Raw genomic sequence first — 55,315 nt, forward strand, 5'->3', positions numbered from 1 at the left:
CCCTGGTCAAGCTCGCCGAGGACCAGCACCGGCTCATCCACGTGGAACACCACCTGATCCACGACGGGCACTCGTTCGCGATCCTCCTGGGCGACGTCTTCACCGTCTACCGGGCCCACGTCAAGGGCGAGACGGTCGAGTTGGGGACCCCCAGCTCGTACGCCGACCATGTGCGCGCCCGCGCCGACGACGTACGGGCGAAGGAGCTGAGCGCGAGCCTGGAGTACTGGTCCGACACGCTGCGCGACGCCTCGTTCGACATGCCGCTGCCGGGTCTCACCAAGCCCGGCGCGCGGCGCCGCCACCACGGCGGCCAGCTGCGCCAGTCGATCGGCGCGGACCTCGCCGAGCGGCTGCGCGCCCACACCCGCGAGCGCGGACTGACCCCGTTCGCCACCCTGCTAGGCCTGTTCGCCGAACTGTTGCGGCGCCACAGCGGACGCAGCCACATGGTGGTGGGAACCGCTGTGGGCAACCGGCCGCGCGGCTTCGAGGACGCCGTCGGCATGTTCGTCAACACCATCCCGCTGCGGCTGAACCTGGACGCGGGCGCACCGGCCGAGGACGCCATGGACGAGGTGACCGACACCCTCATCCGCGCGCTCCCGCACCAGGAGGTGCCGGTCCAGGAACTCACCCGCGCGCTCGGCCTGCACACCTCGGGCGCAGACAACCCGCTGTTCAGCGTCATGTTCAGCGCCCACGACGCGGCCCTGCCCGAAATCGACGTGCCCGGCCTCGACATCACCCTGTTCGAGGGATTCAACACCGGCACCACCCGCTTCGACCTCGATGTGGTGCTGCTCCCCGACGACCGGCGCGGCGTCAGCCCGCGCCACGGCGCGGCCGGCATGACCCTCGTCTGGGACTACGACGCCGACCTGTTCGGCGAGGACGTGGCGAAGCTGCTCGCCGAGCGCTTCCTCGACCTGCTGCGCGCCTACCTCGACGCACCCGCCACCGCCCTCGCCGACCTCGCACTGCCCTCAACTCGCTTGGAATCAGCGCCTGTTGCTGCCGTGGCGCCGGACCGCGACCCGCTCGACCCGGCCGCCGGCCAGGACCCGTCCCTGCCCGCCCTCCTCATCGGCGCCCGCCGCCTCACGTACGGGGACCTCGACGCGCAGGTCACCGCCCTCGCCGAGCGGATGCTGGCGGCCGGAGTAACGGCTGGCCAGCCCGTCGCCGCGGTGCTGCCCCGCGGCGCCGACTCCGTCGTGACGCTGCTCGCCTGCCTGCGCACCGGCGCGGTGTACTGCCCGCTGTCGCCGTCCGACCCCGCCGCCCGCCTCAAGCTGCTGCTCGAACGACTCGGCCCGGCGCTCGTCCTCACCGCCAAGAACAGCCCCGTACGCATCCCCGACGGCCTGCCCAGCGCCGAAGTCGATGCCGTGACCCTTCCGCCCGCCCGTGCGGCGCAGGCCGTGCCGAACGCGGCGTACATCATCCACACCTCCGGCTCCACCGGCATCCCCAAGCCCGTCGCCGTCGGGCGGGACGCGCTGGTCAACCATCTGACCGGCGCGGCCGAGCGGTTCGCTCTGGCGGCCGGCGACCGGGTGCTCCTGTTCGCCCAGCCGTCCTTCGACGTCGCCCTCGAAGAGGTGCTGCCCTCGCTGTACGCGGGCGCCTGCCTGGTCGTACCCGAGCAGGACGTGCCGACCGGAACCGAGCTCGCGGAGCTGCTCTCCGCCGCCCGGGTCACCGTGGCCAACCTGCCCACCAGCTACTTCCTCGCCACCCGCGAAGACCTGCTGCCGGTCCTCCAGGCAGGCCGCTGGACGCCGCGCTTGCTCGTCCTCGGCGGCGAACGCATCCCGGCCGACGTGATGCGCACCTTCTTCGACGCCATCGGCACCGAGCTCTCCGTGCTCAACGTGTACGGCGTGACCGAAGCCGCGATCAGTTCCACCGTCCACGAGATCACCCGGGACAGCCTCGTCGAAGGCGCCGAGATCCCGCTCGGCACCGAGCTGCCCGGCGAGCGGATCCACGTCCTGGACGAGGGCCTGCGACCGCTGCCCGCCGGCGCCGTCGGCGAACTCGCCATCGCCGGGGCCGGGCTGGCCGAGGGCTACGTCGGCAACCCGCAGGCCACCACGGCCCGCTTCGTCACCGTCGAGGCCCTCGGCGGCGAACGCGTCTACCTCACCGGAGACCTCGGCTACCGCGGCCAGGACGGACTCCTTCGCTTCCTGGGCCGCCGCGACAACCAGATCAAACTGCGCGGCTACCGCATCGAACTCGAAGAGGTCGAGGCAGCCGCCTCCGCCGCGCTCGGCGGCCGGTCCTGCGCCGTCGTCCTCGACAAGGAATCCAGTGGCGGCCCCCGCCTGGTCGCGTTCCGCGAACGCGCCGACGAGGCCGAGGAGTGGGACGAGCAGGCGCTGCACGCCGAGCTCAGCACCCGCCTCCCCGGCGCGCTCGTGCCCGGCCGCTGGGTGCTCCTCGACACCATGCCGACGCTCGCCGGAGGCAAGCCGAACCGGGTGGCCCTGGCCCGCATCGCCGCCGAACCGGCCCCGGCCGCACCCGTCGAGGAAGCCGCCCCGATGACGGACCCGGCGCTGTCGGACGACCCGGCCGTCGTGCTGCTCGCGGAGGGCTGGCGCGAGGTGCTCGGGCACGACCGCTTCGAGGAGAGCTCGCACTTCTTCCGCATCGGCGGCCACTCGCTGCTCGCCGCGCAGCTGGCGGCCTGGCTGGAACCGCACCTGGGCGAGCGTCCCTCGCTGCGTCTGCTCTTCCAGCACCCGGTCCTCGCCGACCAGGCCCGCGCCCTCGCCGAGACCGCCACCCCCGCCCTCACCACGCCGAAGGAGTCGTGATGACCGAGCAGTTGATGAATCGTCAGGAATCGGACCGTACGAACGCCACCCTGAGCGTGCTGCACGGCGCGCCCCTTCTCGGGTCCACAGAGTCCGGGGTGTTGTCGCGCTACGAGGAGTGGGTGCGCCGCTCCCCAGGGGCCCCCGCGGTGATCGACGGGGAGTGCAGGTGGACCTACGCGCAGGTCGACGAGGCGGCCGAGGCGGTCGCGAAGACCCTGGCCGGCCGGGTCCGGCCCGGCGACCTCGTGGGGGTCTGCCTGGACCGCTCCGCGGCCCTGGTGATCACCGCGGTCGCGCTTGCCCGGATCGGCGCGGTCTACCTGCCGCTCGGCCCGCGCCCGGGCGAGCGCCGCATCGCCGCGGTCACCGAGGACACAGGCGTCGTCTGCCTCATCGGGGATCCAGAGATTCTGGCGAAGCGTCAGGGAGCCGTCGAACACGTCGAGTTGCCGCTGTCGGGCGAAGGCGCCAACGCCGCCTCCTCGGTCGTGGCCGCCTTCGGCCCGGTCGCACCGGATGCCCGGACCGCGCCCCCCGAGGCCCTGTACGCCGTGCTCACCTCCGGCTCCACCGGCCGCCCCAAGGCTGTCGCCGTCGCCGAACCCGCCCTTGCCGCGCTCCTGGACTGGTACCGCGCCGAGACCGGGCTCGCCCCCGGCGACCGCCAGTCCCTGCTGATCGGCGTCGCCTTCGACCCGCACCTCCTCGAACTGTGGGGCGGCCTCACCTCCGGCGCGGCCCTCATACCCGCGCCCGACGACGTCCGCTGGGACCCGGCCGCGCTCACCGACTGGTGGCGCGAGGCCGAGGTCACGGTCGCCGTGTCGGCCACCCCCATGATCGAACCCCTCCTGGACCGGCCCTGGCCACAGGATCTGAAGCTCCGTCACCTCATGGTCGGCGGCGACCGGATGCGCCGCCGACCCGGCCCCGACGTGACCGCCACCCTCCACAACGCCTACGGCCCGGCCGAGGCCACCGTCATCACCACCACCCACGCCATGCGGGCCGACGACCCGGACGTGCACTCCGCCGCCGCCCCTCCCATCGGCACCCCGATCGCGGGCGCCACCGTGGCCGTCACCGACGCCGACGGCACCGTCCTGGCCCGCGGCGAGGACGGCGAACTGCGCATCGGCGGCACCTGCCTGGCCCTCGGCTACCTCGACCCGGAGCTGACCGCGCGCCGCTTCACCGCCCCGCTGCCGGAGCTGCCGGGCGTGGACCGCATGTACCGCACCGGCGACCGGGTGCGCATGCTCGACGACGGCCGGCTCGTCTTCCTCGGCCGCCTCGACGACCAGGTCAAGATCAGCGGAGTGCGCATCGAACCGGCCGAGGTCGAGGCCGCCTTCGAGCACGACGCGGCCGTCCGCAGCGCCGTCGTCACCACGCCCCGCGACACCGAGGGCCGCGCCCGGCTCGTGGCGTACATCCTGCCCGCCCCCGGCGCCGCGCCCGCCGCCGACGAAATACTCGCCGGCGTACGCGCCTGGCTGCCCGAGCAGGCGGTGCCCTCGACGGTGCGCATCGTGGACGCCTTCCCGCTGGACGCCAACGGCAAGGTGGACCGGCCGGCTCTCCTCAAGCACGCCGAAGAGGCACCCGCGGCCGCCGCGACCGACGCCGCCCTGCCGGACGGCGCGACCGCCGACGAGCGGCTCGTCCTCGCCTCGGTGCGCGACCTGCTCGGCCGCCCCGAGACCACCCTGGAGGAGAACTTCACCGACGCCGGAGGCACCTCCCTGCTCGCCGCCCGCCTCCTCGAAGCCCTGGAGAAGGCGACCCACGTACGGCTCCGCGCACCGGAGTTGCTGCGCCAGCCCGACCTCCGGGCCATCGCCGCCGTCATCGACAAGCGCCGCAGGGCGAGGTCCTGACGTGACGAACCCCGAGACCCTCCTCGACGACCGGAAGGAAACGACCGTGACCGTGGCCCGGACCGGCCTGCCCGCCCTGGTGGCGCGGCACGCCGAACGCACCCCGCACGCCCTCGCGGTGGCGGACGGCGACACCACCTTGACTTACGCCCAACTGGCGGGCGCAGCACGCCGGTTGGCGACCTATCTCCACGAGCAGGGCGTATGTCCCGGCGACTTCGTGGCGCTCCTCATGCCGCGCTCGGCCAGGACCGTCGTCGCCCAGCTGGCCCTGTGGTGGGCGGGCGCGGCCTGCGTACCGCTCGACCCGGCACATCCCCGGCCCCGTACCGCGGCCATGCTCGAAGACTCGGGCGCAACGCTCACCGTCGGCGAGAGCAAGCTGCTCGAAGCGGCCGGCACACCGGGCGCCACCCTGGCCCTGCCCGGCGACGAGCAACTGGCCGGCGCCGGGACAGCCGGCGAGGGACCGGGTCCGGACGACACCGCGTTCGTCATGTTCACCTCCGGCTCCACCGGCCGCCCCAAGGGCGTCGCGATCCGCCACGGCGCCATCGCCGAGCTCGTCACCGACCCCGACTACGTCACCGTCACCGCGCGCGACCGGGTGCTCCTCCACTCCCCGGCGACGTTCGACGGCTCCACCTTCGAGGTGTGGTCGGCGCTCGCCAACGGCGCGGCCGTCGTGGTGTGCACCACCGAGCGGCCCTCCTTCGAGGACCTGGCCAAGGAGGTGGAGCGGCACGGCGTCACCGTCGCGTTCTTCACCACGGCCCTCTTCCACCAGCTCTCCGCGCGCCGCTCCCGCGTCTTCTCCCTGCTGCGCACCGTGGTCGTGGGCGGCGAGGCGATGGCCGCCCAGCACGCCCGCGCGGTCCTGCGCGCGTTCCCCTGGGTCGAGCTCGTCAACGGCTACGGCCCCACCGAGGCCACCACCTTCGCCACCACCCACCGCGTCAGCGACACCGACTGCGACGGGCCGGTGCCGATCGGCCGCCCCACGGCCGGCGCAACGGCCCACATCCTCGACGAGGCGTTCCTGCCCGTCACCGACGGGGCCCGCGGCGAACTGTGGATCGGCGGCAGCCGCCTGGCTCACGGATACACCCGGCAGCCCGAACTGACCGCCGAGCGCTTCGTCGACCACCCCACCCTCGGCCGCCTCTACCGCACGGGCGACCTCGTCTCGGCCCGCCCCGACGGCGTCCTCGACTACCACGGCCGCACCGACGACCAGGTCAAGGTGCGCGGCTTCCGCATCGAACCGGGCGAGATCGAGCACGCCCTGCGCGAGCAGTCGGAGGTGGACGACGCGGCCGTCACCGTACGCCGCCCCACCCCCGACGACGCACGCCTCGCCGCCTTCGTGGTGGCCGCGCCGGGCCCGGTACCCCGCCCCGACGCACTCCTGGCCCGCCTCGCCGCCATCCTGCCCGCCCACCTGGTCCCGGCGGAGCTCACCGTCGTCGACCGGCTGCCGCTCACCACCTCCGGCAAGGTGGACCGCCGGGCGCTCGCGGACCTCGCCACGGCCGCCGAGACCATCGGCGCCGCCGAGCCGCTCACCCCGCTCCAGCAGGCCGTCGCCGAGGTGTGGAGCCGATCGCTGGGCTGCGAAGTCACCCGTCCCGACGCCGACTTCCTCGACCTGGGCGGCCACTCCCTGCTCGCCCTCGTCGTGGCCGAAGAGCTGCGCGAAGACCTCGGCGTCGAACTGTCGCTGCCCGACTTCTTCACCACCCCCACGGTCGCCGGACACGCCGCCCTGGTCGAGCGCGCCCTGCTCGCCGCCCACACCGATCTGCACCCCGACGCGCCCGAGGACACCGATGGCCACTGACACCTCCGCCGCCCTCCAGGAAGAGCTGCTGCGCAGGGCCCGCGCCCGCGCCGGCGGCCGTTCCGCGGCCCCGGCGCCCGCACCGGCCCGCGCCACCGGCCCCGCGCCGCTCACCCACGCCCAGCGCCGCATGTGGCTGATGGAACGGCTCGGGCAGAACGGCGCCCAGTACAGCGTGCCGTTCGCGACCCGGCTGCACGGCCCCCTCGACCTGGACGCCCTCGGCGGCGCGCTCACCGAGCTGGTACGCCGCCACGAAATCCTGCGCACCCGCTACGGCCGCAACGGCGAAGAGCCCTACCAGGAGGCGCTGCCCGCCCCCGAGGCGGTCACGGTGAAGGTGGTCGAGTCGCCGGGCGACGGTGACGACCTCCTGACCGAAGAGGCCCGCCGCCCCTTCGACCTGGCAGTGGACACGGTCCCGCGCGCCCTCGTCCTGCGCCACGGACCCGAGGACCACACCGTCCTCCTGACGTTCCATCACATAGCCATTGACGGCGGCTCGTTGGAAACCGTCGCCGACGAACTCGCCGCGCTGTACGAAGCCGCGGTGGACGGCCGCCCCCGCACGCTGCCCGAGCCGCCGCAGTACGCGGACTTCGCGCGCCGCGAGCACACCGACGCGGCCCGCTTCGACGACGGTCTCGCCCACTGGACCCGCCGTCTCGCCGGAGCCACTCCGCCCCGGCTGCCCCGGCCTGCCGTCCTGCCCGCCGACGCGGCCGAACACCCCGCCGCCACCCGCACCACCGAGCTCGGCGAACAGGTGCTGCCCGCGCTGCGCGAGCTGGGCCGCGAGCGCCGGGCCACGGTGTTCACGGTGGGCCTGGCCGCAGCGTTCGCCGCGCTGCACCGCCTCACCGGCGAGCTCGACCTCGTCATCGGCTGCGCCGCCACACACCGCGAGGGCCACGCGATGCGCGGCCTGGTGGGCCTGTGCGTCAACACCCTTCCGGTACGCGTCGACCTGTCCGGCGACCCCGCGTTCGCCACCCTCGTCGAGCGCGTACGCGACGCGCTGCTCGAAGCACAGCAGCACCGCGAGGTGCCGTTCGACCTGATCCTGGAGCGGCTCGGCGCCGCGGCCCGGGGCGACGACGGCACCGCCCTGGTGCGCGTCACCTCGGACGTCGTCGGCGAGCAGACCGCCCTGCGCCTTCCGGGACTTGAGGCACGGGCCGTCGAAGTCGGCGTGGGCGAGGCCAAGTTCGACCTCACCTTCGGCCTGCTCGACGAGGACACCCCCGCGAGCCTGGTCCAGTACGGCCGCGCCGCACTCGACGAGGAGGCGGGCTCGGCCCTGGCCGCGTCCTTCGCCGAACTCCTGACCGCCGTCGCGGCCGACCCCCACCTCCCGCTCTCCCGGCTGCCCGGCCGGCTCGCCCAGCCGCAGACCGCCGCGGGCCACCCCGCCGAAGTCCGGCTGCGGGCCCACCCCGAGATCGCCGACGCACACGTACCGGACCCGGCGGGCGGCCCCCTGCTCGCCTACGCGGTACTGCGCCGCACCGGAGGCCCCTCGCCCGCCAAGCTCCGCGCCCATCTGCGCGGCGTGCTGGGGCGCGAACTGGTCCCGGCCGCAGTGGTGTTGCTCGACGCGATGCCGCGCACGGCCGACGGCGCGGTGGATGCGGGAAGGCTTCCCGCAGGCCCGCGTCCCGCGCTGCCGAAGAGCCCTCACCTCGAAGCGGTGACGGAGGCGTTCGCGGTCCTCCTCGACCGGCGGCCAGGACCGGACGACGACTTCTTCGCGCTCGGCGGGCATTCGCTGGCCGCCGTCCAACTCGCCGAACGCCTGCGGTCCGCCCTCACCCTGCCGCTCATCGGCCTCGACATCATGCAGACCCGTACGCCACGGGCCATCGCGGCACTGCTCGACGCGCGCGCGGCGGAGCGGGCGACGGCCGTCGCTTCCGCCACCACGACCGCGCGCCCGCGCCGGGCACGCGAGGGCACGGTCCTGGTGACCGGCGGCACGGGGGGCGTGGGCGCCTTCGTCCTGCGCGAACTGGCCGCACAGGGACGGCCGGTGCTCGCGCTGGCCCGCCCCGAGTCCGCGCACCTGGTCGGGGGCGACGGCATCGAGGTGATCGAGGGCGACCTCGGCGACCTGGACAGCCTGCGTGCCGCCGTCGAAAGCGCCGACGCGGTGATCCACGCCGCGTGCACCTTCACCCGCCCCGAGGTGGACGTGGCGGCGATGGAGGCGATGGTCGACGCCTGGCGCGGCGGCCCGTTCGTCTTCGTCAGCAGCGTGGACGCCTATGGGCAGCCCGCGAGCGGACAGGTCGCCGAGGAGTCGCCGTCGCACGCGCCGTTGAGCGCGTACGGACAGGCGAAGCTCGACTGCGAGCGGATCCTGTTGAAGGCGGCCGGCACACAGGGGCGCGGCGGCGCGAGCGCCGTGCGCTCGCCCATCGTGTGGGGAGCCCATGACCGGCTCCGCGACCAACTGCGCTGGGGCGCGACGGGGTTGCTGTACCAGGGGGCCCTGGCCGGCCGCCCCATCGGCCTGCCGGCCGCCGGTGCCGGCGGGCACGACTGGTACGGGGCGCCCTGGGTGCACGCGGCCGCCCTGGCCCGTGCCGTGACCGCGTGCCTCGACGCGCCGGTCCACGGCGTGGCCAACGCGGTGAGCGGGCACGTGGCCTGGTCCGATCTGACTGCCGAGCTGGTGACGCTGCTCGGCAGCGACAGCACCGTCACGTTCGACGACGAGGTGCACCGCGACCTCGACCACCGCTGGCACTACCGCGCGGACCGCCTCGCGACGGCTCTGCGCCCGGCGGCAGGCGAGGACCTGCATGCGGTGCTCGCCTCGATGATCAAGGGCATGGAGTTGTAAGCAGCCTGATTTGTACGGCAGTTGAAGCGCCCTCAGCACTTGAGTACGCCTGTACTCGGGTACTGCGGGCGCCGCTGTCGGTCCGGGGAAGGCACTGCGTCCCCCGGGCGGGGTCACGCTACCGGCGGCAGGTGAAGATGCCCCAGCTCAGATGGCCCTCGCGGCAGGCATCCACCCACAGGGGCAGATTCTCCAGGAGGCTCTCCACGTAAGCCGGGCTGATGACGTCACGCAGCTCCGTGGCGCGACTCCGGGTCTCCTCGGTGAGCCGGAGGTAGTGGGTGAGCAGCTGGTCGCTGCGGTCGTCGAACTCGACGTGTTTCAGGCCGAGTTCGGCCAGCTGCCGAAGATAGAACGACGGCGTGGCGAACTCCTCCACACCGAGGCGGGCCACCACCGGGCGCAGCGCCTCGGGTGGCGCGGAATCGGCGGCCATGAGGTCGGTGAAGACCAACGCGCCCTGGGGCTTGAGGACCCGGACGGCCTCGCTGAGCAGCCGCTCGCGGTCCCCGCTGTGACAGAAGGCCTCCTGCGACCACACCACGTCGAATCGCTCGGCCGGGAAGGGAATGTCCTGGAAGGAACCGGCGACCACCTCGATGAGCCCGTCGAGCCCGCGCTCGGCATTGGTCTTGCGGTGCCGGTCGTTCTGCCCCTCACTGATGTTGAGCGCGACGACCCGGCAGCCGAACTCACCCGCCAGATGGCGGGCCGGGCCGCCGTATCCGGATCCCAGATCCAGCACGGTGCAGGCGGGAGTCAGCTGGTCGGCGATCTTCGCCGCAGCCGTCTCGACCGTGCGCCGGGAGGCATCGGCGACCGGCTCCCGCTCATGGGCGTAGATCCCGGTGTGAATGTCCTCGCCGCCCCAGACCTTGGCGTAGAAGGCGTCGACGTCGCTCGTGTCGTAATAGCGGCGTGCCGACTCGGCGGCACCGGCCGTGCTCTCATGACTCATCGCTGCTGTCCTTGCTGTTGCTCGTGCGCTTGCGCATGCTCGTGCTCGTGCGTTTCCGAGTGCTGAAAGTGACGTTAACCGGACCTTCCGCAGAGATCAGGAGGGCCAATTCGGCCACGCGGCCGGGGCGTTGAGACGGGCCGGCCGACGCGCCGGGCCATGTGGCTCAACCACATGGGTCGGGCACCTATGGCGCGCGGCCACATGGCGGCCAAGCGCGTGTGGGCTGCGCATATGGCTCGCGTACGCCGCCAGGCATTCGGCTGCGTACAGTTGTCGGCCGACCGTAGGTCGGCCGCACATGTGTGACCGACCCTGTTTCACCCGCCAGGAGTTCAGGTGTTTTTCCCGCGCGCCCGTCAGTCCACCCACGCCACCGGCCGACCGACGGCCTGGAGGGCCGCCACGGCCGGCGCCCTCGTGCTTCCACTGGCGCTGCTCGCGCTGGAGATCCGGGCCGGCTCGACGGCACAGGCCCGTACGCATGAGCCGCTGAACGGCGGGCAGGGCATCGCGGCCGAGGCCGTCGCGCACGGCACCAAGGCTCCGCTCGCGGCAACCGTCTCGGAGGGGCAGGTCAAGGAGGTCGCCCCGGGCGGTGTCATCACCTACCCGAGTGTCACCAGCTGCCTCACGGTGACGGTACGGCTGCGCGGCGGCGGCCTGGTGGGTGCGCACGCCAGTCTGTTCCAGGTGCCGGGTGAGCTGCGCTCCGACGAGATACTGCCCGCCCTGAAGGCCCTCGTCGGCGGCCGTCCGGTGGCTTCGATCGAGGTCAAGGGGGCGGTCGGCGCCTGGCATCCGAGCTACTTCACGAAGTCGATCGAGAGCTACGGCGACGGGGAGCAGGTCCCGGTCCCGAGCGGCCAGGACGTCGCCGGGATCGCCCGCGCCGTGGCCGATGGGCTCGGCCGTGCCCGCCACATCGTGACGGTTCAGGACGTGCCGGACGGCGACCAGATCGTCCGCTGACCCACGCTGTCGGCCGGCTCCGGTGACCCCGTCCCCTTGGCCCGTGCCGCCAACCCGCTGTGTCGGGCCGCGTCGTACAGCTCTGCTGTACCGCTGGTCAGGTGCCGGTGCCGGTGCCGGTGTGGGAGCGGGCGGGGGACTCGGCGTGGCCGGCGGCCTCGGCTGCGCCGGGGGCGCTGTCATGAGGGTAGGCAGCTGCCTCGCACAGCACCTCCACCCGCTGCACGAGGTTGTTGCCGAAGCCGCCCCGGTTCCAACTCTGCGTCAGCGGTTGGGAGTTGCCCTCGGCGTCGGTGGCCCGGACGCTGAGGACATGGGTGCCGGGTATCGCCGTCCAGGGTGCCTGCCAGCGCCGCCAGGCCCAGTCGCGGCCGTGCGGCGACCCGTCGAGTTCGGCGTCGTACCAGCCGCGTCCGCCGTCCGTGCTCACCTCGACCCGTACGATCGGGGCCAGGCCGGACCAGGCGCGGCCTTCCAGGAACTGCGGCCCCGGCCGCACCACGCGCGTACGGGACATGAAGTCCGGGAAGCCCGGCGGGACCATCAGCGCGCGCGGGGCGATCCGGGTCACCGGCTCGCCCGGATCGTCCGCCGACTGCCGGTAGCGGTAGGCCACCTGCTGCTGGAACCCCGCGAACTCCGTGCCGATGACGGTGATGTCGCGCAGCCACTTCACGTGCGCCATGCCGTACCACCCGGGAACCACGAGCCGCAGTGGATATCCGTGCTGCGGCGGCAGGGGAGCGCCGTTCATCGCATAGGCCACGACGACCTCGGACTCGCGGCCCGTGGCCACCTCCAGCGGCAGGCTGCGCCGGTAGTCCTGTTCGACGCCGCGCTCCAGGCCGTGGTCGGCGCCGGTGAAGACCACATCGACGGAGCCCGGTGCCACACCGCATTCGGCGAGGAGGGTGCGCAGCGGCACCCCCGTCCACTCGGCGGTGCCGACCCCTTCGACGAGCCAGGGCTGGCTCACGGGCCTCGGCGTGAGCCGGGCCCGGCCGTTGCCCGCACATTCCATCGTCACCCGGTGTGTGACAGGCGGGAAGGACCGCAGCGCCGCCATGTCGAGCGTGAGGGGGGTACGGACCCGGCCACATAGGGTGAGCACCCATGTGTCGGCGTCCGCGGCCGGGATGTCGTAGTGGACCAGCACATAGTGCAGCCCCGGCGGTGTGAGGTCGTACCGCAGGGACTCCAGGGGCATGCCGTGATTGCGGGTCGCGAGCGCCAGTTCCTCGGGGCTGATGCCCTCGGCCGGCTCGGCGAGGCGCCCCGGTGGACTGATGGCACCGATGCGACCGTCCATGCATCCATGGTGCGCCCGGGGACCGGACCCCGGCATCCCGCATGACACCGGGCCAGCGGCCACGGGGTCGCAGAGCCACCGATTGCGGGTCCGCGCGTCCGGCGGGACGCTTGAAGGGTCAGCCCTGTGGCGTCCGATCGCGCGTGCGGCCCGAGAGGTGCCGGGGCCCCGGCGCGCGCGTGTCACCACCGGCAGCCCAGCAGGGGAAGTGCCGGGCGGACACGGCCCCTGCCGTGCCCTCTTCAAGGAGATCGTCATGGACGGCACGACGCTGGAGGCGATGCGGACCGTGCTGCGCGGCCCGGTCATCGGCCCGAACGACCCCGAGTACGACGAGTCCCGCTCGATCTACAACGCGATGATCGATCGGAGACCGGCCGCTGTCGTGCGCTGCACGGACGCCGCGGACGTCATCGACGCGGTCGACTTCGTGCGGGACCACGGCCTCGAACTGGCGGTACGCGGCGGCGGACACAGCGGCGCCGGACTGTGCCTGGTGGACGACGGCGTCACCATCGACCTGTCGCCCATGCGCTGGGCGCGCGTCGACCCCGTGACCGAGACCGCACAGGTCGGCGGCGGCAGCGTGCTCGGCGACCTCGACCACGCGGCCCACGGATTCGGCCTCGCCACCCCCGCCGGCATCATGTCGACGACGGGCATCGCGGGCCTCACCCTCGGCGGCGGCCACGGCCACCTGACCCGCAAGTACGGCCTGACCGCGGACAACCTGCTCGCCGCCGACGTGGTGCTCGCCGACGGCACCTTCGTCACCGCCACCGAGCGGGACAACCCCGACCTGTTCTGGGCGCTGCGCGGCGGCGGAGGCAACTTCGGCATCGTCACCTCCTTCACCTTCCGGCTGCACCCCGTGCACACGGTGGTGCTCGGGGTGACCCTGTGGACGCTGGACCGGATCGGCGACGTGCTGCGCTGGTACCGCGACTTCCTGCCACAGGCGCCCAACGACCTCAACGGCTTCTTCGCCGCGCTCGTCGTCCCGCCGGGGCCGCCGTTCCCCGAGGAGATCCACGGCCACAAGATGTGCGGCGTGGTGTGGTGCTGGACGGGCGACCCGGATGCCGCCGACAAGACCTTCGAGCCGGTGAACGAGCCGGGCCCGCCGACGTTCCACTTCACGAGCCCCATGCCGTACCCCATGCTGCAGGCCATGTTCGACGAGCTGATCCCCAAGGGGCTGCAGTGGTACTGGCGCGGCGACTTCTTCGACCGGATCACGGACGGCGCCATCGACGTGCACGCCAAGTACGCGGAAGGCCTGCCCACCGATCTGTCGACGATGCACCTCTACCCGGTCGACGGCGCCGCCCACCGCGTCGCCCAGAAGGACACCGCCTGGGCCTACCGGGACGCCATGTGGTCCGGGGTCATCGGCGGCATCGACCCCGACCCGGCCAACGCGGAAGTCGTCCGGCAGTGGTGTGTCGACTACTGGGGCGAGCTACACCCACACTCGATGGGTGGTTCCTATGTGAACTTCATCGGTGCAGGGGAGGGCGGGGACCGGGTGAAGGCCACATACCGCGACCACTACGACCGCCTGGCCTCGATCAAGCGGCTGTACGACCCGCACAACCTGTTCCACGCCAACCAGAACATCGAGCCCGCCGCATAGCAGCGGGCGGACGGGCGGACCGGGACGGCGCGGTCAGCGCAGTGTCGTCGGGGGCAGGAACTCGCGGGGCGCCTCACGGTGCCACCACGCTCCCGTCGTACGCAGTTCCTGCCAGGTGGTGAAGCGGTAGCGCCACATGCGGGCACGGATGAACACCGGCGGGTCATCGGGAAAGGGGTTGTACCGCAGCAGGCGCAGCGTGTTGCGGTCGTTGACCAGAAGCCGTTCGACGAATCCGCCGAACCAGGAGTATCCGTACGACGGCGAGAGCGCGAGAAACCAGAGAAGCCAGTCGAGCCGCAGATGATAGGGCGCGAACTGGCGCGGAAGGCGGCGTACATCTCCCGGCTTCCCGTGGAATTCGTATTCCCGCCAGACGGTTTGCGAGGTGATCTCCTCGTCCGCCGTCCCCTCGACGACGACCTCGTGCCGGATCCGCGTGATGCTGCCGAACGCCCCATAGGAATTCACCAGATGCAGTGGCTCGTACGTCGTGTTCATCCGCTGCTGATGAGAGAGGAGATTGCGGGCGGGCCGATAGCTGAGCGCCAGTACGAGTACGGCGACGAGAAGGACCACGGTCTCGTACCAGAGCGGGGCATCCGGCAGCGAAGGCGGTTCGGCGATGAGGGAGCCGTCCAGGGCGGAGGCGGCGAGGACGATGGTCAGCCAGTTCAGCCAGGCGAAATTGCCGGAGAGGACCAGCCACAGCTGGGTGCAGATGATGAGGCAGGCGGCGATGCTCGCCACCGGCTGCGGGGTGAACAGAGCGACGGGGACGACGAGTTGGACGAAGTGGTTGGCAGCCACCTCGGCGCGGTGGAGCGGCCCCGGCAGATGGTGGAAGAACCAGCTCAGCGGGCCGGGCATCGGCTGGGTCTCGTGGTGGTAGTACAGGCAGGTCAGATCGCGCCAGCACGGATCGCCCCGCATCTTGATCAGCCCGGCGCCGAACTCGACGCGGAACAGCACCCAGCGCAGCAGCCACAGCAGCACCACCGGCGGCGCGACCTCGTCATTGCCCAGGAACACGGCGAGAAAACCGGCCTCCAGGAGCAGCGACTCCCAGCCGAAGCCGTACCAGGTCTGGCCGACGTTGACGATCGACAGATACAGCGCCCACAGCACCGCCCACCACACCATCGCCGCCCAGAGCGGCACTGCATCGGCCGCCCCCGCCACCACGGCCCCGGCAAGCAGCGCACCCGTCCACGCACACGAGGCGAACAGCCGGTCGGAATACCGCAGTTGGAACAGGCTGGGCGCGCTGCGGAACGGCACGCGCCGGACGAAGTCGGGCACGGGCAGCATTCCGCGTTCCCCGATGAGCGCCCGGAACTGCAGAGCCGCCGCCAGGAACGCCACCCCATAGACGGCCGCGAGGGAGCGCTGGAATACGAGCCGGCCGAGCCAGTATGCCGACGACGAGAACCACTCCACGGTGGGGGCGCCTCCTGGTGCGAGTGGGCAGCGGGGAGATTATGCGCCCTCTTCGTAGCGGGGATCGAGGTGCCACGTCGAGGCGGTGGACGACCGCTTCACCCGCTCGCGCCAGAACCGTGATCATCGGACCAGAGTGGTTCCTACAGGGCGCGGCACAGCAGGGCGGCCGGCGCCGGGGAGGCTCCGAGGCGCTCGGTGAAGGCGATTCCGGCCGCGTATTCCCCCGCGTCGCACTGCCCCTTGTAGCGGCCGTACGCGAATTCCCCGCCGGGGGAGCCTGCCGGGCGGTTGTCGCCCCGGTCGAACCAGACGGTGCGGCCGGCCGTCCCGAGACCGTCGCGGGCGGGGACGCACAGAGCCGAGGCCATCGCCTCGCCGCGCACGCCGTAGCCGGTCAGGAACTGCCCGGCCGGGCACTCCAGCTTCGTATAGCCACCGGCCCAGTCGCCGTGGGTGACGTACCGCTCGTCGCGCACCACGGTGTATGTGCCGCTCGCCGCGCTCAGGTCGCCCGTACCCGCGTCGGTGCACAGCCCGCGGCCGGCGCCGTGAGCCAGGCCGATGAGCCGCTGGCCGTCGGGGCAGACGCCCTTGCGGGCCCCCGGGTCCCAGTCGCCGACGGCCGCGATGCGCAGCGAACGGACGGCGTCCGCATGGTCGAGGTCCAGCATGTTCCAACGGGCCGGTGTCGCGATCCGGCCGGTGCGGGAAGGGGAGTTGAGCAGGGTCGCCCAGCCCGCCGTGCGCCAGTCCGTCCCGTCGAGGAGCCCGGAGCGGTGCCCGTCGGTGTCGTACCGCAGCAGGGCGAAGTCGTCGCCCTGGCCGGCCGGTCCGCGCAGGCCGACCAGCGGCCAGTACCCGAAGTCCGCGTCGTTCGCGGCGAGGTAGTCCGTGAAATCGGCGAACCAGGCGCGCGCCCGGGGGTCCGTCTCCGATGCGCCGGTGCCGAATTCGCTGACCCACAGCGGCGCCGTGTAGTGCCGGCCCTCGTCGGTGACGAAGAACGCCTCCTGGCGCAGTACGTCGTACAGCTCGGCGCGGGACAGGTCCTGGTAGCGCGGGTCGTGGGTCTCTCCGGTGCCGTACGCACCGGAGTGATGGGGGCCGGTGAAGCCGTAGAAGTGCGCCGAGTACACCAGCTTCGCGGACCGCAGCAGGGTGTGCGAGAGGGTGCGGGCGGGGGTGAGGGTGGGGCGGCCGTGGGGGAGGCCGTCGGCCGGGATGCCGGTCCAGTTGATTCCCTCGATGACGACCAGCAGATCCGGGTCGGCCGTGGTGAGGATGCGGTCGGCCGCCTGCTGCGCGGCGGTGAACCAGTCGTGGTCGTCGCCGTTGCCCCAGTTGGGGTCGTCCAGGATGTTGCGCCGCACCTCGTTGTACAGGTCGGCTCCGACCACCCGCTTGTTGTCCCGGTAGCGGCCCGCCATGAACGCCCAGTCGTCCACCCACTGGGCGGTCGACTGCGAGGTGTTCCAGCGTTCGTTGCCGTCGAGGCCGCAGCACCAGCGCGCCGTGTTGGTGTGGTTGTTGAGGATGACGGCGAAGCCGTCCCGGGTGAGGGCGGACACGACGGCGTCGTACACCTGGAGCGGGGTGCTGCCGCGGAGCTGTGGATTGGCGGCGACCGCGGCGTCCGGGACGGGGGTGGTGTTGTGGATGAGCGCGTTGGAGAAGGGGAGCCGCACACTGTTGATGCCCAGGCGGTGGAAGTCGGCCAGCAGGGTGGCGAGCGGCACCCGGTCGATGCCGACGGGCATGTTGTACGAGTCCTCGCCGGCATGGTGGCTGGCGGGGTCGTCGATGTTGCCGGAGCCGGACCAACTGCCTTGTGCGCCACCCCAGTTGGCGGACTTGAGCTTGAAGCGGGCCCCGGTCGCGTCGACGATGTAGCGGCCCCGGGCGGAGAGCGGCCCGGTCCAGGACTCGGCGAGCGGCTCGGTCCGCTGCGCCGGGCCCGAGGTGGCCGTCGTCGCGGGGCTCCCCTGTGGGGCCGCACCCGCGGGGGTGGCGACGAGCAGACCGGCGAGCGCGGCAAGGGCCAGGGCGCAGCGCGGCAGTAGCCGAAGCATCCGTACTCCGTCTCAAGTGACCGTCCAGGAAGCCGGGTTGGGGCGGTCGGCGGACATCGGATATGGCCGGCTGACAGCAGCATGGAGCGCTGTTACCGTCGGGTACAACGGGCTGCGTGGTAAAGGAATCACCAAGAGAGCCCCGCCGCCGCCCACGGGGAGGGCGGCGGCGGGGTGTCCGGCCGGACCGTCAGACGTTGACGCCGTAGTCGGAGGCGATGCCGGCGAGGCCGGATGCGTAACCCTGGCCGACGGCGCGGAACTTCCACTCGGCGCCGTGCCGGTAGAGCTCGCCGAAGACCATCGCGGTCTCGGTCGAGGCGTCCTCGCTCAGGTCGTAGCGAGCCAGTTCGGCACCGCCCGCCTGGTTGATCACGCGGATGTAGGCGTTGCGCACCTGGCCGAAGCTCTGGCCGCGGGCCTGTGCGTCGTGGATCGAGACCGGGAAGACGATCTTCGAGACCGGGCCGGGGACCGCGGTGAGGTCGATGTTGATCGTCTCGTCGTCGCCCTCGCCCTCACCGGTGAGGTTGTCGCCGGTGTGCTGGACCGAACCGTCGGGGCTGGTCAGGTTGTTGTAGAAGACGAAGTGGCTGTCGGAGAGCACCTTGCCGCTCTCGTTGCACAGCAGTGCGCTCGCGTCGAGGTCGTGGTCCGTGCCGGTGGTCGTCCGCACGTCCCAGCCCAGGCCGACCGTGACGGCCGTCAGCCCGGGGGCTTCCTTGCTCAGCGAGACATTGCCGCCCTTGGCCAGGCTCACGCCCATGTTTTTTCCTCCGTGGTTGTGCCGGTTGAGTCCTTCGAGTACAACGCCCGGAACGGAGCTACGGTTCCATGATTGCGCAATCCCTGAAATGTGGATCATCGCCGGCGGTTCGCTGTCGCTATGCGCTCGCGCAGGTGGGGCAGGATCCCGCGCTCAAGCAGGGCCTGCCGCCAGAGTTCGTACGCTCGGGCGGCCTCGGAATCCGGTGCCGGCCGGGCCTGTGCCGCGGGGCGGTTGCGGGCGGCGGTGATCAGGAGCGCCGCCAGGCCCGGCAGTGCGCAGATCGCGGCGAGGCCCGCGAACATCCGGCCCGCGTTGTGCAACCCCCGCACCAAGTGGGCGTGGAAGCCCACCAGATGCAGGGCGTACCCGATGAGGAGCAGCAGGACCGCGGCCAGGGCTGACAGTGCCGGTGCCAGAACGGCCAGGACGGCGAGCGCGCCGCCGCGCTCGGGCTCCGGCACGTCGTCGAGCGGCTCCGGAGGCGCCTCGGCCCGGACATCGGTCGTGGACGCCGCCCGGAGGAAGGCCCGGTACTCCGGGGCCGCGACCGCCGCGATGACGGCGCACTCGCCAAGGGCCTCGGTGCGCAGTCGATCCGCATCGACGGCGTGTCCCGCGGAGCGGAGCAGTCCCTTGATCTCCCGTGATGTGAGGGCGAGTTGGAGGAGGCGCGCGAACTCCTCCGCGTCCAGCCCGTCGCCGAAGCCCTGCTCGCGCAGCCCGTCGTCGGAACGGCCCATGTCTCCCCCCGATGATGTGTCCCTGGTGAGGGATCGGCTGGTGGCGTGTCGTGTGCGCGGTGTGCACGCGGCGCCGCCGGAACCGAGGTGTTGTGCCCGTCGCGTGACGGACCTCACCATAGTTCAATTATTGCGCAAGCTTTAAAGTAACTGCATGAATGTGGGGACGGGTGCAGTGGACGCAGGGGCGGAGATGCGCAGGGAAGTCGCCGTGCTGGCGGGAGGCCCCGCGGACGGGCTGCGCATGTACGTCAAGGGCCGTCCGTCGGTGGTGCAGGTGACGTACCCCTGTGCATGGGAGTCGCCGGTACCGGGGGTGCGTGCCGAGGCGGTGTACGTGTACCGCCGCGACCACCGCAGCCGTGAAGAGCCCCTGCGTTACGGATTCGACGGCGCCAGCCCCTGAGTGGGCACGCCAGTACTATTAGGCGGGGGCGGTTCATCCCCTTCGGGGTGGGCCGGAAGCACTGGGAGCGCGCGCATGGCAGGCGGTCGGGGCGGTCAAGAGGGGCCGGGGGGACGGGGTGGGACCGAGGTGAGTGGGCGGCAGCGCAAGCACAGAGGGGTACGGCTGGGCCTGAGCATCACGCTGGCCCTGCTCGTCCTGGCGGCGGCAGGTGTGGGCTGGGCCTATCTGCGGCTCGACGGGAACATCGACACGTTCAGCGCGGACGGGATCTCCGGCGACCGCCCGCCGGCCTCGACCCAGGGCACGAACGTCCTGGTCATCGGCACGGACGCGCGCATCGGCGGCAACGATGAACTCGGCGGCGGCGACAAGAGCGACATTGGGCGCTCCGACACGGCTTTCCTGCTGCATGTGTACGCCGACCACAAGCATGCCGTCGCCGTCTCCATACCGCGCGACACCCTGGTCGAGATCCCACCGTGCAAACTGCCCGACGGCAGTTGGACCAAGCCGCGGACCAACACCATGTTCAACGCCGCCTACTCGGTGGGCGAGAGCGCCAAGGGCAACCCCGCCTGTACCCAGAACACCGTGGAGAAGCTGACCGGGCTGCGCGTCGACCACACCATGGTCGTCGACTTCAAGGGGTTCGCGAAGATGACCGAAGCCGTCGGCGGCGTCCAGGTCTGTCTGCCCCAGGACATCTACCAACGGGACCTCAACCCCAACCGCACCACCCGTGGCGACCAGATCTTCACCAAGGGCCCGCAGGCCGTCTCCGGCCAGAAGGCCCTGGACTACGTACGCATCCGCCACGGCATCGGCGACGGCTCCGACATAGGCCGCATACAGCGCCAGCAGGCCTTCGTCGCCTCGCTCATCAAGAAGGTCAAGAGCGACGGCCTGACCCCCACCAACCTGTTTCCGCTCGCGGACGCCGCCACACAGTCCCTCACCGTGGACCCCGGCCTCGGCTCCGCCGACAAGCTGATCTCGTTCGCCATGTCGCTGCGCGACATGGATCTGCACAACACGAAGTTCATCACCCTGCCGTGGCGCTACCAGGGCGAACGGGTCGCCATCGTCCACCCCGACGCCGAAGCACTGTGGGCCGCGCTCAAGGCGGACCGCACTCTCGACGGGCAGGACGCGGGCAATCACCAGAGCGAGCAGGTCGGCGCGACGTCCCCCTCGCCGAGCGGCAGCGCGGCGGCCCTGGGTACGGGCATCTCCGTCGCCGTCTACGACGGCACCACCGTCACCGGTCTCGCCGCCCGCGCCGCGGACGCGCTCAAGCAGCACGGCTTCACCGTCACCGGAACCACCCCGGCCATGGTCCGTACGCAGACCAAGACGGTCATCGAGTACGGACCCGGCCAGCGGGACCAGGCCGAGAAGGTCGCCCAGGTCCTCCCCGGCGCGGAAGTGACCTCGGCCGCGGCGCCCGGGATCAACGTCATCCTCGGCCGGACCTACGCGGACCCCCCGCAGCCCACCGCATCGTCAGGGACCGCCGCATCACCCGCGCCCACCGCCCTGCCCACCGGCGTGGCCGGGACCGCCCGCTCGGCCGACGACGACGTCTGCTCCAACCTCTCGTACGGCTGAAGCGGTGCGGTAGTCCCCAAGCAGGCCTGCACGGAAGGTGTTTGACGCTACGTCGTATGTACTCGTCTGCGTCACCGCGGCAGAGTCACCCGGAAGACGGTGCGGCCCGGGCGGCTGGTGACGTCGACGGTTCCCTCGTGGGCCTGGACGACCGCGAGCACGATGGCCAGGCCGAGCCCGGAGCCCGCCGATACGGCGCGGTTGTGGCCGGCCCGCGTGAAGCGCTGGAACACCTCGGGCAGCAGGTCCTTCGGGATACCGGGCCCGGTGTCCGTCACGCTCAACTCCCTTGCTCCCACGCCGGTTTCGCCCAGACGCAGGGTGATCTCGGTGCCTGGAGGGGTGTGGGTGCGGGCGTTGGTGAGGAGGTTGGCGATGACCTGGTGGAGGCGGTGTTCGTCGCCGGTCACCGTGACGGGCTCCTCCGGCAGGTCGAGCAGCCAGCGGTGACCGGGGGCGGCGGCCCGCGCGTCGCCGATCGCGTCCAGCGCCAGCCGGGTCAGGTCGACCGGCTCGCGCGCGAGGGGGCGGCCCGCGTCCAGGCGAGCGAGCAGCAGCAGGTCGTCGACCAGGCCGGTCATACGCTGCGTCTCGGACTGGATCCGCTCAAGCGCGTGCCGCACCTCGCCCGGTACGGGGCCGCGGTGGCGCAGGGCCAGTTCGGCGTGGGCGCGCACGGTGGCGACCGGGGTGCGGAGCTCATGGCTGGCGTCGGCGGCGAAGTGGCGCAGCCGCTCCTCGCCGGCCTGCCGCTGGGCCAGCGCGTCCCCGACGTGGCCCAGCATGCGGTTGAGCGCGCTGCCCACCTGGCCGACCTCCGTACGCGGGTCGGTGTCGGGAACCGGGGCGGGCATCGCGATCTCCCCACTGGCCAGGGGGAGTTGGGTGACCTCGGTCGCGGTGGCCGCCATCCTGCGCAGGGGCCGCAGCGAGAGCCGCACCCACAGTGCTCCGGCGATTCCGGTGGCCGCGAGGGTGGCACCGAACACGACGGCTTCGACGACCTCCAGGCGGTGGAGGGTCTCCTCCACCGGCTCCAGCGGGAGCCCCGTGATCAGCACGTCGCCGTCGTCGCCCGACACCGCGACGACGCGGTAGTGGCGCAGCGCCGACAGCCGGATGTCGTGGCCCCGCCCGTCGAGCGGCACGGCCGCGAGCGCGGCGCGGTCCGCCACTGTGAGCGCCACGGCGGCGTCCGTCTGGGCGTGCACCACGGCGGCCTGAGTGGTCTCGCCGCGCAGCAGCCGGGCGCCGAACGTGCCGTTCGACTGGCCGCGGGTGTCCGGCTTGTTGTCGGCGTCCGGCGTCTCGTCGTGTTCGAGACTGGCCGCGAACCGGCCGCCGGACGCGCTGAGCTGCTGGTCGAGGCGGCTGACCAGGAACCCTTCGAGGGCGAGCACGGACGTCACCCCGACCGCGAGACACGCCAGCGCCAGGAGCAGGACGAGCCCGGCCGTGAGGCGGGCCCGCAGCGTGCGGGGGAGACCGAGCCGCCCCGCCAGGCGTCGCTGCTTGATCAGGCGCGGGAGAGCAGGCCGCTTCATGAGGGATCGGGCTTCAGCACGTAGCCGACGCCGCGCACCGTGTGGATCAGCGGCACCCGGCCCGCGTCGATCTTCTTGCGCAGATAGCTGATGTACAGCTCGACGATGTGCGCGCGGCCGCCGAAGTCGTACGACCAGACCCGGTCCAGGATCTGGTCCTTGGACAGCACCCGGCGCGGATTGCGCATGAGGAAGCGCAGCAGCTCGAACTCGGTGCGGGACAGGTCCACGAGCCGGCCCGCCCGGCTGACCTCCATCGCATCCTCGTCCATCACGAGATCGCCGACCACCAGGCGGTTCCCGCCGGGCTCGCGTGCCATGCCCGCCCGGCGCAGCAGCCCGCGCAGCCGGGCCAGTACCTCCTCCAGACTGAACGGCTTGGTGACGTAGTCGTCGCCGCCCGCCGTGATGCCCGCGATGCGGTCCTCGACGGAATCGCGCGCGGTCAGGAACAGGACACAGACGGCCGGCAGGTCGGCCCGCATCTCGCGCAGCACGTGCAGCCCGTCCAGGTCGGGCAGCATCCAGTCCAGGACCACCGCGTCGGGACGGAAGGCGGCCGCAGTGCTGAGAGCGCTCGCGCCGTCGGAGGCCGAGCGGACGTCCCAGCCCTCCGAGCGCAGGGCGCCGGACAGCACCTCCGTCAGATCGGGCTCGTCGTCCACGACGAGGATCCGGACCGGACTGCCGTCGGACCTGCGGAGCACAGCACGTGGTGAAGGGTTTTCCATGGTGCTTCCAGCATCCCTCCGGCGGCCCGCCGACGGAGCAACGCAGAGCTCTGAGTTTCCTCTGAATCACCTGTGGATCCGGCTCCGGGGTCCCCTTTCAGAGGGAACTCAGAAGTACCGGTGTGAGGCTGGCCGCGCACCGCCCACATGGTGCCGGACCACATGGTCCGCCGCCCGGAAAGGGGGCCGGATGGCCGCCAGCATGTACGACAGCCGACCCGTCGCGCGCGTCCCGCACGCCGCACCGCGCGGCACCGCCTGGATACCCGTCGCCGCCCAGACCCTCATCTGGAGCGGCGCCGCAGGGGTCCTCGGTCTGTGGTGGAGCGACACCACATCGGTCGTCGGCATGGGTGGATGGCTGACCGACGGGGGCCGCATCACCGGCCTCCTCGCCGGATACGCCTGCGCGGTCCTGCTCGCCCTCATGGCCCGTATCCCCGTCCTCGACCGGAGTGTGGGCACCGACCGCCTGGCCCGCTGGCACGCCATGGGCGGCCGCTACACCCTCTCGCTCGCCCTCACCCACACCCTGCTGGTCATCTGGGGTTACGCGGTGACCTCGCACGCGAACGTGGTGCACCAGACCACCACCCTCGTACTGCACTATCCGGACCTGCTGAAGGGCACCGCCGGATTCCTGCTCCTTGTGGGCACCGGCATCGTGTCCGCGCGCGCCGCCCGCCGCAGACTGCGCTACGAGACCTGGCACTACCTCCACTTCGCGACGTACCTCGCGGTCTTCCTCGTCTTCGGGCACCAGCTCTCCAACGGCGCCGACTTCGTCGGCAACCGGCCGGCCCAGCTCGCCTGGTACGCGATGTACCTCAGCATCGCCGCACTGCTCCTGTGGTACCGCTTCGTCGTCCCCGTCCGCCGCGGAATGCGCCACCGCCTGCGCGTCGCCGAGGTCCGCGGCGAAGCCCCCGGCGTCGTGTCCGTCCACCTCACCGGCGAGCACCTCGACGAACTCGGCGCGGAACCGGGGCAGTTCTTCCGCTGGCGCTTCCTCGCCCCGGGCCTGTGGTGGGCCGCCAACCCGTACTCGCTCTCCGCCCCGGCCGACCACCGCCACCTGCGCATCACCGTGAAGGCCGTCGGCACCCACAGCGCCTCCCTCGCCACACTGGCCCCCGGCACCCGTGTGTGGGCCGAAGGCCCCTACGGGGGCTTCACCGCGGCCCGCCGCACCACGACCAGGACGCTGCTGCTGGGAGGCGGCGTCGGCATCACCCCGCTGCGCACGCTCCTGGAGACCCTGCCCGGCGACATCACCCTCATCTACCGAGCCCGCCGCCCCGAGGACCTCGCGCTGCGCGGAGAACTCGACGCCCTTGCCGCAGCCCGCGGCGCCCGCATCCTGTACTCGGTCGACGAACCGGCCACCCACTGCCTGCCGCTGACGGCTGCGGCACTGCTCCAGTACGTGCCCGACCTGAGGGACCGGGACGTGTACCTCTGCGGTCCGCCCGGCATGACCGACGCGGCGCTGGGAGCCCTCCGCGGCGCGGGCGTGCACCGCCGCCGCATCCACCACGAGTCCTTCGCGTTCTGATGCGCGACCCGAGCCAGAGGAGATCCGCCGTGCGCCGAGTCGCCGTCACCACCCTGTCGACCGCCGCGGGCGTGGTCCTGTTGCTTTCCCTCAAGCCCCACCAGAGCCATCCGCCCGCCGTGTCGGCACCCCGGCCGACCACGTCGACACCGGCGACGGCAGCCACCGGCCCCCGTACCGGCGACTTCACCGGGGACGCCATCGACACCCGGTACGGGCCGGTCCAGGTGTCGGTCACCCTCGACAAGGGGCGACTCACCGCCGTCCACGTCCTCCAGGTCCCCAGCGAGAGCGGGCGCGACCAGGAGATCGCCGCACGCTCCGTGCCCCGCCTGAACGAGGAGGCGCTCGGCGCGCAGAACGCCCGGATCGACGCCGTATCGGGCGCGAGCTACACCAGCGAGGGCTACATCCAGTCCCTGCAGAGCGCATTGGACAAGGCCGGTGAATGACATGGCCCGGGCGGCAGCGGGGCCGCACTCGACCGGTCCGGCCGAAGGAGTGCACCCGCCCCGCGCGGCCGACGGCCTTCGCCATGCCGAACACGTCATGGGCACCGTCTTCTCCTTCGACATACGTGACCGGCCCACCCCCGAAGTCCGCGACGCCCTGGCCGAAGCCGTCACCTGGCTGCACCACGTGGACGCCGTCTTCTCCACCTACCGGCCCGACAGTGCGATCAGCCGTATGGCGCGGGGCCACATAGGCATGAGCGACTGCCCGCCCGAGGTGGCCGACGTGCTCACCCTCTGCGAGGGGACCGCCGCCACGACGGACGGCTGGTTCAGCCACACCCCCGGCGGCCGACTCGACCCCTCCGGGCTGGTCAAGGGCTGGGCCACCGAACTTGCCTCGCAGATCCTGTACGACGCCGGGGCCCGGAACACGTGCGTCAACGGCGGCGGCGACCTCCAGCTCAGGGGAGAACCGACCCCCGGCAGCGCATGGCGCATCGGCATCGCACACCCCTTGCGCCCCGGCCATCTCCTGACCGTCGTCACCGGCCGAGACCTCGCCGTCGCCACCTCCGGCACCGCCGAACGCGGCCACCACATCCTCGACCCACACACCGGGCTGCCCGCCACGGGACTCGCATCGGTCACCGTCACCGGGCGCCACCTCACCGAGGTCGATGCATACGCCACCGCCCTCTTCGCCATGGGGGACGCGCCCACCCGGACCTGGACCCGGACCCACAGCGCATACGAGACGCTGCTGGTGACCACGGCGGGCGATGTGTGGCAGAGCGAGCGCTTCCCCGCTGTCTGACGCGACAACTCACCTACACATCACGGTGGTTGATGTGTGGTGAAGACATGGCGTCGCAACCCACTGGTTCGCTTCGACTCGTCCGGCAGCGACGGGAACAGGATGGCTATGCAAGCGTGAGCAGCACTTGGTCGATGTCCTGGCCGCGGGCGAACGCGAAACCCCGGCCGTACCCCGTGACGACGAAGCCGCACTTTTCCAGTACACGGATCGAGCCGGTGTTGTCGGCCGCCGCGTGCGCGAACAGCGGGCGGCCGCTTTCGAGGCCGACCAACTGCGCCAGGGCCGCGGTGGCAATGCCGCGGCCCCAGTGCGCCCGGTCGATCCAGTACGTGACTTCGCGCTCGTCCGGCGGACCGTAGAGGGCGGCATAGCCGACCACCACACCGTCGGCCAGCACAGTGCGCATCGTGACCGACGCATCGCCACGAACCCGCGCCCAATGGGCGTCGAACCGCTTCCGGTCGTAGTTGTAGTCCCGGGTGACTGCGGCGACCTGCTGCGCCTTTGGGTCCGAGAGCTGTTCCCAGAAGGCGGGCAGGTCGCTGTCGCGCACCTCGCGCAGGGTGATCGCCACGGTCGTCAGGAGGCGGGCCCGGCCGGCGGGGCACCCGTGGTCGCGGCCTGGTACAGGGCCTTGGTGGCGGCGCCGAAATACGCGCTGTAGGAGACCTGCGGGGTGTTCCCGCCGGTGTGGTAGCCGCCGATGACCCCGATCACCGCCCAGCCGCCCGGCCACGGGACCAGCATCGGGCCGCCACTGGTCCCGCCCACGAAGCCGTCGCAGGCGATGCGATCGAAGGTGCCCGGGTCGGCCGGGTCGTCGCTGACCCACTTGGTGGTCCAGCTCAGACACTCCAGCGGCTTCTGCGCGCCGCCGGGGTAGCCGATCATCCGCACCGGGGCGTGCGAGTACCCCGACTCGACGAGCAGCTGGACCGCGCCGGCCGCGTCCTGGAGACGCTTCCCGTCCTGGTTGGGCTCTGTGACCGCGAACCCGAAGTCGTAGGCGGCGCCCGCGTGTTCACCCCGGTCGTAGTACTCCTGAGAGACGTACACACCGTTGTCCTTGACGGGGAAGATGCCGAACGGCGTGAGCCCGTCGTGGTACTGCGGCACGAAGGCCAGATGGCGCTTGGGGGATCTACCGGAGTACCCCTTCAGGCAGTGCCCGGCGCTGAGGACCAGATTGTGGCCCGGGCTGCGCACCACCGATCCGCTGCACGTACGCCCCGTACCCGAGGCGTCCGTCCAGAAGAACGTTCCTGCCTGCGGAATGCCGTCGAAGCTCTTGCTCGGCGGGATGAACTCGCCGGGCCGGGGCCCGTCCACGGTGGGCGATGTGGTGCCGGCCGATGTGGTGCCGGCCCACGGGGCGCCACCCCGTTCTGCGTAGTCGGGCAGTGCGGCCGTCATGCGGGCCGGCGTCCAGTAGGCGCTCAGCTCGGCCGCGTCCGGGTCGGGTGGGGTCGGGGCGCCCGCCGCGAACGCTGCCGGGCCGACCCCGGCGGACAGCAGCAGGGCGGCCGTGATCGCGGTGGCCTGTCGGATGATCCTGTTCCTACGCACCATCAGTACCCCTCGGTCCAGACACATATGACGGCTCACCATACGGCTGGCGCGGTTGCGGGCAGAAGTGCCCGAAGTGGCCCGGGCGCGGCGAGTCGGTGACGTGGCGGCCCCACCCACCGCGAACGGGTGGTATGGCATTCGGCCACATGGGTCGTCATTCGGGCAGCGGGCCGAACGCCTGCCGTGCGGCGCGCCGCCACCGGTTGGCCGGCAGCGTGGGACGCAGCACGGCGAACGCACCGCAGTACTTGGTGAACACGGCGGGCCGCACCCGGTGGGCGTGCAACAGCCGGTCCGCCTCGGTGAGATGCTCCGCGGACTTCGTCTCGACCAGTACGAGACCACTGTCGCAGCGCACCATGCGGTTCGTCCGCAGATCGACGCACACCAGCCCGGCATCACACGTGATGCGCTGCCCGTCGGCCACGAAGGTCGACCGGAGATAGTCGGTGGAGAGGGAGGGCCGCAGCGCCGTGGGCGCGTCGATCGCGTAGGCGTGTCTCAGTGTGTCGGCGAGGAACGCCTGCTGCGCGGTGCCGAGCGGGGTGTCCGTGCCGGTCAGGGGGCAGCGGTGTTTGACGGTATCGCCGCGGGCGCCCTTGAGTTTGATCTCGAACTGCCGCTCTCCGCTGTCCTCGTAGACGCGTTCACGGATCTTGAAGCGGAGGCGGCGGCCCTGGCGGTGGTCGTGGAAGGAGCGCAGCCCCGGGGTGTCGTAGTAGACCGAGTGGTAGCGGAAGGCGCGGCGGCCGTCGATGGCCAGCGCCCGGAACGGCCCACCGGGACGGCGGGCTTCGGTGAGCCGGCCGACCACCCGCAGGAACGTGTCGGCAGGCACCAGATAGCTGCGGTCGAACCGGGTGAGCAGCGAGGAGCGCTCATTCAGCTCGGCCAGCGAGATCGGGTCCGCCTCGTACGCGGCCTCGTTGATGGCCCGTACGGATTCCGCGGTCGGCAGAGCCGCCGTCTGGATGGTCATACGGCGTCCAGCGCGGGCGCGGTCGGGCGCAGGGCCTCGACAGAACCGGTCTGCTGCCCGGCCGGCCTCGGTTCGGGCTCGCGGTAGCGGACGTCGACGACCATCAGATCCCGTACGAAGTCGATCTCCATCACCGTCCAGTGCAGGGGCTCGCCCAGGCGACGCGCGAGGTCGGCCCGCAGGGCGGCGGGGTCGGTGTGGACGGTGTCGAGCGTTATGACGGTGCGCCGGGCGCGGGCGAACAGGCGCGGGTGGTCCGCCGCGTAGACGACCAGGAGCAGAACGGCGCTGAGCGCCGCGGCCAGGGCGAACCCGAGGTGCGGCAGACCACAGATGAGGCCGAGGACCAGGGTGGTGAAGTAGTAGGCCACTTCCTCGTGTTGGACCGCGTCGGAGCGCAGCCGGATGATCGAGAGGACTCCGAAGAGACCGAAGCCGAGTGCCATTCCGCCGCTGCCGCCCACTTCGGCGAGCGCCGCCACGATGGTGAACAGGGCGACGTTCAGGGCGAGATACGCCGGTACGAGATCGCGCCGCCGGTGCCTCGGATAGTAGATCGCGAACGTGAGCAGGCAGATGGCCGTGAGGTCGAGCCCCAGATGGGCAGCGAGGTGACGTAGCGAATCCATGGCTCCGCTTCCTGTGTGCGTACGAGTCCGTACATGTGTGGACGGGAAGAGAACCCAGACTCTAGGAGGCCACAGGATGAACGTTCGCCAACTTGTCAGTAAATCCAACGGATCATTGATGAATTCGAGTGATCATTGGCCAATATGGCATCGCGGCTGTCCCGTTCGCCCCTCTTGCGGGCCTCCAGCCACGGGTGGTTCCTCTCCCTGTTCGGGACCTTGGGGATCCGCCCCGTGACCACCCGCACCAGGCGCCATAGGCAGATCGCTATGGCCCCGTTCCGGGGATGGCTCTTGGACGGAGGCGGCCTGTGCCTGTTCTGCTGGGGCCATGCGAGACAACACGACACGCTCTGCCTCCATCCGCCGGTCACGTATGCGTTCCCGTACGAAGTGGCCCGCCGCACTGCTCGCCCTCGCGGTCCTCACGACCGGTACCGCGTCCACGGTGCAGGCGGCCGAGGCGCAGGACCGGACCACCACGCAAACCCCGTCGGCGCCGGCGCCGTTCCATGTGGGCGGCACACATGACGTCGCGGACGAGCTGAGCCGCCTTGAGGCGACACGCCACGTAAGGATCGGTGCGTACGCCCTCGACACCGCCACCGGGCGGACCGTCAGCTACCGGGGCAACGAGAAGTTCCCGTCCCTGTCCACCTTCAAGGCCATGGTGGGTGCCGCCGTCCTCGACAAGGCCCGGCGCTCGGAGCCGGGGTTGATGGACAAGGCCGTCCACTGGAAGAAGAGCGACGAGGTCCCGAACTCTCCTGCCACCGAAGGCAAGGCGGACAAGGGGATGACGGTGGCCGAACTCTGCCGTGCGGCCATCACCCGGAGCGACAACACAGCGGGCAACCTGCTGCTCGGCCAGATTGGTGGCCCCCAGGGGCTGACCCACTACTACCGTTCCCTCGGTGACCCGGTCTCCCGACTGGACCGCTGGGAGCCCGAGTTGAACGACTGGAAGCCCGGCGAGCGGCGCGACACCACGACGCCCGCCGCCATGGGCCGCAACCTCGCCAAGACCTCCCTCGGCAGCGCCCTGGTGCCCGCGGACCGGGACCGGTTGAACAGCTGGCTCCACGCCACCGTCACCGGCGACGAGCGCATCCGGGCCGGGCTGCCCAAGGACTGGACCGTCGGCGACAAGACCGGCACAAGCGACGCCTACGGATCCGCCAACGACATCGCCGTGGCTTGGCCGAAGTCCGGTCACCCGGTGATCATCGCGATCTACACCAACCACACGACCGCCGACGCCGCCGCGGACAACGCGGTGGTCGCGAGCACGGCTTCGACGCTGGTACGTGGCCTCGGTGTGCAGCAGACCGGCTAAGGGATCAACTGCCGTGTGTGGCAGCCCTGTTGCTAATGGCTGACCACACTTCCCGAGCCATGCCATGCGGATCCAGAGTGGCGTCGACCACCAGGTCACAGGCGTGGCGCACCGGCTCGACGTGGCGCGTGTGGGCGTCGCGGCGGTGCTCGACGTAGTTCCGCAGGAGCACGTCGAGGGGGAATCCCTCGCTCAGGCATTTGCGCCGGATCTTGCGTGCCAGGCGCAGGTCGGCCGGCAGGTCGACGAACACATCGAAGCGGGCGTGCGCGGTCCCCGGGACTATGTGGTGGGCAAACATGCCGTCGACGATGACGTATGCAGCGGTTGCCAGGGCCGCGTCGGCGTCGCGGCCGAGGCGATCGGTGTCCATCGAGCGGGGATCGCCGACGTCCAGGCGCGGAATCCCCGCATCGTCGGGTGCCCATATCCCGCGTTCCGGGGTGGTGAAGTAGTAGTCATCACCGTGCAGGACCTGTACGGGAGTGCGGGGCGCGGTCTCCACCAGTGCCGCGGCCAACGTCGTCTTGCCCGCGCCCGCTCCGCCGGTCAATGTGAGCAGCATCCGACTCCCCGCTCGTTACGACGGCCGGTCGTATCCCGGCCCTCCCCGTTCGTCACGACGTCACGCCGGCCGATGATCGCACGAGGGGCACGTGTGGGGTGGGCGGCGAGCACGACCCCCGCCGGTGGCCGCACACCGAACCGCCTTCCGGCGCGTCCCGGCGTGCCGCTGACGCACGGTTCTGCCAGGGTCGGCCTGGTACGCACCCCCGTGGCGCGGTGCCCTACACACGTGGCACCCTTCGCACAAGGAAGTGAGAGCAAGGCATGGAGAAGTTCTCCCTGGAAGCAATCGCCCGCGCTCAGCTGAAGGCGGCCCGGGACGCCGGGGCCGGGCGCAGCGCGTCCACGGTCATCGGCGGGCACGAGCGGGTACTGCGGCAGACGGTCATGGCCCTGACCGCGGGGAACACGCTCGGCGAACACGGGCTCGGGGGAGAGGCCACACTCCTGGTGTGGTCCGGCCGGATCCGGCTCGTCGCCGGGGACGATACCTGGGAGGGCCGGGACGGCGACCTGCTGGCCGTGCCCGGCACGGCGCACACCGTCGAAGCGCTGGAGGACTCGACGTTCCTGCTGACCGTGGCGATGACCTGACACGACGCAATCCGCTCCCTATGTGCGCCTCCCCTATACGTCCCGATACACGTCCGATACGGGTCCTGGTACGCGCGCACTCCTGCGCGTCACCGGCGTACCAGAACCGCATGGGTGACGGCCGCTGAGCTGGTCAGTTCCGCGACACGGTAGCCGTCGACCCCGTCGCCCAGATGGTCGAGGAGGCGCTCGCCGCGGCCTGCGAGCATGGGTGCGATGGCCAGGTGCAGCTCGTCGACGAGCTGGGCGCGGAGGTACTGCTGGACGGTGTCCGGGCCGCCGCCGATACGTACGTCCTTGCCCGCCGCGGCGTCGAACGCCCGCTCAAGCACGGTCTCGACGGGCTCGTCGCTGAAGTGGAAAGTGGTTCCGCCCTCCATGGGCAGCGACGGCCGCAGGTGGTGGGTGCGTACGAACACGTCGTGGTGGTAGGGCGGATTGTCGCCCCACCAGCCCGTCCACGACTCGTCCTGCCAAGGGCCGCGCAGGGGGCCGAACATGTTGCGCCCCATGATGGTGGCGCCGATGTTCTCCTCGCTGCGCGCTACGAAGTCGACGTCGATCCCGGTCCTGCCTTCGGCGCGGTCCCGCATCGCGGCGAACATCCACGCGTGCAGGCCGTCCACGCCGTCGCCGAAGGGCGCGTCGAGGCGCTGGTCGGTACCGGCGGCGAAGCCGTCGAGGGTGATGGTGAGGTTGTGTGCGCGCAGCTTGGGCACGGCGTTCTCTCCTTGGTCGGACGGGGCGAGGGGAGCCGGCACGAGGTGCGCGGCGGTTGCCTCAGATGACTCCTGCTCCCACCCGTGCGTCGAATGGGACAGGGCCGATTCGACACGTCCCCCGGGAATTCTCCGAAGACCTTGTCGGCGTGGCCACCGGATCGGCCCCGATACTCGGGATCCGGTGCCCGGATCCGGTGCTCGGGCCCGATGCCGAATCGCTCTCGTCTGGAGTCGCCGCATGACCGAGCCCGCCTACCTGGCCGCCATCCGGGAGTCGTACGACAACGTCGCCGACGTCTATGTCGAGCGTGTCATCACCCCTGCGGAGCTGGACCCGCTGTCACGCGGCCACACACCGCCCGAGCGGTTGCCGTCGGTGTTCGCAGAGTTCCACCGCACCCTCGCGCCCGGCGGCCACCTCATGTGGGGGGACTACATAGGTAACGATGTGCACATGTGCCCGACGCAGGCCTTCGACCGTCCGGTGTCGTACGAGTCCCACTACCTGCCGCTGGACCGCACGGCCGAGCTGTTGCGGGAGGCCGGTCGTCACGGCGCGCATGGAGCAGGAGCCGGACGGCCGGGTGAAGAGAGGCCATGCCTGCCTTCTGGCCCGCAAGGCGGAAGCCTAATTCTTGAGGTGGTGGGGTGGCGCGGTTCTAGCCCGCCACCCCACCAGGTCGTGCAGGAGCTCCTTCGGGTGGTCACCCGGTGCTCCCTCCCCATGTTCAGCGTGCGGCAGCAGCCAAAGCGGGCTCGAAGTGATCGTTGGTCCGACAGCCCAGGTTCTCGTACGTGTTGACCTTGGTGTCCGGATCGGTCTTCAGGAGGCGGTACTTGCAGGCCTCCTTGATGTAACTCCCCTTGATCCCACCGGGGAAGTCGATCTCCTTGTTCCACAGGTACGGGGACTGATACCCGTTGAGGTGGGCCGTGGCGTTGACGTCGATGCCGCCCGGAGCCTCGATCTCGTAGACCCATCCCGTCTTCGCCGCACCGTACGTGGCGAACTTCTCCGCCACCCACTTCTCGCAACTCGTGCTGACGTGCGCGGTGTTCTGGCCGCCGCCCTTGACGATGTACTCGGCGAGCGGGGTGACCGTCTCGCCTCGCGGGGTGAAGCCGTCGTCGAAGAGCTGCTGCACATTGTCCCGGGTGTCGCCCCGCCAGAGCGTGTTGGCGTCGTCGCGCCACTGCCGGTTCTCGTCCGCCGCGGCATGCCGGACGGCCGGGGCGATGGACGGGGACGTGGTGGTGCGCCACCGGTCCGACGGGTGGAACCGGCCGACCGGCCCGCAGGGTCCGGTGTCGGGGGCCTGCGTCCGTGCCGTCGTGGCGCGGCGGACGGTCGCATCGGCGGGAGCGGCGACGGTCAGCGAGGCGGCAGCCAGGGACGTGGCGGCGAGGACGCGCAGAGCGGTCTTCAATATGATGGAACAGCCCATCTGTTGATGAACAGGACGGGCCCTTTGTAACGGGCGCGGATCATGAAGCGGGGGGGAATGGGCGCAGCGGTCACCCCACGCGGGAAACAGTCATACCGATCACGCGCGGCCCGGCCGCCCCCTGACGTAGGGGTTTGGTCCGGGCTCCATTACGGGGTGGCCCTCACCGCTCCCCGAGGCCGCGTCGGCCTGGCTTCGTTCGTGGGGGCGATGGATGGGCGGCGGGCGGGGTGGACCCTGGATTTGGCCGGACGAGGGGGGCGTATGGGGCACCGCAATGGTGCGGCGCCCCATAGTCCCGGCCACCACTCGTCACCAGGACCACACAGCGACAGAGAAGGGACCATCATGAACGCCGCCCGGAGTTCGCACTCCGCCTCTGCGGCCGCAGCCGTATCCGACCCCGTTTCCGTGGAACGCCTGGACCATCCGCGCAGCCTGGCGGCCTTCCGCACTACGAAGCTTCTCGTCGGGGGATACCTCGGCATCAGCGTGCTCGCGCTGGTGGCCATCGTGATCCTCCGCAACGACTCCGCGGACGTGAACTCGGCCGTATGGGTGCGCGGAACCATCGTCGTCGCCAGCGCGTTGGTCACGTACCGGTGTGCCATCCGTGCGGCCCGCGGCTCGCGCCCGGCGTATCGCCGGCTCAGGGTCATCACCGGCGCCATGGTCGTGGCCATTGCGGCGATCATCGCGCTGCCGGGTACATTCCCGGTGTGGATGAAGGCCGAACAGGCGGTCTGCGGCGTCCTGCTGACAGCCGTCGCGGCCCTGGTCAACGGCAAGTACCTGCGGTCGTTGTTCGCCGCGAAGCAGGCGTGGCGAAGCGCGCCGAGGTGACCGGATGCGGTGCCTGCGAGGTGAGCAGGGCCAACTGCGCGGGGCGAAAACCTGCAAGGGGCGCGGGCTTTCGCCCCGAGCGTGATCGGTTGTGGCCGGGGGAGGCGATGGTGAAGCGTGCGGGGATGACCCTGGCCATCGCTCACCTCAGCGATCCGCACATCACATCCGGCGCGCCGGCCGGTGCCCCGGCCGAGGCCCTGAGCCGTGCGCTCAGCCGTGTCCTCACGCTCGATCCGCAGCCGGACGCCGCGATCATCACGGGCGATCTCGTCGACCGGGGCCGCCCCGAGGAGTACGCGGTACTGCGGGAAGCCGTCGGAGGATTCCCCTTGCCGCTGCATCTCGTCGCGGGCAACCACGATGACCCCGAGGCCCTGCGGAATGCCTTCGGCGGCACCGCATTTCTGGGCCACACATACGACACGCACTATGTGGTGGACCATCCCGCGTTCACTGTCGTCGTTCTGGACTCGAAGGTGCCGGGATCACCCGGTGGCTGCCTGGGGACGGCCCAACTGGCCTGGCTGGACAAGGCACTTGCTAGTCGTCCCGACATTCCGGCGCTCGTTTGCCTGCACCATCCGCCGATCCCGGTCGGGATCCCTTTCCTGGACGGGATGCGGCTGGCCGACGGCGACGCTCTGGCCGAAGTGGTCGGACGGCATCCGCAGGTCGCGCGGGTCCTCACGGGCCATGTACACCGGTCCGTCACCGCCGCCTTCGCGGGCAGCACCTTGGCCGTGGCCCCCAGTACCTACCTCCAGAGCGGCCTCGCCCTGCGCGGCGAGATCCCCGGCTACCGTGCCGAACCCACCTCTTTCCTGCTCCATATGTGTGCCGGACCCATGTGGGTCACCCACACCGTCCCCGTCGGCCATGCGGCCGCCCCAGTGGCCACATGGTCCTCCGGCCGATGACAGGACGGTCACATGGTCGTCCGGCCCATGGGCCGGAATCGCGGCCCTGATCCCGTGAAGCGGCGGCGTCAGGTGGTGAAACCCACATGAACGTGGTCGTGGTGGGTGTCGTCGGAGAAGAACTGGTTCGCCGTGGCGCCGCCCGTCAACTGCACGGGGCCGCCGACGTTGTACGAACCGGCTGCCGCCGCGTCCCGCATGAAGGTGGTGATCAGGGTGCGGGAGGTCGCCGGATCTACGACGGTGTGGCCGTCGATGCGCCATACGTCGAAGGCCCGGCCGAGCGGATGGTCGCTGGGGCGATCGGTGCCGAACACGTCCAGCGGATGCCCGGAGCGTACGACGCTGACCGACAGCCGGTAGGTGCCCGCCAGTTGGAGCATCGCGCGCAGCACACTGTCGTGCACGGCGCCGCTGCGAATGTCGGCGGCGGAGGCGGGCGGCAGCTCGATCCGGGACTGGGCGAGCACCTCCCGTGCCGACGGAGCCAGCGGCTTGGCCGGGCCGGGTGCCGCCGGGTGCAGGCCGGTGACACGCCAGCCGGCCGAGCCACGGCTGAGCCGTACGTCGACCGTGGTGCCGCCGGGCCCGACGGTCGTACCGGTCAGGGTGGGCTGATCGCACACCACCAGAACGCTCGCCGTGTAGGACAGGATCCCGCCGTACTGGGCGTCGATCACCCGGACGACCGCAGCATCCGCCGTCGGCATCAACGACCCTGCCTGGGCCGCCAGTTGAGACGCCGATGAGGCAGGGATGCCCAGGGCCGCGGCCCGGTCCGCCGCCGCTTGCTCGCCGCCCTGCCCGGCAGGCCACGTACCCAGTGCCTCGACGAGCTCGACGGCGGCGAGCTTGGCCGCCGGCTCGATCTCCCCGGGCCCCGGCCGCCACGGGACGGCCCGGGGCAGCCCGGAGCCGGGGCTCTCGGAGGCGGAGGGCGATCCGGACACGGGCGAGGCGGCTGCGGACGGCGTACGCGAGCCGGTGGCAGGTGAAGCGGTGGAGGCAGCCGACGACGTCTTCGCCCCGCCCGAGCACGCGACGGCACTCGCACACCAGGCCGCCGTGCCAAGCAGCACCGAACGACGGGCGAGGGTGCCGGGCGGATGCCGGCAGGGCGGGGGAGGCAGGACCATGACCGGCTCCTCGGGCGCGCGGCGTACGGAAATGCCGCCAGTATCCGCCCGCGCGCCGCTGCGGCGGTGCGCCTCGCCGGGCAGCCGACCGGATCCGTGTCGGCGGGCCGAGTGTCCCGGAGCGCCGCCTGGCGACGGGGCCCTGGCAGGCAGTGCCGGCCGCGCAGGTCATGATGGGAGCCGCAGTGCTGAGGACAGTGCTGATCGCAGTACCGACCGGAGTACTGCTCGGAACACGAGGAGTGCCATGGCCCGCAGGGTCCACCAGCCGCTGGAGAACCAGGAGTTCGACTTCATCCTCGGCATGGCCGACGGCCCCGTGCTCGCGTACTTCTGCGGGACCTGGCCGAAGGCCGTCAAGGCGTGCAAGGAGATGGACGAGGTGGTGAGCGAGGCCGCGGAGGCGTACGCGGGGCGCCTGACCGCCGTCAAGGTCGACATGACGCGGTGCCCCGGGCCCGTACGGCGGTACGCAGTCACCGGAGCGCCCACCGTCGTCCTGATCAAGGGCGGGGAGGCGGCGGCCACGGAAGCCGGTCCGATGGACGGGCCCGCGTTGAAGGCATTCCTGGACAACAACCTCTGAGAAGCCCGGGGCGGCCCGGCTCAGGCCCTGGTGGCGACCGTCACCACGAGCGGCGGCAGCCTGCGCTCGGCCGCCCAGTCGCGGCTGTGCGCATGCTCCGGATCGGCGACGCCTTCCGCCTCGTCCGGCGTCGGGTGGCGCTGTGCGGTGGTGGTGAACCCCGCGCGTTCCAGGAGGCCGGAGATCGCGGCGGGGGGCCAGGCATGGTTCGGCATGGTCTGCCAGGTGCCGTCGGTGCGGCGCAGACGTACGGTCATGGGCTGGCCGGGGTGGTAGGTGACGCCGGGCTCGCCGACCCGCAAGGAGGCGTACTCGATGCCGCTGCCCGCGGGGTCCGTGGTCAGCAGGACGAGCGGGGCTCCGGGCCGCAGCAGCCGGTGGATCTCGCCGAACACGCCGAGGACGGTCTGCTCGTCCGGCAGTGACGCGAGGACGTGGTTGCACATCGCGGCGTCCGCACAGGCATCGGGCAACTCGTCCGCCCGGCCGTCCGTGACCAGGTGGTACTCGGCCCCGGGAGTGTCCTGTTGGCGGGCCAGGACGAGCATCTCCGGTGAGGCGTCCACGCCGATGATCCGCATACCGAGCCGCCGGGCGGCCCGGTCGGCGACACGCCCCGGCCCGCAGCCGAAGTCCAGCAGCGCCCCGCCCGCCGGGCAGTTCTCGGCCAGCGCCCGGAACACGAAGGGATAGCCGACCAGCCAGTCGGTCGCCGCGTCCACCGCAGCGAAAGCCCGCGCGCCCTCGCGCCCGGACCAGGCCCGCTCGCCTGCTGGTTCCTGCGGCATGGCCTGGTCCCGCCTCTCGGATGCGTACGCTGCACAGGTTCCCCATCATCGGGCTCCTATGGGTGGGCCGCACCCCGCTGGGCGGGCGGACGGAGCCGTTCGATGGCCACCATCGCGGCGTCGTCGTCCAGGGTCCCGGTGGGAGTGTGGGCGAGGAGGTCGTCGCGGAGGTGGCTCAACAGGGCGCGCGGCCCGGTGCCGTTCCAGGCCGCCGCGCGTTCCGTGAGCGGGTAGAACGCGCCCGCCTCGTCGCGGGCTTCGAGGACACCGTCGGTGTAGAGCAGCAAGATGTCGCCGGGCTCGAACGGGAAGCCCTGCGCGGCGAGTTGGGACTCTGCGAGGCCGGACAGGCCCAGCGGCGGCGCCGGCTGGTCCACCTCCAGGGGGATCACGCGACCGCCGCGCAGGAGGAGCGGCGGGGGATGGCCGCAGTTCACGAGCTGGAGGGCCTGGCCGAGGTCGGGGATGTCGAGCACGGCAGCGGTGATGAACGCCTCACCGAGGTCGTCGCCGAAGTCGTCGGAGGGGGAGGGGGAGTGCGGGGCGCCGTCATGGTCCGGGTCGGGGGCACGGCCGGCGGTGTCGTCGAGGCCGGCCCCGGGGGCTTGGTCCAGGTCCGGCGCGACCGCCCGTTCGAGGTAGTCGACAAGGCCCGGAAGGTCGGCCTCCTGGTGGGCGGCGGCCCGGAACGCGCCGAGGACGAGAGCCGCGTCGCCGACCGCCTCAAGGCCCTTGCCCCGTACGTCGCCGATGATGAGCCGGGTGCCGTGGGCGGTCCGGGCAGCCGCGTACAGGTCGCCGCCGATCTGCGCGTCCGCCGCCGCGGCCAGGTACACGCTCGCGACGCGCAGCGGACCGAGGCGCTCGCGCAGGGGCCGCAGCACGACCTGCTGAGCGGCCTCGGCGACCGAGCGCAACTGCACCAGCTCCTTCTCGTGCACCTCGCGCAGATGGGCGAACAGCGTCACGAACACCGAGATCAGGAGCAGCGTGATGATCTGGAAGGTGTGGTTGAGGTCGGTGACACTGCTGCGCACCGCCGCGACGACCACCTGCGCCAGAACGGCGACCGCGCCGATGAACCCCGTGGCCCGGGGGCCCCGGAAGGAAGCCGTGACGGCCGGGGCCGCGGCCAGGAACGGGCCGAGGTGCACGTCGGGCGGAGCCAGCACGTCGCCCACCGTGACGAGCGCGATCATCGCGAACGGCACGGCAAGGAGTGCGTGGCGCGTCGCCAGGGAGGGGCGGCCGGCCGCGCGCAGTGCCTGAAGATCCATCACTCCTGAATACACTGCACCGCCACCCACACATAGCACGCCTGGCCGAGTGTGTTCCGACCACACTGCCCCAGAGGTGCCCCGAGTCCACGAAGGGACTGCCCCCGGAGCAGACTGATCCCTGACAGACCGTGGAGGAGCGCCCGAGGCGCGCACCGACCGGGGCTGTCGGACCGTAGAAGCGAAAAGGGAGAAGGTGCAGCCACATGGACAGCGGCATGGGCATGGACAGCTCACATGACTCGCGCTGGGTCTCCGCCCCGGCGACCCACCGCGAGGCGGTGATGACGGAGACCGCCAGGTTCGTGGCGGTCGTCGAGGGAGCGGACCTGGCGACGCCGGTGCCGAGCTGCCCCGGCTGGACGCTCGTCGACCTGATCAGGCACACCGGAAGCGTGCAGCGCATGTTCTCCGGGCTGCTGCGTCAGCGCGTCCAGGAACGGCCTCTCACCCGCGATACGGACCTGGACCTGCCGGCCGACGACGCCGGATACCCCGGCTGGCTGACGGCCGGCTCGCAGGTGGCGGACCGAGCCTTCGCCGACACCGACCCGGACGCCCCGATGTGGGTGTGGGGTGCCGATCCCCATGCCCGGTTCTGGATGCGGCGGATGCTGTTCGAGACATTGGTGCACCGCGTCGACGCGGAACTCGCCGTCGGCCTGCGACCCGTCATCGACCCCGCTCTCGCGGCCGACGGGGTGGACGAGTTCCTGGTCAACCTGCCGTTCGCCGCGTCCTTCGCGCCCAAGACCGCGCACCTGCGCGGCCAGGACGAGACCATTCGCTTCCGCTGCACCGACCGGGCCGGCGACTGGCTGATCCGCCTGCGTCCCGACGGCTTCGGGCTCGTGCCCGCGGACGCCGAGGCCACGACGAACGCCGAGGCAACGAACCCGGCGGATGCCGCCGTCGAGGGGGCCGCGGCGGATCTGCTGCTGTTCATGTACGGACGCCTCGACCGGACCTCGGACGCCTTCGAGATCTCCGGGGACGACGAGCTGCTCGCGCGCTGGGTCGCCAACTCCGAGTTCTGAGGGGGCCGACGGGGGATGTCGGTTCACTGGTTGCGGTGTTCGTTCCATACCGGAGTGGAAAGGAGTGGCTCGTGCCGACATGGGGGCTGATCGCCGAGATGACGGTGGGTACCGGGGATCGCAAGCATGTGGAGGCGTACGTGCTGACACATGTGGAGGGCTCGTACGACGAGGCCCTCGCGGAGCTGGAGGGCCGGGCCCGGCGCTTCACGCCCGAGCACCCGCGCAATCCGAAGCGGCGCAGGCTCTTCCGGAACGGCGACGGGCTCGTGCTCGTCATCGACGGCTCCTGGCAGTCCTACAGCGCCCGGTTCACCGTCGCGGAGCTGCTGGAGGACTCCGCCGCGCCGACGCCGAAGCGGGAGCGCGAACCGCAACCGGAACCCGCCGACGCGGTGCCGCCCCGGATACCCCCGATGCCGTCCGCTGCGCCGACGCGGTACGCGGACGGTGTCCCGGTGAAGCCCACATGGCTGGGCCGCTCGGATCTGCCCTGACCGATGACTTGACGGCTCGATCTGATACCCCGACCTGATGCCTCACCTGTCATGTGTCAACTCGGCCCGCAGTCAAGGGAATTGGACGTCATGGGCGCCCCCCGTCGGGGCTCGGGCCACGAGACCTTCCCTATGTGGTGGACCCACACCACGAGCACCATCAGGACGGCCGCCGCACCCCCCATCGTCATGACCGTCGACGGCGAGGCGTGGTCGACCACGATGCCGCCGACCAGCGCCCCGGTGGAGAACGTGGCCTGGAACGACGAGGTGAACAGCACGGTGGACGCCTCCGGCGCCTCGGGGGAGGCCTTCGAGAACCAGGTCTGCGAGCAGACCGGCACGGCCCCGTAGCCGACGCCCCACACGATCAGCAGAGCCACCGCGCCCAGATCCCACCGCCCGAGTACCGGGAACAGCAGGGTGGCTCCGGCGATCAGCGCGGCGGCCGCCGCGAAGGTGGCCCGGGGATGACGGGCGACGGACGACCCGCCGAGGAAGTTGCCGACGATGCCGGCCACTCCGTAGATGAGCAGAAAGACCGTGATGCGGCCGGAGCCCACATGTGCCACCCGCTCCAGGAACGGCGCCACATAGGTGTAGGTGCCGAAGTGTGCGAGGACGACGAGGAACGTAATCGCCAGCGCGAACCGGGTGTTGACGCTCCGGAACATGCCGCCGAGGACATGCAACCGGGTCGTCTGTGCGGCAGGGAGCGGAGGGAGCACCAGGAGCAACAGCACGAGCACTCCCACCGTGAAGAGCCCCATGACGAGGAACGCCGTCCGCCAGCCCGCGAGGTCGCCGATCAATGTGCCCAGCGGCACCCCGACAACCGAGCCGAGGGGAACCGCCGCGAAGATCACCGAGGTCGCCCGGGCCGCCGACTCCGCCGGCACCAGACGGCCGGCCAGACCGGCACCGATGGACCAGAACCCACCGATGGTGACCCCGACCATGACGCGGGAGACCAGGACCATCCAGTAGCTCGACGCCACTGCCGCAAGGAAGTTGGCCAGCGCCAGCAGGAGGACGAGCGCGCCCAGCATCAGCCGACGGTCGATGCGCCCGGTCGCGACGGTGACCAGTGGCGCCGCAAGCGCGGCCAGGAAACCCGGCATGGTCATCATCAGGCCGGCCATGCCGTCCGAGATGGTGAAGCTCGACCCGATCGACGTCAGCAGGCCGATGGGCAGGATCTCGGTGGTGACGATCGAAAAGATACCCAACATCACCGACAGCACGGCCAGCCAGGACAAGAGCGCCGATCGAGCCGATGGTGCGGAGACTTCGCCGGAAGTGACGATCGCTGTGGAGGACATGGGTCCCGTCCTGTGTGTGGGGGCGCACCACATGGCGTGGCCAGGGGTGGGTGTGGCCACTACTTCAACAGGAAGGGAGGGCTGCTTCTGGCGGATCTGCGACACCATCAGCAGGGGAGCAGGGTGATGTCGTGTTCTCGCGAGGCGCGCGCACCTACTCAGTGACCGTAGGGTCTGGTCGACGGCGCCGTGGGCGCACATCGAGACCATGGAGGGTGTGGATGTACGCGATATCCCTGGGAGAGGACGGCGCCGAGCTGTGCCCGCTCGAACCCTGGCAGGCCGAGGAGTTCCTGAACCATGTGGAGCGCGGGCGGGAGTTCATCGGGCGGTACAACGGCCTGCCCGACGCCGTGACGGACCTGGAGTCGAGCCGGGCGTTCCTTCAGACGTACGCGGACAGGGCGGCGGCCGACACCGGGCGGCTCTACGGCATCCGGACCGACGGCAAGCTGGTCGGCGCCGTGCTGTTCCGGAGGCTGGACACCGCGCAGGGCATCGCCGAGGCGGGCTGCTGGCTGGAGCCGTCGGCCGTGGGCAGGGGCCTGGTGACCCGGGCCGTGCGGGCGATCATCGACTGGGCCGTCGGGGAGCGCGGCATCCACCGCGTGGAGTGGTGGGTGGCGGCAGCCAATGCACCCAGCATCGCGGTGGCGCGGCGTCTCGGCATGACGAAGGACGGCGTGCTGCGGGAGAGCTACCTGTACCGGGGCACACGGCACGACGAAGAGATCTGGTCCGTGCTCGCGCCGGAGTGGCGGGCGGCCGAGCGAGCGCGCTGACCGGCATGGCACAGCCGTTGGTGTCGCCAACCCACATACGCAGAAGCCCAGTTGTGCGGCGAGCCGGAGATTCGTCGGCCGCGTGGGAACACCGCCGGATCCGTCACCCGGTCGAGGAACAAGGCGGATCCGGCGGCCAGGTGTGGCCAGGTGTGGTCAGCTATGGCTAGTTGTGGCCGAACTTCCGCGGCTGCTTGTGGGAGACCTCTGGCGTCGAGGGCGTCGCTTCCGGCGCGGTGGGGGTCTTCGCCTGCTCCTTGACCTCGGAGGTGGTGCTCCGGTCATGGCCGCCGGTGCGTGCTCCCCGGTTCTGGCGGGTCTGCTTCTTGCTCATGGTGGTCGCCCCCTGATGGGCAGGTCGGAGGTAGAGCCACCTCCACGCTCGCACGCACCCCGGTAGATCGCATGTCGGGTGTGGGCCGACCCCATCCTGCCGGGTCCTTCGGCTCAGGGCGCGTTGACGCGGGCGGGCTTCACCTCCGTACGCCTGTGACGTCAAGTAGCCATACGCATACGGTGAGTTGCACCAGTGGGCCGCTCCAGGGTGCGGCCCGCAGTGACGGAAGGGGTATGCGCATGGTGCGACGCATGACGATGGCGCTCGGCGCGTTCGCGGCGGCCGCAGCACTCGCGCTGGCGGCACCGAACACCGCATACGCGGCTGCCGGAGTACTCGTCATCGACGGTGTGGCCCATGAGGACCCAAGCGGCTGCTACCCGCTCGGAGACTTCGCGCCGCCGATGGTGTCCAACTACACGGACGCGATCGTCGAGGTGCACTCCGGGCCCGACTGCACCGGACAGGTCACCTGGTTGATCTATCCCGGTGAGACCTACCACCCCAACGGAAGCCGGAGCGTGTTCGTCCTCTGAACCCGGCGTCTTCTCGGGCCGCGCCCCGGCGTGGCCCGAGACCGGCCCGAGAACATGTCAGCGCATTCCGAAAGTGCGCCGGTACGCCTCGGGCGGCAGACCTGTGACGCGGGCGAAGTGGCGGCGCAGGGTGGCGGACGTCCCCATACCCGTGCGCGCCGCAATGTGCTCGACACTGTCGTCGCCCGACTCGAGGAGTTCCTGCGCCAGCCGTACGCGCTGACTCAGCAGCCAGCGCAGGGGCGAGGTCCCGGTGACGGCATGGAAGTGCCGGGCCAGGTTGCGGCTGCTCATGGCCGCCTGCCGGGCCAGGTCCTCCACCGTGAGCGGCTGGTCGAGCCGGTCGAGAGCCCACGGCAGCAGGTCGGCGAGCGGGTGGTCGCGCCCGTGGGTCACCGGCGCGGGGATGAACTGCGCCTGGCCGCCGTCGCGGTGCGGTGGTACGACCAGGTGGCGGGCCAGCGCGTTGGCGACCGTCGCGCCGTGGTCGGTGCGGACGATGTGCAGGCACAAGTCCATGCCCGCGGCCTTGCCCGCCGAGGTGAGGACACCGTCCTCGTCGGTGAACAGCACCCCGGCGTCGACCGTCACCTTCGGATACCGCGCGGCGAGCAGGTCGGCGTGGGCCCAGTGCGTGGTCGCGCGGCGACCGTCCAGGAGCCCCGCCGCGGCCAGGACGAACGCCCCGGTGCACAGCGAGACGATGCGGGCGCCGGCGGCGTGCGCGGCGCGGACGGCGTCGATCAGCTCGCCCGGCGGGTCGCCCTCGATGTCGTCCTGCGCCGGGACGATCACCGTGTGCGAGGAGGCGAGGGCGTCCAGGCCGTGGGTGGTGTCGGCGCGCAGCCAGCCCCCGACGCGGGCCTGCCGCGAGCCGCACACGCGGAACGAGTACCAGGGGTCGACCAACTCGGAGTGGTCGGTGCCGAACACCTCGCATGCAGCCGCGGCCTCGAACAGCATGCTCCCCTCGGCGACGGCGAGCGCCACGGTCCAGCCGCCCGAAGTCGCTGATGCAGCCGTGTCCGAAACCGTCGTGTCCGAAACCGTCGTGTCCGCAGCAGTCACGCCAGAAGCAGTCATGTCCGAAACTGTACGCCCCTCGTCATTCCGGCCGCTGGTGGATGTGGGTCCGGGGCCCGCACTATGGCGTCACACCACATACCACCTGCAGAAATTCGGGAGCCAGCGATGAGTTCTGCCCTTTCCCCCATGTCTGTTCCGCACACTGCCGACTGGCCCGACGAGCGGCCTGTCGCCGTCATGGGTGCCGCCGGCCACACGGGCCGCTTCGTCGTGAAGGAGCTCCTGAACCGAGGTGCGAGAGTTGTGCTCGTCGGCCGTGACCGGGCGAAGCTCGACGGGCTCGGAGAGCTCGCCCCCGACGTTCCGGTGCGCGTCGCGTCGACAGCGGACGCGGCCTCCCTCGACCGCGCCCTGGAGGGCACATCCGCGGTCGTCAACTGTGCGGGGCCGTTCCTCGCGACCGCGCTCCCCGTGGCACAGGCGGCACTGCGCGCCCGCATTCCGTACCTGGACGTCGCCGCCGAACAGGCCGTCACGGCCGCGCTGTTCGACACCTACGACGAGCGGGCCAGGCAGGCAGGCATCGTCCTCGCACCCTCGGTCGCCTTCTACGGCGCGGTCGGTGACCTACTGGCCACCGCGGCCCTGGGCGACTGGACGGAGGCGGACGAAGTGGTCCTCGCGTACGCCCTCGACAGCTGGCTGCCCACCCTCGGCAGCCGGCTGACCGGAAAGAGCAACGCGGGGCAGCAACTCGCTTACACGGATGGCAAGTTGAGCCCCTTCGATTACACGCCGCAGGAATTCCCCTGGGAGTTTCCCGAGCCGTTCGGAACGCAGGACGCCGCTCCGTTCGCGACGGCCGACCAGGTGACCATCTCGCGCCATGTGCGCACACCAGAGGTGCGTGCCGTCATGAACCTCGCGCCACTGCGGGACGTACGGGATGCCACCACCCCCGAGCCCGTGCCCGCCGACAGCAGCGGGCGCTCGGCCCAGACCTTCCTCGTCGAGGCGGCCGTCCGCAGGGGCGGCGAGACGCGCCGGGCGGTCGCGGGCGGCCGTGACATCTACGCGGTCACGGCGCCGCTCGTCGTCGAGGCCCTCGCGCGCATCCTCGACGGGCGCTTCCGCGCCACGGGCGTGGTCGCCGCAGGGGAGGCCTTCGAAGCGGCGGACTTCCTGCGCGCGCTCACGCCCGAACACTTCACGCGGCTCGACCTGCCGGAGCCGGTGTAGGCCCCGGAGTCACCTTCGCGGTACGTATGTCCTGCGCGGCGGGGCGCCGTCGTCCATGAGGGCCTCCATGACGAGGCGGACGCCCCGAGCCAGGCGGCCCAGCTGGTCGAGCTCCATCGCGTACATACGGATGGTGTTCTCGATGACCGCCGGAGCCACGCCCAGGGTGGGCAGTTCGGCGCGGCTGGTCTGGAGGGCGACGCGCACCGCGCGTATCTCGTGCTGCACCTGGATCTGGGCGTGCCGTGCGAGCAGGACGTGGTGGCGGATGAGGGGTGAATAGCCGGCGTAGCGGGCCGGCAGCAGGTCGCGCAGCCAACGGGTGGCGGTGCGTTCCCAGTCACGACTCCCCGGCGATTTGACCTGGCAGGGCCAGTCCGGGCTGAGCGTGGTGGTGGGGGCCGTAGGGGACATTCTCGTCGCTTCCGAAGATTGTCGAACTCTGATCGAGAGAGGGGGGCGGCCCCGGCTCAGGGGTTAGCCGAGGCCGCCACGGGCGTTCCACCGGATCCAACAGCCTGGATCGGACATCCAGCGCGACGTGAGGAGGAGGGGGAGAGCGTCACGCTGGTTGTTCGTTCTCAGAGGGACTGGGTGGGGTCGCTCTCCTTGGCAGGAAGAGATCGGTGGCCGCCACGGCTCAGTAAACATATATACCGTTGAGTACACAAGGGTATGAAAAAATTCATGCGCCTTGAGGTTGTGAAGATCTTGCGCGGTGACCTGGGCGAATCGGGCCCGTGGGGAAGAAACGGAAGGGGTCGGGCCCGGTCCCGGCGAGCCGGGCAGTCCCTAGAGGAAGAAGCCGTGCTTGTCGGCGGCCTGCTCGTACTCCTCGAGCCGCGCCTGCGTCCGCTCGGGATCGGCGTCGGCCATCGCCTGGAGGATGGCCGCGGCGAGCACGTTCGGAGCCGCGTACGAGTCGAACACCAGCCGTGAGCCGGTGCCCGCGGTCAGTGCCACATCGGCCTCGTCGACGAGCGGGCCCAGCGTGGTGTCCGTGACCAGCGCGATTCGGAGCCCGGCGCTGCGGGCCGCCCGCATCGCGGAGAGGGTCTCCTTGGCGTGTCGGGGCATCGCGAAGGCCAGCACCCAGGTCCCGCCCGCCGAGCGGGACTGCAGCAGCGCGTCGTAGGCGACGCTGCCGCCGCGCGTCACGACCCGCACATCGGGGTGGATGCGCCGGGCCGCGTACGCGAAGTACTCCGCGAGGGACACGGAGATCCTGAGGCCGAGGACGGTCAGCGGCACCGAGAGGGCCAGCTCGCGGCCGATCTCCAGGACCTGGGTGGTGTTGGCGACCAGGCGCCGCACGTGCTCCAGGTTCTCGATTTCGGCGTCCACCGCCGCCTGGAGCTCGTTGTGACGGCTCTCCTCGCGGCCCTCCGGAGTACCCGCGACCGCGCTCAGGGCGATCGGCTGGAGCACCTCCCGCAGCGCGGGATAGCCGCTGTAGCCGAGGGACGAGGCGAAGCGGGTCACGGACGGCTGGCTCACGCCGACCCGTTCCGCGAGCTCGGTGATCGAGAGGAAGGCCGCGTCGGTGAGGTGGTCGATGAGGTACTGGGCGATGCGTCGCTGCCCGGGGGAGAGGCGGTGGCCGTCGAAGAGCGCGCGGACCCGGGCCGCCGGGGCGCGCTCATGGTCCGAGGGCTCCCCGCTCGGCGTGATCGCGGCCGACTGGGCGCGTACCTGCTGCCCCGATGACACCGGCGGGCCTCCTTCTCGTGCCATGTGTGCTCAAAACATAGCTCACCCTTGTGGCGGACCAGCCCAAATTCCACCACTGACCTGGCTACTTCGGTGAAGCACACACTTGTGGAAGCCCGAGCGAATGTGGTGAACAGTGTGGGCGCACACCGGGGTGGGGAGTGCCGCGAGTAAACCCGGTGGGGGTATCGTCGGGCCGGAGCGCAGGAGTCGTACGAGCGAGAGAAGGCAGGGGACCCCGTGGACCGCAGACGGACGCGCAGGGCGGGACTGTCCCGGCTGCTCGTGCTCTGTGCCGTCCTGTTCGGCCTCTTCTCCATGCACGGGGCTCCGGCGAACGCCGCAGCGGGCTGCCACGGCGAGATGGCCATGCCGGCGCCCATGGCCGCGCCCATGGGTACGGGCCATGCGGACATGCGGGCGGATGTGCGGGCGGACCCGCGGGGCGAGCGTCACGCCGCCCCTGTCGCCACGGGGATGAACGGTGAACTCTGTGTGTCCACCCCCGCTCGGGAGCGGCTGCCGCTGGCCGCGGCCGGTCTCCTCGCCGTGCTCGCCCCGGTGGTCCTCGTCGCATGGGGACTGCGCCGTACGGGCCTGTTCGTCGCGGCGCGGCGTGGACCGCCGCTCAGCGGCAGAGGTCTGCTCCTTCAGGTGTGCGTCGCGCGGACGTGACAGGCGCTGCCCGGCCCGGCCCCAGGTCGGCCCGGCGAACTGCCCTGCCCGTTTACGCGCGCCCCAGCACGGGGTAGCCCACCTGGAAAGAACCCTTGATGTCCATTTCCCTCTCCTCCGCTGCCCGTCGCCGCACCCTCGCGGCCGCCGGCACCGTCGCCGCCCTCGCCTTGGCGCTGGCGGCCTGCGGCTCCTCGGGGAGCTCCAAGCCCGACGGTTCGGCCATGCCCGGGATGAACCACGGGCCCAGCAACGCCGCCTCCTCCGGCACCTCGTCCCCGGGCGGCGCCTTCAACGACGCGGACGTGACGTTCGCCCAGCAGATGATCCCGCACCACCAGCAGGCCATCGAGATGGCCCGGCTTGCCGACGGCCGCGCCGCCGACTCCGAGGTCAAGAGCCTGGCCTCCGCCATCGAGAAGGCCCAGGACCCGGAGATCAACACGATGAAGGGCTGGCTGAAGTCCTGGGGCAAGCCGCTCCCTTCGGCGTCGTCCTCGGCCTCGTCGTCGATGGGGGACATGCCGGGTATGAACCACGGTTCGTCCGGCATGGCCGGGATGATGTCCGACCAGGACATGAGTGACCTCAAGTCCGCCAAGGGCAAGGACTTCGACAAGAAGTTCGCCCAGCTGATGATCGGCCACCACCAGGGCGCGGTCACCATGGCCAAGGACGAGCAGAAGAACGGCGGCAACTCCGACGCGAAGCGGCTCGCGGGCAACGTCATCGCGGCCCAGAACGCGGAGATCGAGCAGATGAACAAGATCGTCAACCGGCTCAAGTAGCGGCGGCTGACGGGCGACAGTTGTCAGTTTTCCGTCATCAGCTGACAGATTTCAGATGACAGGTAACAGTCGTCTGACAGCGGCCAGCAGATGACAGGGAACGGGTTCCGGGCCTTCGCCTCGGCGAAGACCCGGAACCCAACCCCCTCTCCATCCGCCCCCTCCCCGCGGAAGGCACGCCCATGGATGCCGTACTGCACGCCCTGCGCATCACCGGCTCCATGACCTGGGAGATCACCTGGGCCCTGGTCCTCGGCTTCGCCCTGTCCGCGGTCGTGCAGGCGGTGGTGCGCAGGTCCACCGTCGTCGCGCTGCTCGGCGACGACCGGCCGCGCACCCTGGCTCTTGCGGCCGTGCTCGGCGCGGCCTCGTCCTCCTGCTCGTACGCCGCCGTCGCGCTCGCCCGCTCGCTGTTCCGCAAGGGTGCTCACTTCACCGCGGCGATGGCCTTCGAGATCGCCTCGACCAACCTCGTCGTCGAACTCGGCGTGATTCTGGCCCTGTTGATGGGATGGCAGTTCACGGCGGCCGAATTCGTCGGCGGCCCCCTCATGATTGTGCTGCTCGCGGTGCTGTTCCGGCTCTTCCTCCGCGAGGGGCTGCTGAGCCGGGCCCGCGAACAGGCCGAGCGCGGTCTGGCCGGCTCGATGGAGGGGCATGCCGCGATGGACATGTCCGTACAGAAGGAGGGCTCGTTCGCCGGGCGGCTGTTCTCGGCCGAGGGGTTCACCTCCACCGCGCACGTCTTCGTCATGGAGTGGGCGGCGATCCTGCGCGATCTCGTCGTCGGTCTGGTCATCGCGGGCGCGATCGCCGCGTGGGTGCCGGACTCCTTCTGGCGTACGTTCTTCTTCGACGGGAATCCGCCGGCGGCCAAGCTCTGGGGGCCGCTGATCGGCCCGCTCGTCGCCATCGCCTCGTTCGTCTGCTCCATCGGCAATGTGCCGCTGGCGGTGGTCCTCTGGAAGGGCGGGATCAGCTTCGGCGGAGTGGTCGCGTTCATCTTCGCGGACCTGTTGATCCTGCCGATCCTCACCATCTACCGCAGGTACTACGGCGCCCGCATGGCCGCCTTCCTCCTCGGCACGTTCTATCTGGCGATGGTCGTCGCCGGGTATGTCGTGGAGTTCGCCTTCGGTGGCCTCGGCCTCGTGCCCGACCGGAGTTCGGCCACCATCCCCATGGCGGGCGTCACCTGGAACTACACAACCTGGCTCAACATCGTGTTCCTCGTACTGGCGGCCGCCCTGGTCGTACGTTTCTTCCGGACCGGAGGGATGGGGATGCTCAGGATGATGGGCGGGGCGCCCGGCGACTAGTCGGCCTCGTCCGGCGGGCTCGCGGCCGGGCTCAGGATCAGCGGCAGGTAGATGTCGTCCACGATGTCCACGATGACCTCGTCCTCCACGGGCGCGCCGAACAGCAGGAACTGGTTGCGCAGCAGATCCGTCGCGACCGTGGACCGCCGGGAGGTGAGGACCCACGGCTCGACCTCGCCGCGCTCGACGGCCCGCTCCAGGATGACGTGGACCGCCAACGGGCGGACGGTGTGGATCCGCTCCCGGATCAGTTCGGCCAGCTCGGGATCGCGCGTCATCTCTCCGAGGAGCCCGCGCATGATCCCGCCGAGCGGGCTGGACATCGTGGCCGCCATCTGCCGCAGCAGAGCCAGCGCGTCGCCGCGGACTCCGCCGGTGTCGGGCAGGTCGACTTCGGAAATCTTGCCCAACTTGCATGCGTCCAGGACCAGTTGGGCCCGGCTCGGCCAGCGGCGGTAGACGGCCGCCTTGCCCGTGCGGGCCCGTGCGGCGACCCGCTCCATGGTCAGCGCGGAGTAGCCGACCTCGGTGAGCTCGTCCAAGGTGGCCCGCAAAATGGCGCTTTCCAGTTCCTCGCCGCGGCGGCGAGGCCCTTTGCGGTGGTCAGCGGGTGGTTCGGTGACCGGGTCGGTGCTGTTGGGCACCCATGCCTCCCGGGTGTGTCCGATAGGAGCCGTTGCGTTCTCTAAGGGGGACAGCTTAGCCTCGTGGTTAGAGAACTGTCCGTTCTTTAATGTCTGAGGTTTCGAGGGATTCGATGACCGACATGACCGAGACCGCCGCAGCGATCCAGACGCGCGAGGCCCCCGCTTTCCCGGCCGACCGCACGTGCCCCTACCACCTGCCCGAGACGTACCGCCAGTTACGCGACGAGCCCGATGCGCTGAACGCCGTGACCCTCTTCGACGGCCGACGGGCCTGGGTGGCCACCAAGCACGAGACGGCGCGCAAGCTGCTCGCCGACCCCCGCCTTTCCTCGGACCGCACCCGCAACGAATTTCCCGCCACGTCGCCGCGCTTCGAGGCCATCAGGGAGGGAACCCCGGCCTTCATCGGCCTGGACCCGCCGGAACACGGGCCGCGCCGGCGGATGACGATCAGCGAGTTCACCGTCAAGCGAATCAAGGGCATGCGGCCCGACGTCGAGCGCATCGTGCACGGTTTCCTCGACCGGATGATCGCCGGGGGCCCGCCTGCCGACCTGGTCAGCCAGTTCGCGCTGCCCGTTCCGTCCATGGTGATCTGCGAGTTGCTCGGCGTGCCGTACGCCGACCACGACTTCTTCCAGGACGCGAGCAGGCGCCTTGTCCAGGCGCCGGACGCGGCCGGTGCCCTCGCAGCGCGCGCAGACTTCACGCGCTACCTGGACGGGCTGATCACCACGATGCAGGCCAAGCCCGGCCCCGGCCTGCTGAACAACCTGGTGACACGCCAGTTGGCGGCCGGTGAGATAGACCGCGAGGAACTGATCTCGACCGCGCTGCTGCTGCTCGTCGCCGGCCACGAGACCACGGCCTCGATGACCTCCCTCAGCGTGATCACCCTGCTCGAACACCCCGACCAGCTCGCGGCCCTGCGTGCCGACCCCACCCTGCTGCCCGGCGCGGTCGAGGAACTGCTGCGCTACCTCGCCATCGCCGACATCGCGGGCGGCCGCGTGGCCACGGCCGACATCGAGATCGACGGCCAGCTCATCCGCGCGGGGGAGGGTGTGATTGTCTCCAACTCCATTGCCAATCGCGACAGTTCAGTGTTCGAGAACCCGGACGTCTTCGATGTGAACCGCTCGGCACGCCATCACCTGTCCTTCGGGTACGGGGTGCACCAGTGCCTCGGCCAGAACCTGGCCCGCCTCGAACTCGAAGTCATCCTCACCGCGCTGTTCGAGCGCATTCCGACCCTGCGCCTGGGCGTGCCCGTGGATCAGCTGGCGCTGCGCCCGGGCACGACGATCCAGGGCGTCAACGAACTCCCGGTCACCTGGTGACCGGGGAGAAGGGAGGACCCGTGCGGGTGTCCGCCGACCGGGACGTCTGCGTCGGCGCCGGACTGTGTGCGCTGACCGCGCCCGGCGTCTTCGATCAGGACGACGACGGTCTCGTGGATGTGATCACGCCCGATCCCGATCACGCCCAGCAGCCCGCGGCCCGCCAGGCCGGCAACCTCTGTCCGTCCGGCGCCGTCCGGATCAGCGAATAGTTTCCGACTCCGTCCGGACCGGGCCGCTCGAACGGCTCCGCGCGCCGCAACGCCAAGGAACGGCTGGGCATCGACATCGAGCCAATGCCCGGCGGACACCTCCTCGCGCTGAGCCGCCCCGCAGAGCTCGCCGGCCTCATCTGCCGCTGGAACACAGCCAGTTGACGGCCGGTTGACGGTCTACTACGTCTCGCTGTCCGGCGCGGACCAGAGATGGTCGAGGGTGTCGACCACCAGGCGGCACACGGTGTCCGGGTCCGCGCCGGCCAGCGGCTCGCGCGCCACGACCGTCCGCATGAGCCCGATGCCGAGCAGCCAGGCCATGGCCAGATCCGCGCGCAGGGCACCGTCCTTGGCCCCGGAGAGCGCGGCCAGCGCGCTCTGATACTGCTCGCCCAGTTCCCGCAGCGTCCCGGTCGCCTCGTCGCCGCGGCCTATGGAGCGCAGATAGACCTCCAGGGACCGGTCGGCCGTCCCCGACGCGCTGCTGGTCAGCATCGAACGCAGCGCGGTCTCGAAGAGTTCCTCGGGCGGTGTGGCGCGCAGCTGTTCCAGGCCACCCTGCGCGACGACCTCCGTGAGCAGCCCCTGCTTGGACCCGAAGTACCGGAACAGCAACGCCTGGTTGGCGCCCGCCCGTTCGGCGATCTCGCGGACCGTGGCCCCTTCGTATCCCCGTTCCGCGAACAGGTCCCGGGCGGCGTCGAGCAGCCGGCGGCGGGTGGCTCCGGCGTCACGGCGGCGCTCACCGGCGGGCGATCCGGGAACAGCCGATTCGGCAGTCGAGCCGGTAGCAGTCGATTTGGGAGAATCCGAGTCGGGGGCTTCGCGCATGGGGCAGGTCCTCTCAGACGGCCCATCAGGATAACGGCCACAATGCGCCGTTGACCGCCCACTGGACCCGCCCCTACCGTTGTAAGCAGCTGCTTACATCCGGGAGGCCGCAGTGACGACAGCCGACACGACACCCCTCGCCTATCCCTTCAACACCTCCGACGGACTCCAGCTCGCCGAGGAGTACGAGCGCGTACGCGAACTGCCGGGTCTGTTACGCGTGCAGCTGCCGTACGGCGAGTCCGCCTGGCTCGTCACCCGCTATGCGGACGCCCGGCTCGTCCTCGGGGACCAGCGCTTCAGCCGGGCCGAGGGCGCCTCGCACGACGAGCCCCGGCAGTCCGAGGGGCGCAACGACAGCGGCATTCTCGGCATGGACCCGCCGGACCACACCCGGCTGCGCTCCCTGGTGGCGCGCGCCTTCACCGTCCGCCAGGTCGAGAAGCTCCGCCCGCAGGTCCGCGAACTCACCGCGAGCCTGCTGGACGACATGGAGGCGGCCGGTCCGCCCGCCGACCTGGTGGACGCCTATGCGCTGCCGCTGCCGGTCGCGGTGATCTGCCGCATGCTCGGCGTGCCCACCGAGGACCGCCCACGCTTCCGGGTGTGGAGCGACGCGGCCCTGTCCACCAGCTCCCTCACCGCCGCCGAGTTCGAGGCCAACCGCGAGGAACTCCGCGCCTACATGGGCGAGTTGATCGAGCGGCACCGCCGCGATCCGCAGGACGATCTGATGACCGCGCTCATCGAGGCCCGCGACGGCGGCGACCGCCTGACCGAGCTCGAACTCGTCGACCTGTGCGTGGCGGTTCTGGTGGCCGGCCACGAGACCACCGCGTCCCAGATCCCCAACTTCACCCTGACGTTGCTGGACCACCCCGACCAGCTGGCGCAGCTCAGGGCCCGGCCCGAACTCATCGCGGGCGCGGTGGAGGAACTGCTGCGCTTCGTACCGCTGGGCAGCGGGGCCGGCCAGGCCCGGTACGCCACCGAGGACGTCGAGGTCGGCGGCACCCTGGTGCGGGCCGGCACCCCCGTCCTGGTCGCGATGGGCGCCGCCAACCGCGACGCGCTCCGCTTCACCGCCCCCGGTGTGCTCGACATCGCCCGCGAGGGCAACCAGCACCTGGGTTTCGGCCACGGAGTCCACCACTGCCTGGGTGCCCCGTTGGCCCGCCTCGAACTCCAGGAAGCCCTGAGTGCCCTCATCAC

52 protein-coding genes (2 of these 52 running past the window's edge) are annotated in these 55,315 nt (G+C 71.1%); 27 read left to right on the forward strand and 25 right to left on the reverse strand.

Annotation, left to right across the window (positions count from 1 at the left end):
- The 4 genes in view from ACSHXC_RS34595 to ACSHXC_RS34610 are tightly spaced (at most 1 nt apart) and all read left to right on the forward strand, a layout consistent with a single transcriptional unit that may run on beyond the window.
- Positions 1 to 2,828, forward strand: the 3' portion of a protein-coding gene (locus ACSHXC_RS34595) for a non-ribosomal peptide synthetase (protein WP_438295295.1). 349 nt of this gene lie to the left of the window's left edge; only the last 2,828 of its 3,177 coding nucleotides appear in the window; the start codon falls outside the window, past its left edge; it ends in the stop codon at positions 2,826 to 2,828.
- Positions 2,828 to 4,711 (forward strand): amino acid adenylation domain-containing protein, encoded by a 1,884-nt coding sequence (locus tag ACSHXC_RS34600; protein ID WP_438295296.1) that lies wholly within the window; start codon positions 2,828 to 2,830, stop codon positions 4,709 to 4,711. Before ACSHXC_RS34595 ends, ACSHXC_RS34600 begins: the two co-directional genes overlap by 1 nt.
- A gap of 1 nt (position 4,712) precedes the next feature.
- On the forward strand, positions 4,713 to 6,551 hold the full coding sequence (locus ACSHXC_RS34605) for an amino acid adenylation domain-containing protein (protein ID WP_438295297.1): 1,839 nt from the start codon (positions 4,713 to 4,715) through the stop codon (positions 6,549 to 6,551).
- A complete protein-coding gene (locus tag ACSHXC_RS34610; protein ID WP_438295298.1) occupies positions 6,541 to 9,396 on the forward strand; it encodes a condensation domain-containing protein in 2,856 nt (951 codons plus the stop codon). Before ACSHXC_RS34605 ends, ACSHXC_RS34610 begins: the two co-directional genes overlap by 11 nt.
- 118 nt (positions 9,397 to 9,514) lie before the next feature.
- Here the strand turns inward: ACSHXC_RS34610 and ACSHXC_RS34615 are convergent, their stop codons facing one another.
- Positions 9,515 to 10,354: an SAM-dependent methyltransferase gene (locus tag ACSHXC_RS34615; protein WP_438295299.1), complete on the reverse strand. Its 840-nt coding sequence runs from the start codon at positions 10,352 to 10,354 to the stop codon at positions 9,515 to 9,517.
- 339 nt (positions 10,355 to 10,693) lie between these two features.
- Here ACSHXC_RS34615 and ACSHXC_RS34620 point away from each other — a divergent pair, with 339 nt between their 5' ends.
- Positions 10,694 to 11,326, forward strand: a complete 633-nt coding sequence (locus ACSHXC_RS34620) for a hypothetical protein (RefSeq protein WP_438295300.1) — start codon at positions 10,694 to 10,696, stop codon at positions 11,324 to 11,326.
- A 97-nt stretch (positions 11,327 to 11,423) separates the two neighbouring features.
- Here the strand turns inward: ACSHXC_RS34620 and ACSHXC_RS34625 are convergent, their stop codons facing one another.
- The gene (locus ACSHXC_RS34625; protein ID WP_438295301.1) at positions 11,424 to 12,635 is read right to left on the reverse strand and encodes a sulfite oxidase; all 1,212 of its coding nucleotides are present in this window, start codon (positions 12,633 to 12,635) and stop codon (positions 11,424 to 11,426) included.
- Between the two features lie 256 nt (positions 12,636 to 12,891).
- Between ACSHXC_RS34625 and ACSHXC_RS34630 the strand changes: the two genes are divergently transcribed.
- Complete coding sequence (locus ACSHXC_RS34630) at positions 12,892 to 14,271, forward strand: FAD-binding oxidoreductase (RefSeq protein ID WP_438295302.1); 1,380 nt, start codon at positions 12,892 to 12,894, stop codon at positions 14,269 to 14,271.
- Between the two features lie 33 nt (positions 14,272 to 14,304).
- Here the strand turns inward: ACSHXC_RS34630 and ACSHXC_RS34635 are convergent, their stop codons facing one another.
- From ACSHXC_RS34635 to ACSHXC_RS34650, 4 genes are all read right to left on the reverse strand, one after another.
- A complete protein-coding gene (locus ACSHXC_RS34635) occupies positions 14,305 to 15,711 on the reverse strand; it encodes a lipase maturation factor family protein (RefSeq protein ID WP_438295303.1) in 1,407 nt (468 codons plus the stop codon).
- Between the two features lie 143 nt (positions 15,712 to 15,854).
- Positions 15,855 to 17,783 carry a glycoside hydrolase family 5 protein gene (locus tag ACSHXC_RS34640; protein ID WP_438295304.1) on the reverse strand — a complete coding sequence of 643 codons (1,929 nt, stop codon included), beginning with the start codon at positions 17,781 to 17,783 and terminating at the stop codon, positions 15,855 to 15,857.
- 190 nt (positions 17,784 to 17,973) lie between these two features.
- On the reverse strand, positions 17,974 to 18,549 hold the full coding sequence (locus tag ACSHXC_RS34645; protein ID WP_053726797.1) for a TerD family protein: 576 nt from the start codon (positions 18,547 to 18,549) through the stop codon (positions 17,974 to 17,976).
- Between the two features lie 95 nt (positions 18,550 to 18,644).
- A complete protein-coding gene (locus ACSHXC_RS34650) occupies positions 18,645 to 19,292 on the reverse strand; it encodes a hypothetical protein (RefSeq protein ID WP_438295305.1) in 648 nt (215 codons plus the stop codon).
- Between the two features lie 154 nt (positions 19,293 to 19,446).
- Between ACSHXC_RS34650 and ACSHXC_RS34655 the strand changes: the two genes are divergently transcribed.
- A complete protein-coding gene (locus ACSHXC_RS34655; RefSeq protein WP_438295306.1) occupies positions 19,447 to 19,698 on the forward strand; it encodes a hypothetical protein in 252 nt (83 codons plus the stop codon).
- Positions 19,699 to 19,773: 75 nt separating this feature from the next.
- Positions 19,774 to 21,309: an LCP family protein gene (locus tag ACSHXC_RS34660; protein ID WP_438295307.1), complete on the forward strand. Its 1,536-nt coding sequence runs from the start codon at positions 19,774 to 19,776 to the stop codon at positions 21,307 to 21,309.
- A gap of 71 nt (positions 21,310 to 21,380) precedes the next feature.
- Here the strand turns inward: ACSHXC_RS34660 and ACSHXC_RS34665 are convergent, their stop codons facing one another.
- Positions 21,381 to 22,853: a sensor histidine kinase gene (locus ACSHXC_RS34665; RefSeq protein WP_438295308.1), complete on the reverse strand. Its 1,473-nt coding sequence runs from the start codon at positions 22,851 to 22,853 to the stop codon at positions 21,381 to 21,383.
- A complete protein-coding gene (locus ACSHXC_RS34670) occupies positions 22,850 to 23,584 on the reverse strand; it encodes a response regulator transcription factor (RefSeq protein ID WP_438295309.1) in 735 nt (244 codons plus the stop codon). Before ACSHXC_RS34670 ends, ACSHXC_RS34665 begins: the two co-directional genes overlap by 4 nt.
- 190 nt (positions 23,585 to 23,774) lie before the next feature.
- On the opposite strand from ACSHXC_RS34670, the gene ACSHXC_RS34675 reads away from it, so the two are divergent.
- From ACSHXC_RS34675 to ACSHXC_RS34685, 3 genes are all read left to right on the forward strand, one after another.
- The gene (locus ACSHXC_RS34675; protein ID WP_438295310.1) at positions 23,775 to 25,139 is read left to right on the forward strand and encodes a ferredoxin reductase family protein; all 1,365 of its coding nucleotides are present in this window, start codon (positions 23,775 to 23,777) and stop codon (positions 25,137 to 25,139) included.
- A gap of 29 nt (positions 25,140 to 25,168) precedes the next feature.
- On the forward strand, positions 25,169 to 25,591 hold the full coding sequence (locus tag ACSHXC_RS34680) for an FMN-binding protein (protein ID WP_438295311.1): 423 nt from the start codon (positions 25,169 to 25,171) through the stop codon (positions 25,589 to 25,591).
- A 97-nt stretch (positions 25,592 to 25,688) separates the two neighbouring features.
- Entirely contained in the window at positions 25,689 to 26,408 is a 720-nt protein-coding gene (locus ACSHXC_RS34685) for an FAD:protein FMN transferase (RefSeq protein ID WP_438297001.1), read from the forward strand.
- Positions 26,409 to 26,514: 106 nt separating this feature from the next.
- Here the strand turns inward: ACSHXC_RS34685 and ACSHXC_RS34690 are convergent, their stop codons facing one another.
- The 4 genes from ACSHXC_RS34690 to ACSHXC_RS34705 all read right to left on the reverse strand — a co-directional run bounded on the left by ACSHXC_RS34690 (position 26,515) and on the right by ACSHXC_RS34705 (position 29,588).
- Entirely contained in the window at positions 26,515 to 26,985 is a 471-nt protein-coding gene (locus ACSHXC_RS34690; protein ID WP_438295312.1) for a GNAT family N-acetyltransferase, read from the reverse strand.
- A 5-nt stretch (positions 26,986 to 26,990) separates the two neighbouring features.
- Positions 26,991 to 27,980 (reverse strand): trypsin-like serine peptidase, encoded by a 990-nt coding sequence (locus tag ACSHXC_RS34695; RefSeq protein WP_438295313.1) that lies wholly within the window; start codon positions 27,978 to 27,980, stop codon positions 26,991 to 26,993.
- A 154-nt stretch (positions 27,981 to 28,134) separates the two neighbouring features.
- Positions 28,135 to 28,959, reverse strand: a complete 825-nt coding sequence (locus ACSHXC_RS34700) for a polyphosphate polymerase domain-containing protein (protein WP_438295314.1) — start codon at positions 28,957 to 28,959, stop codon at positions 28,135 to 28,137.
- A complete protein-coding gene (locus ACSHXC_RS34705; protein WP_438295315.1) occupies positions 28,956 to 29,588 on the reverse strand; it encodes a DUF4956 domain-containing protein in 633 nt (210 codons plus the stop codon). Before ACSHXC_RS34705 ends, ACSHXC_RS34700 begins: the two co-directional genes overlap by 4 nt.
- Positions 29,589 to 29,964: 376 nt before the next feature.
- Here ACSHXC_RS34705 and bla point away from each other — a divergent pair, with 376 nt between their 5' ends.
- Complete coding sequence (gene bla, locus ACSHXC_RS34710) at positions 29,965 to 30,924, forward strand: class A beta-lactamase (protein WP_438295316.1); 960 nt, start codon at positions 29,965 to 29,967, stop codon at positions 30,922 to 30,924.
- A gap of 4 nt (positions 30,925 to 30,928) precedes the next feature.
- On the opposite strand, the gene ACSHXC_RS34715 is transcribed toward bla, so the two are convergent.
- Positions 30,929 to 31,489 (reverse strand): uridine kinase family protein, encoded by a 561-nt coding sequence (locus tag ACSHXC_RS34715; RefSeq protein ID WP_438295317.1) that lies wholly within the window; start codon positions 31,487 to 31,489, stop codon positions 30,929 to 30,931.
- 266 nt (positions 31,490 to 31,755) lie between these two features.
- Between ACSHXC_RS34715 and ACSHXC_RS34720 the strand changes: the two genes are divergently transcribed.
- Positions 31,756 to 32,085 carry a LuxR family transcriptional regulator gene (locus tag ACSHXC_RS34720; RefSeq protein WP_438295318.1) on the forward strand — a complete coding sequence of 110 codons (330 nt, stop codon included), beginning with the start codon at positions 31,756 to 31,758 and terminating at the stop codon, positions 32,083 to 32,085.
- Positions 32,086 to 32,174: 89 nt separating this feature from the next.
- On the opposite strand, the gene ACSHXC_RS34725 is transcribed toward ACSHXC_RS34720, so the two are convergent.
- Together ACSHXC_RS34725 and ACSHXC_RS34730 are read right to left on the reverse strand one after the other, a co-directional pair.
- On the reverse strand, positions 32,175 to 32,804 hold the full coding sequence (locus tag ACSHXC_RS34725) for a dihydrofolate reductase family protein (RefSeq protein ID WP_438295319.1): 630 nt from the start codon (positions 32,802 to 32,804) through the stop codon (positions 32,175 to 32,177).
- A 731-nt stretch (positions 32,805 to 33,535) separates the two neighbouring features.
- On the reverse strand, positions 33,536 to 34,252 hold the full coding sequence (locus ACSHXC_RS34730; protein ID WP_438295320.1) for a scabin-related ADP-ribosyltransferase: 717 nt from the start codon (positions 34,250 to 34,252) through the stop codon (positions 33,536 to 33,538).
- A gap of 348 nt (positions 34,253 to 34,600) precedes the next feature.
- Between ACSHXC_RS34730 and ACSHXC_RS34735 the strand changes: the two genes are divergently transcribed.
- Both ACSHXC_RS34735 and ACSHXC_RS34740 read left to right on the forward strand, forming a co-directional pair.
- The gene (locus ACSHXC_RS34735; RefSeq protein ID WP_438295321.1) at positions 34,601 to 35,095 is read left to right on the forward strand and encodes a hypothetical protein; all 495 of its coding nucleotides are present in this window, start codon (positions 34,601 to 34,603) and stop codon (positions 35,093 to 35,095) included.
- Positions 35,096 to 35,220: 125 nt separating this feature from the next.
- Positions 35,221 to 36,015, forward strand: a complete 795-nt coding sequence (locus tag ACSHXC_RS34740; RefSeq protein ID WP_438295322.1) for a phosphodiesterase — start codon at positions 35,221 to 35,223, stop codon at positions 36,013 to 36,015.
- A 68-nt stretch (positions 36,016 to 36,083) separates the two neighbouring features.
- On the opposite strand, the gene ACSHXC_RS34745 is transcribed toward ACSHXC_RS34740, so the two are convergent.
- A complete protein-coding gene (locus ACSHXC_RS34745) occupies positions 36,084 to 37,151 on the reverse strand; it encodes a hypothetical protein (protein ID WP_438295323.1) in 1,068 nt (355 codons plus the stop codon).
- Between the two features lie 247 nt (positions 37,152 to 37,398).
- On the opposite strand from ACSHXC_RS34745, the gene ACSHXC_RS34750 reads away from it, so the two are divergent.
- Positions 37,399 to 37,737, forward strand: a complete 339-nt coding sequence (locus tag ACSHXC_RS34750; RefSeq protein ID WP_438295324.1) for a thioredoxin family protein — start codon at positions 37,399 to 37,401, stop codon at positions 37,735 to 37,737.
- A 20-nt stretch (positions 37,738 to 37,757) separates the two neighbouring features.
- On the opposite strand, the gene ACSHXC_RS34755 is transcribed toward ACSHXC_RS34750, so the two are convergent.
- A complete protein-coding gene (locus tag ACSHXC_RS34755) occupies positions 37,758 to 38,525 on the reverse strand; it encodes a class I SAM-dependent methyltransferase (protein WP_438295325.1) in 768 nt (255 codons plus the stop codon).
- Between the two features lie 56 nt (positions 38,526 to 38,581).
- The gene (locus ACSHXC_RS34760) at positions 38,582 to 39,802 is read right to left on the reverse strand and encodes a PP2C family protein-serine/threonine phosphatase (protein WP_438295326.1); all 1,221 of its coding nucleotides are present in this window, start codon (positions 39,800 to 39,802) and stop codon (positions 38,582 to 38,584) included.
- Between the two features lie 206 nt (positions 39,803 to 40,008).
- Here ACSHXC_RS34760 and ACSHXC_RS34765 point away from each other — a divergent pair, with 206 nt between their 5' ends.
- Together ACSHXC_RS34765 and ACSHXC_RS34770 are read left to right on the forward strand one after the other, a co-directional pair.
- Entirely contained in the window at positions 40,009 to 40,839 is an 831-nt protein-coding gene (locus ACSHXC_RS34765) for a maleylpyruvate isomerase family mycothiol-dependent enzyme (protein WP_438295327.1), read from the forward strand.
- Between the two features lie 71 nt (positions 40,840 to 40,910).
- Positions 40,911 to 41,336, forward strand: coding sequence for a hypothetical protein (locus ACSHXC_RS34770; protein WP_438295328.1), 426 nt, complete (start codon positions 40,911 to 40,913; stop codon positions 41,334 to 41,336).
- A gap of 56 nt (positions 41,337 to 41,392) precedes the next feature.
- Here ACSHXC_RS34770 and ACSHXC_RS34775 read toward each other — a convergent pair whose 3' ends face one another.
- Positions 41,393 to 42,658, reverse strand: a complete 1,266-nt coding sequence (locus ACSHXC_RS34775; RefSeq protein ID WP_438295329.1) for an MFS transporter — start codon at positions 42,656 to 42,658, stop codon at positions 41,393 to 41,395.
- A 221-nt stretch (positions 42,659 to 42,879) separates the two neighbouring features.
- On the opposite strand from ACSHXC_RS34775, the gene ACSHXC_RS34780 reads away from it, so the two are divergent.
- The gene (locus ACSHXC_RS34780) at positions 42,880 to 43,440 is read left to right on the forward strand and encodes a GNAT family N-acetyltransferase (RefSeq protein ID WP_438295330.1); all 561 of its coding nucleotides are present in this window, start codon (positions 42,880 to 42,882) and stop codon (positions 43,438 to 43,440) included.
- Positions 43,441 to 43,606: 166 nt separating this feature from the next.
- On the opposite strand, the gene ACSHXC_RS34785 is transcribed toward ACSHXC_RS34780, so the two are convergent.
- Positions 43,607 to 43,774, reverse strand: a complete 168-nt coding sequence (locus tag ACSHXC_RS34785; RefSeq protein ID WP_438295331.1) for a hypothetical protein — start codon at positions 43,772 to 43,774, stop codon at positions 43,607 to 43,609.
- Positions 43,775 to 44,016: 242 nt separating this feature from the next.
- Here ACSHXC_RS34785 and ACSHXC_RS34790 point away from each other — a divergent pair, with 242 nt between their 5' ends.
- A complete protein-coding gene (locus tag ACSHXC_RS34790) occupies positions 44,017 to 44,313 on the forward strand; it encodes a hypothetical protein (RefSeq protein ID WP_438295332.1) in 297 nt (98 codons plus the stop codon).
- A 57-nt stretch (positions 44,314 to 44,370) separates the two neighbouring features.
- Here ACSHXC_RS34790 and ACSHXC_RS34795 read toward each other — a convergent pair whose 3' ends face one another.
- Positions 44,371 to 45,276 carry a helix-turn-helix domain-containing protein gene (locus ACSHXC_RS34795; protein WP_438297003.1) on the reverse strand — a complete coding sequence of 302 codons (906 nt, stop codon included), beginning with the start codon at positions 45,274 to 45,276 and terminating at the stop codon, positions 44,371 to 44,373.
- A gap of 249 nt (positions 45,277 to 45,525) precedes the next feature.
- On the opposite strand from ACSHXC_RS34795, the gene ACSHXC_RS34800 reads away from it, so the two are divergent.
- Complete coding sequence (locus ACSHXC_RS34800) at positions 45,526 to 46,578, forward strand: saccharopine dehydrogenase family protein (protein WP_438295333.1); 1,053 nt, start codon at positions 45,526 to 45,528, stop codon at positions 46,576 to 46,578.
- Positions 46,579 to 46,587: 9 nt separating this feature from the next.
- Here ACSHXC_RS34800 and ACSHXC_RS34805 read toward each other — a convergent pair whose 3' ends face one another.
- Together ACSHXC_RS34805 and ACSHXC_RS34810 are read right to left on the reverse strand one after the other, a co-directional pair.
- Positions 46,588 to 46,992 (reverse strand): hypothetical protein, encoded by a 405-nt coding sequence (locus tag ACSHXC_RS34805; protein ID WP_438295334.1) that lies wholly within the window; start codon positions 46,990 to 46,992, stop codon positions 46,588 to 46,590.
- A gap of 378 nt (positions 46,993 to 47,370) precedes the next feature.
- Complete coding sequence (locus ACSHXC_RS34810; protein ID WP_438295335.1) at positions 47,371 to 48,288, reverse strand: MurR/RpiR family transcriptional regulator; 918 nt, start codon at positions 48,286 to 48,288, stop codon at positions 47,371 to 47,373.
- A gap of 240 nt (positions 48,289 to 48,528) precedes the next feature.
- Here ACSHXC_RS34810 and ACSHXC_RS34815 point away from each other — a divergent pair, with 240 nt between their 5' ends.
- The 3 genes from ACSHXC_RS34815 (at position 48,529) to ACSHXC_RS34825 (ending at position 51,070) form a co-directional block, all read left to right on the forward strand.
- A complete protein-coding gene (locus ACSHXC_RS34815) occupies positions 48,529 to 48,963 on the forward strand; it encodes a hypothetical protein (RefSeq protein ID WP_438295336.1) in 435 nt (144 codons plus the stop codon).
- 98 nt (positions 48,964 to 49,061) lie between these two features.
- Complete coding sequence (locus ACSHXC_RS34820) at positions 49,062 to 49,751, forward strand: DUF305 domain-containing protein (RefSeq protein ID WP_438295337.1); 690 nt, start codon at positions 49,062 to 49,064, stop codon at positions 49,749 to 49,751.
- A gap of 182 nt (positions 49,752 to 49,933) precedes the next feature.
- The gene (locus tag ACSHXC_RS34825) at positions 49,934 to 51,070 is read left to right on the forward strand and encodes a permease (protein WP_438295338.1); all 1,137 of its coding nucleotides are present in this window, start codon (positions 49,934 to 49,936) and stop codon (positions 51,068 to 51,070) included.
- Here ACSHXC_RS34825 and ACSHXC_RS34830 read toward each other — a convergent pair.
- Positions 51,067 to 51,714 (reverse strand): TetR/AcrR family transcriptional regulator, encoded by a 648-nt coding sequence (locus ACSHXC_RS34830; protein ID WP_438295339.1) that lies wholly within the window; start codon positions 51,712 to 51,714, stop codon positions 51,067 to 51,069. The genes ACSHXC_RS34825 and ACSHXC_RS34830 overlap by 4 nt on opposite strands.
- Positions 51,715 to 51,836: 122 nt before the next feature.
- Between ACSHXC_RS34830 and ACSHXC_RS34835 the strand changes: the two genes are divergently transcribed.
- A complete protein-coding gene (locus ACSHXC_RS34835) occupies positions 51,837 to 53,057 on the forward strand; it encodes a cytochrome P450 (RefSeq protein ID WP_438295340.1) in 1,221 nt (406 codons plus the stop codon).
- Between the two features lie 20 nt (positions 53,058 to 53,077).
- Positions 53,078 to 53,269 (forward strand): ferredoxin, encoded by a 192-nt coding sequence (locus ACSHXC_RS34840; protein WP_385999111.1) that lies wholly within the window; start codon positions 53,078 to 53,080, stop codon positions 53,267 to 53,269.
- Positions 53,270 to 53,452: 183 nt separating this feature from the next.
- On the opposite strand, the gene ACSHXC_RS34845 is transcribed toward ACSHXC_RS34840, so the two are convergent.
- Positions 53,453 to 54,103: a TetR/AcrR family transcriptional regulator gene (locus ACSHXC_RS34845; RefSeq protein ID WP_438295341.1), complete on the reverse strand. Its 651-nt coding sequence runs from the start codon at positions 54,101 to 54,103 to the stop codon at positions 53,453 to 53,455.
- 112 nt (positions 54,104 to 54,215) lie between these two features.
- Here ACSHXC_RS34845 and ACSHXC_RS34850 point away from each other — a divergent pair, with 112 nt between their 5' ends.
- Positions 54,216 to 55,315: the 5' portion of a cytochrome P450 gene (locus ACSHXC_RS34850; RefSeq protein ID WP_438295342.1), read on the forward strand. The gene runs 91 nt beyond the window's last position; 1,100 of the gene's 1,191 nt are visible here — the first part of the coding sequence; the start codon lies at positions 54,216 to 54,218; its stop codon lies off the right edge, out of view.

It is taken from the genome of Streptomyces sp. HUAS TT7 (assembly GCF_051550175.1).
Taxonomy (GTDB): domain Bacteria; phylum Actinomycetota; class Actinomycetes; order Streptomycetales; family Streptomycetaceae; genus Streptomyces.

What these genes read in the sequence shown, in the direction of transcription:
- ACSHXC_RS34660 (WP_438295307.1), top strand. Translation starts at nt 19,774, where the DNA reads ATGGCAGGCGGTCGGGGCGGTCAAGAGGGGCCGGGGGGACGGGGTGGG.
- ACSHXC_RS34640 (WP_438295304.1), bottom strand. Translation starts at nt 17,783, where the DNA reads ATGCTTCGGCTACTGCCGCGCTGCGCCCTGGCCCTTGCCGCGCTCGCC.
- ACSHXC_RS34745 (WP_438295323.1), bottom strand. Translation starts at nt 37,151, where the DNA reads ATGGTCCTGCCTCCCCCGCCCTGCCGGCATCCGCCCGGCACCCTCGCC.
- ACSHXC_RS34785 (WP_438295331.1), bottom strand. Translation starts at nt 43,774, where the DNA reads ATGAGCAAGAAGCAGACCCGCCAGAACCGGGGAGCACGCACCGGCGGC.
- ACSHXC_RS34665 (WP_438295308.1), bottom strand. Translation starts at nt 22,853, where the DNA reads ATGAAGCGGCCTGCTCTCCCGCGCCTGATCAAGCAGCGACGCCTGGCG.
- ACSHXC_RS34630 (WP_438295302.1), top strand. Translation starts at nt 12,892, where the DNA reads ATGGACGGCACGACGCTGGAGGCGATGCGGACCGTGCTGCGCGGCCCG.
- ACSHXC_RS34805 (WP_438295334.1), bottom strand. Translation starts at nt 46,992, where the DNA reads ATGTCCCCTACGGCCCCCACCACCACGCTCAGCCCGGACTGGCCCTGC.
- ACSHXC_RS34825 (WP_438295338.1), top strand. Translation starts at nt 49,934, where the DNA reads ATGGATGCCGTACTGCACGCCCTGCGCATCACCGGCTCCATGACCTGG.
- ACSHXC_RS34835 (WP_438295340.1), top strand. Translation starts at nt 51,837, where the DNA reads ATGACCGAGACCGCCGCAGCGATCCAGACGCGCGAGGCCCCCGCTTTC.
- ACSHXC_RS34655 (WP_438295306.1), top strand. Translation starts at nt 19,447, where the DNA reads ATGAATGTGGGGACGGGTGCAGTGGACGCAGGGGCGGAGATGCGCAGG.
- ACSHXC_RS34775 (WP_438295329.1), bottom strand. Translation starts at nt 42,658, where the DNA reads ATGTCCTCCACAGCGATCGTCACTTCCGGCGAAGTCTCCGCACCATCG.
- ACSHXC_RS34740 (WP_438295322.1), top strand. Translation starts at nt 35,221, where the DNA reads ATGACCCTGGCCATCGCTCACCTCAGCGATCCGCACATCACATCCGGC.
- ACSHXC_RS34675 (WP_438295310.1), top strand. Translation starts at nt 23,775, where the DNA reads ATGGCCGCCAGCATGTACGACAGCCGACCCGTCGCGCGCGTCCCGCAC.
- ACSHXC_RS34755 (WP_438295325.1), bottom strand. Translation starts at nt 38,525, where the DNA reads ATGCCGCAGGAACCAGCAGGCGAGCGGGCCTGGTCCGGGCGCGAGGGC.
- ACSHXC_RS34715 (WP_438295317.1), bottom strand. Translation starts at nt 31,489, where the DNA reads ATGCTGCTCACATTGACCGGCGGAGCGGGCGCGGGCAAGACGACGTTG.
- ACSHXC_RS34600 (WP_438295296.1), top strand. Translation starts at nt 2,828, where the DNA reads ATGACCGAGCAGTTGATGAATCGTCAGGAATCGGACCGTACGAACGCC.
- ACSHXC_RS34780 (WP_438295330.1), top strand. Translation starts at nt 42,880, where the DNA reads ATGTACGCGATATCCCTGGGAGAGGACGGCGCCGAGCTGTGCCCGCTC.
- ACSHXC_RS34820 (WP_438295337.1), top strand. Translation starts at nt 49,062, where the DNA reads ATGTCCATTTCCCTCTCCTCCGCTGCCCGTCGCCGCACCCTCGCGGCC.
- ACSHXC_RS34765 (WP_438295327.1), top strand. Translation starts at nt 40,009, where the DNA reads ATGGACAGCGGCATGGGCATGGACAGCTCACATGACTCGCGCTGGGTC.
- ACSHXC_RS34700 (WP_438295314.1), bottom strand. Translation starts at nt 28,959, where the DNA reads ATGACCATCCAGACGGCGGCTCTGCCGACCGCGGAATCCGTACGGGCC.
- ACSHXC_RS34705 (WP_438295315.1), bottom strand. Translation starts at nt 29,588, where the DNA reads ATGGATTCGCTACGTCACCTCGCTGCCCATCTGGGGCTCGACCTCACG.
- ACSHXC_RS34615 (WP_438295299.1), bottom strand. Translation starts at nt 10,354, where the DNA reads ATGAGTCATGAGAGCACGGCCGGTGCCGCCGAGTCGGCACGCCGCTAT.
- ACSHXC_RS34720 (WP_438295318.1), top strand. Translation starts at nt 31,756, where the DNA reads ATGGAGAAGTTCTCCCTGGAAGCAATCGCCCGCGCTCAGCTGAAGGCG.
- ACSHXC_RS34685 (WP_438297001.1), top strand. Translation starts at nt 25,689, where the DNA reads ATGGGCACCGTCTTCTCCTTCGACATACGTGACCGGCCCACCCCCGAA.
- ACSHXC_RS34650 (WP_438295305.1), bottom strand. Translation starts at nt 19,292, where the DNA reads ATGGGCCGTTCCGACGACGGGCTGCGCGAGCAGGGCTTCGGCGACGGG.
- ACSHXC_RS34610 (WP_438295298.1), top strand. Translation starts at nt 6,541, where the DNA reads ATGGCCACTGACACCTCCGCCGCCCTCCAGGAAGAGCTGCTGCGCAGG.
- ACSHXC_RS34695 (WP_438295313.1), bottom strand. Translation starts at nt 27,980, where the DNA reads ATGGTGCGTAGGAACAGGATCATCCGACAGGCCACCGCGATCACGGCC.
- ACSHXC_RS34790 (WP_438295332.1), top strand. Translation starts at nt 44,017, where the DNA reads ATGGTGCGACGCATGACGATGGCGCTCGGCGCGTTCGCGGCGGCCGCA.
- ACSHXC_RS34735 (WP_438295321.1), top strand. Translation starts at nt 34,601, where the DNA reads ATGAACGCCGCCCGGAGTTCGCACTCCGCCTCTGCGGCCGCAGCCGTA.
- bla (WP_438295316.1), top strand. Translation starts at nt 29,965, where the DNA reads ATGCGTTCCCGTACGAAGTGGCCCGCCGCACTGCTCGCCCTCGCGGTC.
- ACSHXC_RS34750 (WP_438295324.1), top strand. Translation starts at nt 37,399, where the DNA reads ATGGCCCGCAGGGTCCACCAGCCGCTGGAGAACCAGGAGTTCGACTTC.
- ACSHXC_RS34800 (WP_438295333.1), top strand. Translation starts at nt 45,526, where the DNA reads ATGTCTGTTCCGCACACTGCCGACTGGCCCGACGAGCGGCCTGTCGCC.
- ACSHXC_RS34845 (WP_438295341.1), bottom strand. Translation starts at nt 54,103, where the DNA reads ATGCGCGAAGCCCCCGACTCGGATTCTCCCAAATCGACTGCTACCGGC.
- ACSHXC_RS34760 (WP_438295326.1), bottom strand. Translation starts at nt 39,802, where the DNA reads ATGGATCTTCAGGCACTGCGCGCGGCCGGCCGCCCCTCCCTGGCGACG.
- ACSHXC_RS34795 (WP_438297003.1), bottom strand. Translation starts at nt 45,276, where the DNA reads ATGCTGTTCGAGGCCGCGGCTGCATGCGAGGTGTTCGGCACCGACCAC.
- ACSHXC_RS34730 (WP_438295320.1), bottom strand. Translation starts at nt 34,252, where the DNA reads ATGGGCTGTTCCATCATATTGAAGACCGCTCTGCGCGTCCTCGCCGCC.
- ACSHXC_RS34670 (WP_438295309.1), bottom strand. Translation starts at nt 23,584, where the DNA reads ATGGAAAACCCTTCACCACGTGCTGTGCTCCGCAGGTCCGACGGCAGT.
- ACSHXC_RS34645 (WP_053726797.1), bottom strand. Translation starts at nt 18,549, where the DNA reads ATGGGCGTGAGCCTGGCCAAGGGCGGCAATGTCTCGCTGAGCAAGGAA.
- ACSHXC_RS34625 (WP_438295301.1), bottom strand. Translation starts at nt 12,635, where the DNA reads ATGGACGGTCGCATCGGTGCCATCAGTCCACCGGGGCGCCTCGCCGAG.